General features: G+C 64.0%; 60 protein-coding genes, 5 tRNA genes and 1 pseudogene (1 of these 66 running past the window's edge). 49 read left to right on the forward strand and 17 right to left on the reverse strand.

What is annotated here, in order from left to right; genetic code table 11:
- Window positions 1–74 precede the first annotated feature (74 nt).
- Window positions 75–162, reverse strand: a tRNA-Ser gene (locus ACE026_RS07985).
- A gap of 165 nt (window positions 163–327) precedes the next feature.
- Here ACE026_RS07985 and ACE026_RS07990 point away from each other — a divergent pair.
- A complete protein-coding gene (locus ACE026_RS07990; RefSeq protein ID WP_176990741.1) occupies window positions 328–1032 on the forward strand; it encodes a PP2C family protein-serine/threonine phosphatase in 705 nt (234 codons plus the stop codon).
- A 45-nt stretch (window positions 1033–1077) separates the two neighbouring features.
- Here the strand turns inward: ACE026_RS07990 and dnaQ are convergent, their stop codons facing one another.
- The 3 genes from dnaQ to ACE026_RS08005 are packed head-to-tail and all read right to left on the reverse strand — an operon-like array spanning window position 1078 to window position 2922.
- Complete coding sequence (gene dnaQ, locus ACE026_RS07995; RefSeq protein ID WP_123728499.1) at window positions 1078–1809, reverse strand: DNA polymerase III subunit epsilon; 732 nt, start codon at window positions 1807–1809, stop codon at window positions 1078–1080.
- A gap of 4 nt (window positions 1810–1813) precedes the next feature.
- Window positions 1814–2266 (reverse strand): ribonuclease HI, encoded by a 453-nt coding sequence (gene rnhA, locus ACE026_RS08000; protein WP_121042991.1) that lies wholly within the window; start codon window positions 2264–2266, stop codon window positions 1814–1816.
- A gap of 11 nt (window positions 2267–2277) precedes the next feature.
- Entirely contained in the window at window positions 2278–2922 is a 645-nt protein-coding gene (locus ACE026_RS08005) for a methyltransferase domain-containing protein (protein ID WP_486038624.1), read from the reverse strand.
- Between the two features lie 11 nt (window positions 2923–2933).
- On the opposite strand from ACE026_RS08005, the gene gloB reads away from it, so the two are divergent.
- Both gloB and ACE026_RS08015 read left to right on the forward strand, forming a co-directional pair.
- Complete coding sequence (gloB, locus tag ACE026_RS08010) at window positions 2934–3701, forward strand: hydroxyacylglutathione hydrolase (protein ID WP_486038625.1); 768 nt, start codon at window positions 2934–2936, stop codon at window positions 3699–3701.
- Window positions 3698–4912, forward strand: a complete 1215-nt coding sequence (locus ACE026_RS08015) for a lytic transglycosylase domain-containing protein (protein ID WP_486038626.1) — start codon at window positions 3698–3700, stop codon at window positions 4910–4912. Before gloB ends, ACE026_RS08015 begins: the two co-directional genes overlap by 4 nt.
- A 166-nt stretch (window positions 4913–5078) precedes the next feature.
- Here the strand turns inward: ACE026_RS08015 and ACE026_RS08020 are convergent, their stop codons facing one another.
- The 11 genes from ACE026_RS08020 to ACE026_RS08070 form a co-directional block, all read right to left on the reverse strand.
- On the reverse strand, window positions 5079–7052 hold the full coding sequence (locus ACE026_RS08020; protein ID WP_486038627.1) for a peptidyl-prolyl cis-trans isomerase: 1974 nt from the start codon (window positions 7050–7052) through the stop codon (window positions 5079–5081).
- Between the two features lie 211 nt (window positions 7053–7263).
- A tRNA-Asp gene (locus ACE026_RS08025) sits at window positions 7264–7340 on the reverse strand.
- Window positions 7341–7430: 90 nt separating this feature from the next.
- Window positions 7431–7507 (reverse strand) — tRNA-Asp (locus ACE026_RS08030).
- Between the two features lie 83 nt (window positions 7508–7590).
- A tRNA-Asp gene (locus ACE026_RS08035) sits at window positions 7591–7667 on the reverse strand.
- A 28-nt stretch (window positions 7668–7695) separates the two neighbouring features.
- Window positions 7696–7770: transfer RNA gene (locus tag ACE026_RS08040), tRNA-Val, on the reverse strand.
- Between the two features lie 11 nt (window positions 7771–7781).
- On the reverse strand, window positions 7782–8054 hold the full coding sequence (locus ACE026_RS08045) for an HU family DNA-binding protein (protein WP_019185801.1): 273 nt from the start codon (window positions 8052–8054) through the stop codon (window positions 7782–7784).
- 207 nt (window positions 8055–8261) lie between these two features.
- Window positions 8262–10736 (reverse strand): endopeptidase La, encoded by a 2475-nt coding sequence (lon, locus tag ACE026_RS08050; protein ID WP_486038628.1) that lies wholly within the window; start codon window positions 10734–10736, stop codon window positions 8262–8264.
- Window positions 10737–10878: 142 nt separating this feature from the next.
- The gene (gene clpX, locus ACE026_RS08055) at window positions 10879–12168 is read right to left on the reverse strand and encodes an ATP-dependent Clp protease ATP-binding subunit ClpX (protein WP_019185803.1); all 1290 of its coding nucleotides are present in this window, start codon (window positions 12166–12168) and stop codon (window positions 10879–10881) included.
- A 126-nt stretch (window positions 12169–12294) separates the two neighbouring features.
- A complete protein-coding gene (gene clpP, locus ACE026_RS08060) occupies window positions 12295–12921 on the reverse strand; it encodes an ATP-dependent Clp endopeptidase proteolytic subunit ClpP (RefSeq protein WP_121042979.1) in 627 nt (208 codons plus the stop codon).
- A gap of 66 nt (window positions 12922–12987) precedes the next feature.
- Window positions 12988–14280 (reverse strand): trigger factor, encoded by a 1293-nt coding sequence (gene tig / locus ACE026_RS08065; RefSeq protein ID WP_121042977.1) that lies wholly within the window; start codon window positions 14278–14280, stop codon window positions 12988–12990.
- A 297-nt stretch (window positions 14281–14577) separates the two neighbouring features.
- Window positions 14578–15162 carry a hypothetical protein gene (locus ACE026_RS08070; protein ID WP_486038629.1) on the reverse strand — a complete coding sequence of 195 codons (585 nt, stop codon included), beginning with the start codon at window positions 15160–15162 and terminating at the stop codon, window positions 14578–14580.
- A gap of 454 nt (window positions 15163–15616) precedes the next feature.
- Between ACE026_RS08070 and ACE026_RS08075 the strand changes: the two genes are divergently transcribed.
- The 18 genes and pseudogenes from ACE026_RS08075 to ACE026_RS08160 all read left to right on the forward strand — a co-directional run bounded on the left by ACE026_RS08075 (window position 15617) and on the right by ACE026_RS08160 (window position 26934).
- The gene (locus ACE026_RS08075) at window positions 15617–18055 is read left to right on the forward strand and encodes a DNA-directed RNA polymerase (protein ID WP_486038630.1); all 2439 of its coding nucleotides are present in this window, start codon (window positions 15617–15619) and stop codon (window positions 18053–18055) included.
- 41 nt (window positions 18056–18096) lie between these two features.
- Window positions 18097–18237, forward strand: a complete 141-nt coding sequence (locus tag ACE026_RS08080; protein ID WP_319623736.1) for a hypothetical protein — start codon at window positions 18097–18099, stop codon at window positions 18235–18237.
- 11 nt (window positions 18238–18248) lie between these two features.
- Window positions 18249–18521 (forward strand): hypothetical protein, encoded by a 273-nt coding sequence (locus ACE026_RS08085; RefSeq protein ID WP_319623737.1) that lies wholly within the window; start codon window positions 18249–18251, stop codon window positions 18519–18521.
- Window positions 18518–18664: a hypothetical protein gene (locus ACE026_RS08090; RefSeq protein WP_483006943.1), complete on the forward strand. Its 147-nt coding sequence runs from the start codon at window positions 18518–18520 to the stop codon at window positions 18662–18664. Before ACE026_RS08085 ends, ACE026_RS08090 begins: the two co-directional genes overlap by 4 nt.
- Before the next feature lie 8 nt (window positions 18665–18672).
- The gene (locus ACE026_RS08095; RefSeq protein ID WP_486038631.1) at window positions 18673–19347 is read left to right on the forward strand and encodes a hypothetical protein; all 675 of its coding nucleotides are present in this window, start codon (window positions 18673–18675) and stop codon (window positions 19345–19347) included.
- Window positions 19331–19768: a RusA family crossover junction endodeoxyribonuclease gene (locus ACE026_RS08100; protein ID WP_486038632.1), complete on the forward strand. Its 438-nt coding sequence runs from the start codon at window positions 19331–19333 to the stop codon at window positions 19766–19768. The genes ACE026_RS08095 and ACE026_RS08100 overlap by 17 nt, the downstream gene beginning before the upstream one ends.
- Entirely contained in the window at window positions 19768–20130 is a 363-nt protein-coding gene (locus tag ACE026_RS08105) for an N-acetylmuramoyl-L-alanine amidase (RefSeq protein ID WP_486038633.1), read from the forward strand. The genes ACE026_RS08100 and ACE026_RS08105 overlap by 1 nt, the downstream gene beginning before the upstream one ends.
- 8 nt (window positions 20131–20138) lie before the next feature.
- Window positions 20139–20525 (forward strand): helix-turn-helix domain-containing protein, encoded by a 387-nt coding sequence (locus tag ACE026_RS08110; protein ID WP_486038634.1) that lies wholly within the window; start codon window positions 20139–20141, stop codon window positions 20523–20525.
- A complete protein-coding gene (locus ACE026_RS08115) occupies window positions 20522–20704 on the forward strand; it encodes a hypothetical protein (protein ID WP_319623743.1) in 183 nt (60 codons plus the stop codon). The genes ACE026_RS08110 and ACE026_RS08115 overlap by 4 nt, the downstream gene beginning before the upstream one ends.
- Window positions 20691–20798, forward strand: a pseudogene (locus tag ACE026_RS08120) (primase-helicase zinc-binding domain-containing protein); the annotation flags it as partial. The gene ACE026_RS08115 and the pseudogene ACE026_RS08120, both read left to right, overlap by 14 nt.
- A 72-nt stretch (window positions 20799–20870) precedes the next feature.
- The gene (locus ACE026_RS08125; RefSeq protein ID WP_486038670.1) at window positions 20871–22340 is read left to right on the forward strand and encodes a toprim domain-containing protein; all 1470 of its coding nucleotides are present in this window, start codon (window positions 20871–20873) and stop codon (window positions 22338–22340) included.
- Between the two features lie 165 nt (window positions 22341–22505).
- Window positions 22506–22757 carry a hypothetical protein gene (locus ACE026_RS08130; protein ID WP_319623745.1) on the forward strand — a complete coding sequence of 84 codons (252 nt, stop codon included), beginning with the start codon at window positions 22506–22508 and terminating at the stop codon, window positions 22755–22757.
- A 10-nt stretch (window positions 22758–22767) separates the two neighbouring features.
- Window positions 22768–23406: a Gabija anti-defense Gad2 family protein gene (locus ACE026_RS08135; RefSeq protein ID WP_486038635.1), complete on the forward strand. Its 639-nt coding sequence runs from the start codon at window positions 22768–22770 to the stop codon at window positions 23404–23406.
- Between the two features lie 12 nt (window positions 23407–23418).
- Window positions 23419–25254, forward strand: a complete 1836-nt coding sequence (locus ACE026_RS08140) for a DNA polymerase (protein WP_486038636.1) — start codon at window positions 23419–23421, stop codon at window positions 25252–25254.
- 83 nt (window positions 25255–25337) lie between these two features.
- On the forward strand, window positions 25338–25574 hold the full coding sequence (locus ACE026_RS08145) for a hypothetical protein (protein ID WP_486038637.1): 237 nt from the start codon (window positions 25338–25340) through the stop codon (window positions 25572–25574).
- A gap of 1 nt (window position 25575) precedes the next feature.
- Entirely contained in the window at window positions 25576–25917 is a 342-nt protein-coding gene (locus ACE026_RS08150; RefSeq protein ID WP_486038638.1) for a hypothetical protein, read from the forward strand.
- Window positions 25918–25972: 55 nt separating this feature from the next.
- Window positions 25973–26098: a hypothetical protein gene (locus ACE026_RS08155; RefSeq protein WP_483006947.1), complete on the forward strand. Its 126-nt coding sequence runs from the start codon at window positions 25973–25975 to the stop codon at window positions 26096–26098.
- Window positions 26095–26934, forward strand: a complete 840-nt coding sequence (locus ACE026_RS08160) for a phage exonuclease (protein ID WP_483006948.1) — start codon at window positions 26095–26097, stop codon at window positions 26932–26934. Before ACE026_RS08155 ends, ACE026_RS08160 begins: the two co-directional genes overlap by 4 nt.
- 2 nt (window positions 26935–26936) lie before the next feature.
- Here the strand turns inward: ACE026_RS08160 and ACE026_RS08165 are convergent, their stop codons facing one another.
- Window positions 26937–27395, reverse strand: coding sequence for a hypothetical protein (locus tag ACE026_RS08165; protein WP_319623752.1), 459 nt, complete (start codon window positions 27393–27395; stop codon window positions 26937–26939).
- A gap of 84 nt (window positions 27396–27479) precedes the next feature.
- On the opposite strand from ACE026_RS08165, the gene ACE026_RS08170 reads away from it, so the two are divergent.
- The 27 genes from ACE026_RS08170 to ACE026_RS08300 all read left to right on the forward strand — a co-directional run bounded on the left by ACE026_RS08170 (window position 27480) and on the right by ACE026_RS08300 (window position 54843).
- Window positions 27480–28016: a deoxynucleotide monophosphate kinase family protein gene (locus tag ACE026_RS08170; protein ID WP_483006950.1), complete on the forward strand. Its 537-nt coding sequence runs from the start codon at window positions 27480–27482 to the stop codon at window positions 28014–28016.
- Window positions 28017–28085: 69 nt separating this feature from the next.
- Window positions 28086–28265 carry a hypothetical protein gene (locus tag ACE026_RS08175; protein ID WP_319623754.1) on the forward strand — a complete coding sequence of 60 codons (180 nt, stop codon included), beginning with the start codon at window positions 28086–28088 and terminating at the stop codon, window positions 28263–28265.
- Window positions 28266–28425: 160 nt separating this feature from the next.
- The gene (locus ACE026_RS08180; protein WP_483006952.1) at window positions 28426–29985 is read left to right on the forward strand and encodes a portal protein; all 1560 of its coding nucleotides are present in this window, start codon (window positions 28426–28428) and stop codon (window positions 29983–29985) included.
- Between the two features lie 7 nt (window positions 29986–29992).
- Window positions 29993–30139, forward strand: coding sequence for a hypothetical protein (locus ACE026_RS08185; protein WP_319623756.1), 147 nt, complete (start codon window positions 29993–29995; stop codon window positions 30137–30139).
- Complete coding sequence (locus ACE026_RS08190; protein WP_486038639.1) at window positions 30139–30891, forward strand: capsid assembly protein; 753 nt, start codon at window positions 30139–30141, stop codon at window positions 30889–30891. Before ACE026_RS08185 ends, ACE026_RS08190 begins: the two co-directional genes overlap by 1 nt.
- A 30-nt stretch (window positions 30892–30921) precedes the next feature.
- Window positions 30922–31872 carry a major capsid protein gene (locus ACE026_RS08195; RefSeq protein WP_319623758.1) on the forward strand — a complete coding sequence of 317 codons (951 nt, stop codon included), beginning with the start codon at window positions 30922–30924 and terminating at the stop codon, window positions 31870–31872.
- Between the two features lie 119 nt (window positions 31873–31991).
- Entirely contained in the window at window positions 31992–32582 is a 591-nt protein-coding gene (locus tag ACE026_RS08200; protein ID WP_483006954.1) for a hypothetical protein, read from the forward strand.
- On the forward strand, window positions 32582–34708 hold the full coding sequence (locus ACE026_RS08205; RefSeq protein ID WP_486038640.1) for a phage nozzle protein: 2127 nt from the start codon (window positions 32582–32584) through the stop codon (window positions 34706–34708). Before ACE026_RS08200 ends, ACE026_RS08205 begins: the two co-directional genes overlap by 1 nt.
- On the forward strand, window positions 34705–35175 hold the full coding sequence (locus ACE026_RS08210) for a hypothetical protein (RefSeq protein WP_486038641.1): 471 nt from the start codon (window positions 34705–34707) through the stop codon (window positions 35173–35175). The genes ACE026_RS08205 and ACE026_RS08210 overlap by 4 nt, the downstream gene beginning before the upstream one ends.
- Complete coding sequence (locus tag ACE026_RS08215) at window positions 35160–35606, forward strand: virion core protein, T7 gp14 family (protein WP_319623762.1); 447 nt, start codon at window positions 35160–35162, stop codon at window positions 35604–35606. The genes ACE026_RS08210 and ACE026_RS08215 overlap by 16 nt, the downstream gene beginning before the upstream one ends.
- A gap of 2 nt (window positions 35607–35608) precedes the next feature.
- Window positions 35609–37822 (forward strand): hypothetical protein, encoded by a 2214-nt coding sequence (locus ACE026_RS08220; protein WP_486038642.1) that lies wholly within the window; start codon window positions 35609–35611, stop codon window positions 37820–37822.
- 5 nt (window positions 37823–37827) lie between these two features.
- Window positions 37828–41004, forward strand: coding sequence for a hypothetical protein (locus tag ACE026_RS08225; protein ID WP_486038643.1), 3177 nt, complete (start codon window positions 37828–37830; stop codon window positions 41002–41004).
- A 47-nt stretch (window positions 41005–41051) separates the two neighbouring features.
- Window positions 41052–43925 carry a phage tail fiber domain-containing protein gene (locus ACE026_RS08230; RefSeq protein WP_486038644.1) on the forward strand — a complete coding sequence of 958 codons (2874 nt, stop codon included), beginning with the start codon at window positions 41052–41054 and terminating at the stop codon, window positions 43923–43925.
- Between the two features lie 27 nt (window positions 43926–43952).
- Window positions 43953–47630, forward strand: coding sequence for a tail fiber domain-containing protein (locus ACE026_RS08235; protein ID WP_486038645.1), 3678 nt, complete (start codon window positions 43953–43955; stop codon window positions 47628–47630).
- On the forward strand, window positions 47630–48118 hold the full coding sequence (locus tag ACE026_RS08240; protein WP_483006960.1) for a hypothetical protein: 489 nt from the start codon (window positions 47630–47632) through the stop codon (window positions 48116–48118). The genes ACE026_RS08235 and ACE026_RS08240 overlap by 1 nt, the downstream gene beginning before the upstream one ends.
- Window positions 48119–48144: 26 nt before the next feature.
- Window positions 48145–48414, forward strand: coding sequence for a phage holin family protein (locus ACE026_RS08245; RefSeq protein WP_319623768.1), 270 nt, complete (start codon window positions 48145–48147; stop codon window positions 48412–48414).
- Window positions 48411–48659: a hypothetical protein gene (locus ACE026_RS08250; protein WP_486038646.1), complete on the forward strand. Its 249-nt coding sequence runs from the start codon at window positions 48411–48413 to the stop codon at window positions 48657–48659. The genes ACE026_RS08245 and ACE026_RS08250 overlap by 4 nt, the downstream gene beginning before the upstream one ends.
- Window positions 48660–50333 carry a phage terminase large subunit gene (terL, locus tag ACE026_RS08255; protein WP_319623770.1) on the forward strand — a complete coding sequence of 558 codons (1674 nt, stop codon included), beginning with the start codon at window positions 48660–48662 and terminating at the stop codon, window positions 50331–50333.
- Between the two features lie 9 nt (window positions 50334–50342).
- Window positions 50343–50498 (forward strand): hypothetical protein, encoded by a 156-nt coding sequence (locus ACE026_RS08260; RefSeq protein WP_483006962.1) that lies wholly within the window; start codon window positions 50343–50345, stop codon window positions 50496–50498.
- Window positions 50495–50944, forward strand: coding sequence for a lysozyme (locus tag ACE026_RS08265; protein WP_486038647.1), 450 nt, complete (start codon window positions 50495–50497; stop codon window positions 50942–50944). Before ACE026_RS08260 ends, ACE026_RS08265 begins: the two co-directional genes overlap by 4 nt.
- The gene (locus ACE026_RS08270; protein WP_486038648.1) at window positions 50941–51261 is read left to right on the forward strand and encodes a hypothetical protein; all 321 of its coding nucleotides are present in this window, start codon (window positions 50941–50943) and stop codon (window positions 51259–51261) included. The genes ACE026_RS08265 and ACE026_RS08270 overlap by 4 nt, the downstream gene beginning before the upstream one ends.
- The gene (locus ACE026_RS08275; protein ID WP_486038649.1) at window positions 51258–51713 is read left to right on the forward strand and encodes a hypothetical protein; all 456 of its coding nucleotides are present in this window, start codon (window positions 51258–51260) and stop codon (window positions 51711–51713) included. The genes ACE026_RS08270 and ACE026_RS08275 overlap by 4 nt, the downstream gene beginning before the upstream one ends.
- A gap of 482 nt (window positions 51714–52195) precedes the next feature.
- Window positions 52196–52396: a hypothetical protein gene (locus ACE026_RS08280; protein WP_319623775.1), complete on the forward strand. Its 201-nt coding sequence runs from the start codon at window positions 52196–52198 to the stop codon at window positions 52394–52396.
- A gap of 1144 nt (window positions 52397–53540) precedes the next feature.
- On the forward strand, window positions 53541–53702 hold the full coding sequence (locus ACE026_RS08285) for a hypothetical protein (RefSeq protein WP_483006965.1): 162 nt from the start codon (window positions 53541–53543) through the stop codon (window positions 53700–53702).
- Window positions 53703–53848: 146 nt separating this feature from the next.
- The gene (locus ACE026_RS08290) at window positions 53849–54124 is read left to right on the forward strand and encodes a hypothetical protein (RefSeq protein WP_486038650.1); all 276 of its coding nucleotides are present in this window, start codon (window positions 53849–53851) and stop codon (window positions 54122–54124) included.
- On the forward strand, window positions 54117–54539 hold the full coding sequence (locus ACE026_RS08295; protein WP_486038651.1) for a hypothetical protein: 423 nt from the start codon (window positions 54117–54119) through the stop codon (window positions 54537–54539). The genes ACE026_RS08290 and ACE026_RS08295 overlap by 8 nt, the downstream gene beginning before the upstream one ends.
- Before the next feature lie 130 nt (window positions 54540–54669).
- Window positions 54670–54843 carry a hypothetical protein gene (locus ACE026_RS08300; RefSeq protein WP_486038652.1) on the forward strand — a complete coding sequence of 58 codons (174 nt, stop codon included), beginning with the start codon at window positions 54670–54672 and terminating at the stop codon, window positions 54841–54843.
- A 198-nt stretch (window positions 54844–55041) separates the two neighbouring features.
- Here ACE026_RS08300 and ACE026_RS08305 read toward each other — a convergent pair whose 3' ends face one another.
- Window positions 55042–55491 carry a hypothetical protein gene (locus ACE026_RS08305; RefSeq protein WP_486038653.1) on the reverse strand — a complete coding sequence of 150 codons (450 nt, stop codon included), beginning with the start codon at window positions 55489–55491 and terminating at the stop codon, window positions 55042–55044.
- A gap of 156 nt (window positions 55492–55647) precedes the next feature.
- Between ACE026_RS08305 and ACE026_RS08310 the strand changes: the two genes are divergently transcribed.
- A protein-coding gene (locus tag ACE026_RS08310; protein WP_486038654.1) for an antirestriction protein ArdA crosses the window boundary here: on the forward strand, window positions 55648–55956 show its 5' portion. It continues 294 nt past the right edge of the window; 309 of the gene's 603 nt are visible here — the first part of the coding sequence; its start codon is at window positions 55648–55650; its stop codon lies beyond the right edge, outside the window.

A 55956-nucleotide genomic window follows, 5' to 3' on the forward strand; every position in this document is an offset into this window, starting at 1 on the left:
GTTCTCATCCGGCCATCAGGCCAGATAAAAAGAAAAGGGCCGCCCGATGGGCAGCCCTTTTCTTTTTATCTGGCCGGAGAGGGGGGGATTCGAACCCCCGAGGCGCTATAAACGCCTGCCTGATTTCGAGTCAGGTACATTCAACCGCTCTGCCACCTCTCCAGATGGTCCCGGCGAACCGGGACGCGAATGATACGGGCAGGACGCGCTGGCGACAAGTCATTGCGTGCAAAGAAGTGAATTTCTTCTGTATGGATGCCTTGCCGGATGTCCGGCGGGCCGCGATCATGCCGTTATCCCTCGCAATCCTCACCGGCACGCGCCTTCATGATCGAATTCGGACACCTGACCCACCCCGGCCTGCGCCGTGACCTCAATGAGGATACGTATTACGGGGATGGCGAACTGGCGCTGTGGCTGGTCGCCGATGGCATGGGCGGGCACGCCTGTGGCGAGGTGGCCAGCGCGCTGGCGCGCGAGACCATCGTGCGCGAGATCCGCCGCGGGGCGACGCTGGCGCATGCGATCCGGATCGCCGATGAGGAGATCATCCGCACTTCCCGCCGCCGCAACGACAGCCTGCCGATGGGTACCACCGTGGTGGCGGCCCGGGTGCAGGGCAATCGCTATGAGGTGGCGTGGGTCGGTGACAGCCGCGCGTATCTGTGGCGCGATGGCACGCTGGCCCAGCTCAGCCAGGATCACAGCGTGGTCCAGGAACTGGTCGCACAGGGCAATCTGACCGCCGAGCAGGCCCGCGCGCATCCGCACCGCAATGTGGTGACCCAGGCGCTGGGCGTGACCGATCCCGCGCACCTGAATGTGGCGACCACCACAGGCGAGCTGCGCCCGGGCATGCAGCTGCTGCTGTGCAGTGACGGGCTGACCGAGGAGGTGGAGGACAAGGGCATCGCCCGTACCCTCGCCTTCGACGATGCCAGTGCACAGGAATGCGTGGATACGCTGGTCGCCGCCGCGCTGGATGGCGGCGGCTCGGACAACATCACCGTGATTCTGGTGCGGTGCCACTGATACCACCATCCCGACCAATGGTCGGGATCTACCGGGGTCGGGCCGTCAGGCGCTGACCGCTTCCGCCGCCTCGGGCTCACCATCCCAGATCGCGCGGCCGGCCTTCTTGCGCAGCTTGGCCAGGCGCGCTTCGTGCGCTTCCAGCTCCGAGGCCGTGGCGACCACGCGCGGGCGTGGCAGCAGGCGCGAGGTGTCGAAGGTCTGCGCGTGGGCGCTGCCGGTTTTCTGGTCATCGGCCGAGCCGAAGCCGATTTCTTCCTGGCCCGAGGTCAGCGCGATGTAGACATCGCCCAGGATCTGGGCATCGAGCAGGCCGCCGTGCAGCTGGCGGTGGGCGTTGTCCACGCCCAGGCGCCGGCACAGTGCATCCAGCGAATTGCGCTGGCCGGGGAAGCGCTCGCGCGCCATCTTCAGCGTATCGATCACCGTGCAGCGGTCGGTGATCTTGCCGTAGTGGTCGCCCAGCAGTGACAGCTCGTTATCCAGAAAGCCCAGATCGAACGCCGCGTTGTGGATGATCAGCTCGGCGCCATCGATGTAGGCGAGGAAGTCATCGACGACCTGGGCGAAGTCCGGCTTGTCGGCCAGGAACTCCAGGGTCAGGCCGGTAACTTCCTGCGCGCCCTGTTCGAACTCGCAGTCCGGCTTGAGGTACTGGTGGTAGTTGTTGCCACTGGGGCGGCGTTCGAGCAGTTCCACACAGCCGATTTCGACGATGCGGTTGCCCTTCCGCCATTCCAGGCCGGTGGTTTCGGTATCAAGGATGATCTGACGCATTGGCTCAGTGTACCGGGCCGGCGGCACGGATCCGGATCGCGGCGTCGCGCGCCAGCTGGTCCACGCGCTCATTGTCCGGGTCGCCGGAATGGCCCTTGACCCAGCGCCAGTCGATGGTGTGCTTGAGCGTGGCCGCGTGCAGGCGCTCCCACAACTCCCGGTTCTTGACCGGCGAGCCGCCGGCGGTCTTCCAGTTCTTGCGGATCCAGCCGGGCATCCACTCGGTCAGACCCTGGCGCACGTACTGCGAATCGGTGAACAGCACGATGTTGCACGGCTCGGTGAGCGCTTCCAGCCCCGAGATGGCCGCCATCAGCTCCATGCGGTTGTTGGTGGTATGCGCTTCACCACCGCTCAGCTCGCGCTCGTGCGCGTTGTAGCGCAGCAACGCCGCCCAGCCGCCGGGGCCGGGATTGCCGAGGCAGGAACCGTCGGTGTGGATTTCTATCGTCTTCATTCCATTCCAGATCAGGTGGCCACGGTACCGTGCCAGCGTGGTGCAGCCACGGGCGTCGGTCCCGGCAAGGCCAGAGTGCGTTTTTCAGCGGTGAACAGACAGGCGGCCCGCAGCGGGGCCAGATCGCGCCGCGCCGGCGAGCGGTCGCGCCACATCGGGCCGAGGTACTGCAGGTCTTCGCAGCTCAGGCCGGCCTGCGTGAGGGTGTGGCGCAGCCGCTGTGGGCTGCGCACGACCAGCCCGTGATGGCGCCACTGGCGGCGGTACGGGCTGAACGGGTTGAGCGTGGAAAGCCACAGGCGGCCGCCCGGCATCAGGACACGGGCGCAGTCGGCGATCAACGCCTCCGCGTCCCGCGCGGTGACATGCTGCAGGACGATCGCATTGACGCTCTCATCGGGCAGCGGCAACGGCAGCCCGCAGTGCACATCCCCGGCGTAGGCCGCGCCGTCCCGGAACAGGCGCAGGCCACGGCCGGGAAGTTCCACACTCTCCAACCAGCCGGGCGTCGGTGCCAGCCACAGCCAGGGGTTCACCGGACGCTCGGCAAGCAGGCTGCGCAACCGCTCCGATTCCAGACGGCACAACGCTTGTGCCGGTTCAGTATCAAACCAGGATGCGACTGTCGCTTGACGGGGGCTCGGCGCGGGGGGCATGGTCCAATTCTATGCGACTGACCGCCCTACCCGCGTTTGCGGACAATTACATCTGGGCGCTGGGCGCCGACGACGGCCGCGCCGTGGTCATCGACCCCGGCCAGGCCGACCCCGTTCTGGCCGCCGCAGCGCAGCAAGGATGGATCCCGCACAGCATTCTGCTGACCCATCACCACAACGACCACATCGGCGGCGTGACCGAGCTGCAGGCCCGTTTTCCCGAGCTGGAGGTGTATGCACCGGTGGAACCGCGCATCGAACTCCCCGCCCACCGGGTCGCTGAAGGTGAATGCGTTCAGGCATTGGGGCTGGGGTTCCACGTAGTATCCGTGCCCGGGCACACCCGGAGCCATATCGCGTTTCACACCGCTGAACACCTTTTCAGTGGCGATGCGTTGTTCAGCCTGGGCTGTGGGCGCATGTTCGAAGGTACGCCTCCCCAGCTTCTGGCATCCCTGCGGAAGCTGGCGTCCCTGCCAGCGCAACTGATGGTCTGTTGCGCCCACGAGTACACCCTGTCCAATGCCGTCTTCGCGCGGCATGTAGACCCCACCAACGCTGCGTTGTCGCAGCGCCATGAGGAGGCCTTGGCCATGCGCCGCGATGACCTGCCCACGCTGCCGGTTTCACTGGCAAGCGAGTTGGAATGCAACCCGTTCCTGCGTACGAACACCCCCGCCATCCAGGCGGCCGTCAGCGCCCATCTTGGGCGTCCCGTAACCGATGAAGTCGATGTTGTCGCAGGGCTGCGACACTGGAAAGACGGATTTCGAACATGAGTCGGCGATTGTTGCCGCTCGCGCTTGGCCTGGCGATCGCCGTGGCTGGCAGCGCGGGCGCCCAGTCGTTGACCGCCGGCATGTCGCAGAACGTGGCCGGCCTCTCCTCCCTTCCCCTGACCGCTGCGGCCCTGCCGCCGGCCTCGGTGCGCAACGGGCAGGAGATCTTTGCCAGCTTCCGCGATGGCCTGGCCGAACCCACCTGCAACGCCGAGGCGACCAGCCCGCGTTGGCAGAAGCAGTTCGCGCATGCCCCCTCGCGGTTGGCCAACCAGGATGATGATGCGCTGGTGCTGTTCGGCTACGTGGTCGAAGAGCTGCGCAAGTCCGACCTGCCCACCGAATTCGCGCTGATTCCCTTCGTGGAAAGCGGCTACCGGCCCAACGCCCGCAACGGCGGCGGCCCGGCCGGTCTGTGGCAGTTCATCGCCACCACCGCCAAGAACCACCGCGTGCAGATGACCCCGGGCTACGATGGTCGCCTCTCGGCAGTGGATTCCACCCAGGCCGCGGTGCGTTACCTCAAGACCCTGCACGGCATGTTCGGCGGCGACTGGCGCTTGGCGACGATGGCCTACAACGCCGGCGAGTACCGGGTGCTGCAGTCGCTGCGCAAGGCCGGCATGAACGCGCAGAACGCGCGGCCGGCCGAACTGCCAGGGCTGTCGCCGGTCACCTATGCCTATGTCGAGAAGCTGCATGCGCTGGCCTGCGTACTGGAAGACGCGGAAACCGAGCCGGCGGTGATGGCCTCGCTGGATCGCACCGTGCCGGTGCTGAAGGGCCACCCCCTGCCGGCCGGCACCAGCGTCCAGCAGTGGGCCCAGCAGCGCGATCTGGATCCGGCGCGGATCGCCCGCCTCAACCCGGCCCTGGCCAGCGGCAAGGGCCGCCCGTCCGGCCAGGTGACGGTTCTGGCCCCAACTGCGCATGCGCCGGTGGATGCCAGTGCCAGCGTGGCCGCCATTGCGATGGCCCCCAGCGCCCCGGTGGACACCACGGCGGCCCGCACGACGCCTGCGCCGGCAGCCACCCGCACCGTAGCCAGCGCGGATCGCCCGCGCAGCCGCCGGCATACCGTGCGCGACGGCGAGTCGCCCTGGACCATCGCCCGCCGCTACGGGATGCCGCTGAAGGCCCTGCTGTCGCTCAATGGGCTCAGCGGCAGCAGCGTGCTCAAGCCGGGTGCGGTGCTGCGCGTCGAAGACTGAGTGCGCGGATCGCATTGCAGGTGACGACAATGCCCGGTTCTGCCGGGCATTGTCGTTTCCGGGCATTGTCCGCCGGCTCCGGTGGGGCCTGGATGGCGGACGAGGCGCGCACAACAAAAAGCCCGGCATGGCCGGGCTGTTTGTTGTCCTGCAGAAGCCGACCCGGTTAGAGGTTGGCTTCTTCGGTCTGCACCTTGAAGTGCTTGCGCATCGCTTCGACGTAGGCCTTGGCGGCGGCCATGCCGTCGATCTGGCTCAGCTGCTCCTTGAGCTGCTGCTGCTGGGCGGCATCCACTTCGGCCACGTTGCCCGGGGTGACCTTGGTCACCGCGTAGATCACGTAGCGGCCCTGCACGGCAACCTTGCCGTAGCTCGGCTTGCCTTCGGCCGGCAGCGGCGCGCTGAACACGGCGCGGTTGATCTCCGGGGTCGGCACCGGCTGGGTACGCGGCAGGCCCGGCAGCGGGCTGATCTGCAGCTTGTCGCTGGTCGCCAGCGCCTGCAGGGTCTGCCCGGCCTTCAGCTTGGCCAGCACGGCGTCCACGGCCTTCTCCGAGGCCTGGCGGGTGCGGTCGGCATGGATCGCGGCGATCACCTGCTCACGGGCCTTGGCCAGCGGCAGCGCCTGCTCCGGGCTGTGCTCGGTCACGCGGATCATCACGTTGTGGTTCGGGCCCAGTTCGATCGGGTCGCTCACGGTGCCATCCTGGGTCAGGATGTCGGAGAACGCCGCGCGCAGCACGGCCGGATTGGCGGCGATGCCACTGGCGGTGGCGTGCGTGAACGGACCGATCGTCTGCACCGGCAGGCTCATGTCCTTGGCCGGGCCTTCCAGCGAGGTCGGGTTCTTGTAGACCAGATCCACCAGACGGCCACTGAGCTCGGTGAACACGCGGTCGGTATCGGCCTTGAGCTGCTCGGCGGCCAGCTGGTCACGGACCTCCTCGAACGAACGGCCTTCGCCGCCCTTGGTCTCACGCAGCTTGAGCACGTGGAAACCGAAGTCGGTCTTGACCGGACCGGTGACCTCGCCCGCCTTCATGGCGAACAGGGCATCCTCGAACGGCTTCACCATCGCGCCGCGTTCCACCCAGCCCAGGTCGCCGCCGGTGTCCTTGGAGCCCGGATCTTCGGAGTTGGCCTTGGCCAGTGCGGCGAAATCGGCGCCCGGTGCCTTCGCTTCCGCAGCCAGGCGCGTGGCCTTTTCTTCAGCGGCCTTGAGCTTGGCCGGATCGCTGCCGTCGGCGCTGATCAGGATGTGCGAGGCCAGACGCTGTTCCGGCGTCGCGAAGCGTGCCTTCTCATCTTCATAGCGCTTGCGCAGGGTAGCCTCGTCAGCCGCCGCCGGGGCCGGCAGGTTCGCGCCGTTGATCTCGACGTACTCCAGCGACACGGTTTCCGGCTGGCGGAAATCCTTGGTGTGGCTGTCGTACCACTGCTTGATCTGCGCGTCGGTCACTTCGGCGGTATCGGCCGGGGTTTCCGGCAACGCGGCCAGTTCGACATCACGGGTTTCGCCCAGCAGCTTCATCAGGCGCTCGGCTTCGCTCTGGGTGGTGAACCCCGAACGCTGCAGGGCCGACGGAATGATCGACTGCTGGATGCTCTCGCGCACCAGCGCTTCGAACTGCGTCGGCGTGCGCTGCGGATTACCGCTGGCCAGCGCGATGCGGTAGTTGTCCTGGTTGAACTTGCCGTCCGCATCCAGGAAGGCCGGGATCGAGGCAATGTACTCGCGCACGGCACCATCGCCGATCACGATGCCGGACTGTTCGCCGGCCAGGCGCACGACCTGCTCATCGATCATCTGATCAAGCACGGCCAGCTTGCTTTCGGTGCTTTCGAACTGGCGCGGATCGAAATCCTCGCCCTGTTCCTGGCGTGCCTGCTGGCGCGCCTGCTCGAAGCGCACGCGGAAATCATTGGAGCTGATCTCATGATGCTGCCACAGGAACGAGACCGGCCACCACGACGGGGCGGACTTCCACCAGGTTGGCGGGGCGGCCACTTTGGCCACGTTCTGCGAGCCGACGCCACCGAGGTAGCTGGAGTCGATCACGAACAGGAACGGAATCATCAGCAGCCCCAGGATCACGGTAACGATCCAGCCCGAGGTCTTGTCGCGAAGTTTCTGCAGCATGGGAAAAATCAAGGCCTGATTGGCGAGCCCGGCAGTGTAACCCGCTTCGCGGCAGGCTCCAAAAGTGCCCGCCCCCGCCCCTGGGCGCGATCCGCCTGCTGCCGCACCCGCCGATCGTGGCTGACCAACGGCGTGCGCCGCATCGTCGATCGATCTGCTGAATTGAAAACAAAAAAAAGCCCTTGGTTTTCACCAAGGGCTCTTCAAAGATTGGCGGAGCGGACGGGACTTGAACCCGCGACCTCCGGCGTGACAGGCCAGCATTCTAACCAGCTGAACTACCGCTCCGCACTTGAAACTTTGCAGGCGCTCATTCTATCCGAAGATATTCAGATTGCCCACCCCGAAATGCTGCTTTTTTCGAGGTTTTTTTAAAACTGGCGGAGCGGACGGGACTTGAACCCGCGACCTCCGGCGTGACAGGCCAGCATTCTAACCAGCTGAACTACCGCTCCGCACTAAACCGCTTTTGTTTCCACCGCGACCTGCGTCGCTGGAGAAAACAAGGCCCCCGATCGCTCAGGGGCCCTATTGAAACTGGCGGAGCGGACGGGACTTGAACCCGCGACCTCCGGCGTGACAGGCCAGCATTCTAACCAGCTGAACTACCGCTCCACATTTCAAAACTTTTACTGGCAGTGCCTGGTGGGTGCTGAGGGTTTCGAACCCCCGACCCTCTCCGTGTAAAGGAGACGCTCTACCGCTGAGCTAAGCACCCCAGCAAGCCGCTTAGTTTACGGCATCCTTCAGGGCTTTGCCAGCCTTGAACGACGGATTCTTCGACGCAGCGATCTTGATGGTGTCGCCGGTCTTCGGGTTGCGGCCGGTACGGGCAGCGCGGTCGCGGACCTGGAACGTGCCGAAGCCCACCAGCGTCACCGCGTCACCGCCCTTCAGGGCCTTGGTGACGGAAGCGATGACGGCATCAACGGCGCGGCTGGACTCGGCCTTGGTCAGGTCGGCGGCTTCAGCAACGGCGTCGATCAATTCGGTCTTGTTCATTCTCTACAGCTCCTTTGGCGGGGATTCCGCGGATTCAACATTGAGACACCCGACGACGATACGCCGTCGAATGCCAGTGAAGTTCTCAGTTCGCCGAATTCAGAATTACGCTGACTCGCGAGTGGTGCTTTTATACCAGTGCCCCCCTACCCGCGCAAGCTGAAAAGCCAATAACGACGCGGGTTTCGGGCATTTCCACAGCACGCGTCAGTGCTTGACGCGCGTCGCGGAAGCTGTCTTGGACTTGCCGCGTACCGTGACACGCTGCCCATCTTTCTTGGGCTTCGGTGCAGTCAGCGGCGTCTCCAGGGCCAGGTCGAGCACTTCCTCGATCCACTTCACCGGCACGATCTTCAGATCACGGGTGACATTGGCGGGGATATCGGCCAGATCCTTGCGGTTCTCCTCGGGGATGATGACCGTGGTGATGCCGCCACGCAGCGCCGCCAGCAGCTTCTCCTTGAGGCCACCGATGGCCGTGACGCGGCCTCGCAGGGTGATCTCACCGGTCATCGCCACTTCGGCCCGGATCGGCACCTTGGTCAGCGTGGACACCAGCGAGGTCACCATGGCGATGCCCGCGCTGGGGCCATCCTTCGGGGTGGCGCCATCGGGTACGTGCACGTGCACGTCGTGCTTCTGCAGGAACTCGTTGTCGATGCCCAGCCGCTCGGCGCGCGAACGCACCACCGACAGCGCCGCCGAGGCCGATTCCTTCATCACGTTGCCCAGCTGGCCGGTCAGGATCAGCTGGCCCTTGCCCGGCACCAGCGTGGATTCGATCTGCAGCAGGTCGCCGCCCACTTCGGTCCAGGCCAGGCCGGTGACCAGACCCACTTCGTTCTGCTCTTCGGCACGGCCGAAATCGACGCGACGCACGCCCAGGTACTTGTCCAGGTTCTTGCCGTTGACCACCACCAGCGCCTTCTTCTTCGCGCTGGCCTTCTTGCCGGCCTTGGCCGGCTTGGCGGCCTTGGCCGGTGCCACCGGACCGGCGAGCGCGATCTCCTTGACCACCTTGCGGCAGATCTTGGCGACTTCGCGCTCGAGGTTGCGCACGCCGGATTCGCGCGTGTAATAGCGCACGATGTCCTGGATCGCGTCGGCCTCGATCTCCAGCTCTTCCGGCTTCAGGCCGTTGGCCTTGATCTGCTTGGGCACCAGGTAGCGCATGGCGATGTTGAGCTTCTCATCCTCGGTATAGCCGGGGATGCGGATCACTTCCATGCGGTCCAGCAGCGGGCCGGGGATGTTGAGCGAATTGGAGGTCGCCACGAACATCACTTCGGACAGGTCCAGATCCACTTCCAGATAGTGATCGTTGAAGGCGTTGTTCTGCTCCGGATCGAGCACTTCCAGCAGTGCCGAGGACGGATCGCCACGGAAGTCCATCGACATCTTGTCGATCTCATCGAGCACGAACAGCGGGTTCTTGCTGCCGACCTTGTTGAGGTTCTGCACGATGCGGCCCGGCATGGAGCCGACGTAGGTACGACGGTGCCCGCGGATCTCGGCCTCGTCGCGCACGCCGCCCAGGCTCATGCGCACGAACTTGCGGTTGGTCGCCTTGGCGATGGACTGGCCCAGCGAGGTCTTGCCCACGCCGGGCGGGCCGACCAGGCACAGGATCGGGCCCTTCATCTGCTTCACGCGCGACTGCACCGCCAGGTATTCCAGGATGCGGTCCTTGACCTTGTCCAGACCGAAGTGATCGGCATCCAGCGTGTCCTGCGCGGCCTTGAGGTCCTTGCGGACCTTGCTGCGCTTCTTCCACGGCACACCCAGCAGCCAATCCAGATAGTTGCGCACGACCGCGGCTTCGGCCGACATCGGCGACATCTGCTTGAGCTTGTTCAGTTCGGCCTTGGCCTTGGTCTCCACCGGCTTGGGCATGCCCGCCTCGGCGATCTTGCGGGCCAGCTCGTCCATCTCGCCCGGCGCGTCATCCAGGTCACCCAGTTCTTTCTGGATGGCCTTCATCTGCTCGTTGAGGTAGTACTCGCGCTGGCTCTTCTCCATCTGCGACTTCACGCGGCCGCGGATGCGCTTTTCCATCTGCTGTACGTCGATCTCACCATCGACCAGGCCGACCAGCATTTCCAGACGGTCGCCGATCTGCAGCGTTTCCAGCAGGCGCTGCTTGTCGGCCAGGCGCACGCTGATGTGCGCGGCGATGGTATCGGCCAGGCGCGCCGGCTCATCGATGCCGGCCAGGGTCTGCAGCAGCTCCGGCGGCAGCTTGCGGTTGGTTTTGACGTACTGCTCGAACAGCGACATCAGCGAACGGGCGATCGCCTCGATCTCGCGCGGCTCGCGCGATTCGTCCGATTCGATTTCCATGCCCACGCCGTGCAGCGAGCCGTCGCGCTCGGTCACGTCGGTGACGTTGACGCGCGACAGGCCTTCGACCAGCACCTTGATGGTGCCATCGGGCAGCTTGAGCAGCTGCAGGACCTGGGCGAGCGTGCCGACCTGGTACAGATCGGCGGCGGACGGATCATCCGTCTCGGCGGACTTCTGCGCGAGCAGCAGGATGCGCTTGTCCGCTTCCATCGCCTGCTCCAGCGCATGCATGGACTTGTCACGGCCGACGAACAGCGGAATGACCATGTGCGGGAACACCACCACGTCACGCAGCGGCAGTACCGGCAGGTCGAGAGTCTCAGTTGGGGAACGGGCCATGTGGGCTCCAGTGGAACAGTGGGGATGGCCTCCGGGCGCCTCGCCCGGATACAAAAAAAGCCGATGGCCTCGTTATGGGGCCATCGGCTTCTAGATGCAAGCTGTTCTGAAAAAATTCTATCAATTCAATTACTTGAACTGATTATTCAGCGCCAGCCGCCTTCTGTTCAGGCGCCGGTGGCGTCTGGTAGATCAGGTACGGTTCGGACTTGTGTTCGATCACCGATTCGTCCACCACCACCTTGCTGACGTTCTCTGCCGAGGGCAGGTCATACATGGTGTCCAGCAGGACCGATTCGACGATCGTACGCAGGCCACGGGCACCGGTCTTGCGCTTGAGCGCCTTGCGGGCAATGGCGGCCAAGGCGTCGGGACGGAACTCCAGCTCGACGTGCTCCATCTCGAACAGCTTCTTGAACTGCTTGGTGATGGCGTTCTTCGGCTCGGTGAGGATGCGCACCAGGGCGGCCTCGTCCAGCTCTTCCAGGGTCGCCACGACCGGCAGGCGGCCGACGAACTCCGGAATCAGGCCGAACTTGATCAGATCTTCCGGCTCGACTTCGGCCAGGATCTTGCCCACTTCCTGCTTGCGCTCGGAACTCTTCACCTTGGCACCGAACCCGATGCCGCCCGAATCGTTCGAACGCTGCTGGATCACCTTGTCCAGGCCGGCAAACGCGCCGCCACAGATGAACAGGATGTTCTTGGTGTCCACCTGCAGGAATTCCTGCTGCGGGTGCTTGCGACCGCCCTGCGGCGGCACGCTGGCCACGGTGCCTTCAATCAGCTTCAGCAGGGCCTGCTGGACGCCTTCGCCGGACACATCGCGGGTGATCGACGGGTTCTCGCTCTTGCGCGAGATCTTGTCGATTTCATCGATGTAGACGATGCCCTGCTGTGCCTTCTCGACGTCGTAGTCGCACTTCTGCAGCAGCTTCTGGATGATGTTCTCCACGTCCTCGCCCACGTAACCGGCTTCGGTCAGCGTGGTGGCGTCGGCCATGGTGAACGGCACATTGAGCAGGCGGGCCAGGGTTTCGGCCAGCAGCGTCTTGCCCGAACCGGTCGGACCGACCAGCAGGATGTTCGACTTCGCCAGTTCGACTTCGTCGTTCTTCTGGCGGCTCTCGATGCGCTTGTAGTGGTTGTATACGGCCACGGCCAGGGTCCGCTTGGCGCGGTTCTGCCCGATCACGTACTGGTCCAGGACCTCGAGGATCTCGCGCGGCTTGGGCAGCGAACTGCGGGCCGACTGCGCCTTCTCCTCCAGCTCCTCACGGATGATGTCGTTGCACAGCTCGACGCATTCATCGCAGATGAACACGCTCGGACCCGCAATCAGCTTGCGCACCTCATGCTGGCTCTTTCCACAGAAAGAGCAGTAGAGGATCTTGCCGGTGTCCGTGGAACGACCTTGGCGGTCTTCGCTCATGCTTCGCTTACCCAGTTACCCCACCCGACTGAACGGGGGTTCGATTCGAGAATAGCACAGGGTCAGGAGGACGCCAGTCCTGCCCGACCCGGTGGAAACAAGCCGGTTTCCCGGCCTGGCACAACCTTACGCCGGCTGGATCGACTCTTCCGGACGACGCTCCAGGACCTGATCGACCAGGCCGTAGGCCACCGCATCGACCGCGCTCTTGAAGTTGTCACGCTCGGTATCCCGGGCGATGGTCTCCAGCGACTGGCCGGTGTGCTTGGCCAGCACTTCGTTCAGGCGCGAACGCAGGGTCAGGATTTCACGGGCATGGATGTCGATATCCGTAGCCTGGCCCTGGAAGCCACCCAGCGGCTGGTGGATCATCACGCGCGAGTTCGGCAGCGCATACCGCTTGCCAGCCGCGCCCGACGCCAGCAGCAGGGCGCCCATCGAGGCGGCCTGGCCGACGCAGATGGTGCTCACGTCCGGCTTGATGTACTGCATGGTGTCGTAGATCGCCATGCCGGCGGTGACCACGCCACCGGGCGAGTTGATGTAGATGCTGATGTCCTTTTCCGGGTTGTCCGCTTCCAGGAACAGCAGCTGCGCCACCACCACGTTGGCCATGTGATCGTCGATCGGGCCCACGAGGAAGATCAGACGCTCTTTCAACAAGCGCGAATAGATGTCATAGGCGCGCTCGCCGCGGCTGGTCTGTTCGACCACCATCGGAACCATGTTCAGGGCTGTGGTTCGGTTGTCCATTAGTGAGGCACCTATTTTGGGGGGAACGACCCCGCGCCAGGGCGCGGGGCGTAAAACGCGGGCCGCTTACTGGCGGATCGCGTCCTGGAACGACAGCTTCTCTTCGGTGTGCTGGGCGCGCTCGGCGATCCAGTCGATCACCTGCTCTTCCATCACACGATTCTGCAGCCCACTCATCAGCTGGGGGTCATTGCGGTACATCTCAATGACCTGCTCCGGCTCTTCATAGGTCGAGGCGATCAGGCGCATGGTTTCATTCAGGCGCTTCGGGTCCAGGCGCAGGTCGTTCTTGCGGGCCACTTCACCGACCAGCAGGCCAACCAGCACGCGCTTGGCGGCCGCTTCCTTGAAGCCTTCATGAGCATCGGCCGGGACGTCGCCCGGGTTGCGGCCGCTGCGGCGGATCTGCTCGAGCTGCTGATCCAGCATGGCGCGGGCTTCGTTCTCGACCAGGCGCGGCGGCATTTCCACCGAGGCATAGGCGGCGATCAGCTGCTCACCGACTTCGCGGCGCAGGCGGTTCATCAGGGCACCCTTGAGCTCACGCTCCAGGTTGGCGCGGATGTCCTTGCGGAACTGCTCCACGTCGCCGCCCTTCACACCGAAGCTCTTGATGAACTCGGCATCCACCTCCGGCAGCACCGGCGCGGAGACGTCCACCGCCTTGACGGTGACCTTGACCTGCTTGCCGGCCAGCGCGGGCACGCGCCAATCGGCCGGGAACTCGACGTCCAGGGTCTTCTCTTCACCGGCAGTCAGACCCACCAGGCCCTGTTCGATCTGCTCGAACATCATGCCCTGGCCCACGATCACACTGCCCTTTTCGGTGCCTTCGGCCGGCAGGCGCTCATCGCCGGCCTGCGACCAGGTTTCCAGAGCGACCAGATCGCCGTCCTGGGCGCCACGGGTGACCGGGCTCCAGCTGCGGCGCTGCTCGCGCAGGTTGGTGATCATCTGGTCGATGTCGGCGTCGTTGATCTCGGCGGTGTGGCGGACCACGGTCAGCTTGCTGACGTCCACGTCGCCGAAGTCCGGCACCAGCTCGACGGTGGCCACGAAGGACAGCTCGCCCTCGCCCTTGTCGATGCGCGGGGTGCCGGCGATGCGCAGCTCGTGCTCGCGCAGGGCGGCATCGAAGGTCTCACGCAGCAGGCCGTCGACGGCTTCGCTGCGGACCTGCTGGCCGAAACGCTGCTCGATCACCTTGGCCGGCACCTTGCCCGGGCGGAAGCCCTTGATGCGCGTGGTGCGGGCGATTTCACCCAGACGGCCGCTGATGTGCGTCTGCAGACGGTCTTCCGGCAGCGAGAAGGTCAGGCGGCGTTCCAGATTGCCAGTGGATTCGATCGAAGCTTGCATGTTGACTCCTGCCACCGGCGGCATGGGCCCCGGCACGATGTGATGGATGAAACGGGTTTTGGACGCGGGGTCGTGGACGCGCATGCCCGCCGCAGCCCTGTAGTTTCGCCGATATCGGCCAGCGCCGCCAGCACGGGCCGGGAGCGTCACGGCAGCCCCTGCCCCAGCATGTGGCCGTCTCCCCGGTTGCGGACGTGCACATGGTCATGGTGTCGGCCAAAAAGCCGGGCACTGGTGTGAAAACGCGGAACTACCCGTTCAGGTTGGCCGTGCGGCGTGAAGCCGTTCCAACCACCTCTAGTGAGCGAGGGAGTGCAGCAGCCTGGTCCGCCGCGCGCTCGGCTTGTGATGCATCGCCACCGTGCGCGCCAGATCCGGGCTGAAACACTGAATCAGTTCCAGGGTATCCCGGATACACCTGTCGATACGCGGACCGCGTCCACCCAGCAATGCTCGGGCCAAGGCGGGCACCACGGCTGCCAGCAACTCCTGATCCTCGTACACCGCGGACGCCAGCGCCTGAAGGGCATGAGCCTGTCGAAGATTGTGGGGCTCGTTGGTCGCGAGCGCCACAAGTTGGCGGACGCACTTTCCAGCTGATCCAGCACCAGCCTTCACGAGGCCCCTGATCGGCCAAGAAGACACCGTCACGATGCGATTGATCTCATCCTGCTCCAGAGCGACAGCCAGCGCGGATTCGAGAACGCGCTCCTGCCCACTGCCCGACATGTGTTCAGCCACTATCGACAATGCCTGACAGCGGTACCAGGGGTGTTTGATCGCCCACGCTATGCGCAGGGCCTGATCAACATCGTGGGGCGCAAGCTTTTCCGCGCGAGCGCGTCCAGCCACATCCTCACGAGTGATCTCCATCTCACTCATCACCGATCCCATTCAATCCCAAGGCAGGACACCCGGGAATCATGCATATCGCCCAACACTGGCGTGCGCGCCCTTGGTGGGCACTGGTGCGAAAGGGGGGACTCGAACCCCCACGCCTTGCGGCACTGGAACCTAAATCCCGACACCCCACCCCAAATATCTAAACGCGTCAGTGGTTTAGGCATCGACACAGTAACAGGTGACGCCGCGGGTGACATACAGGTGACGCCAAGTGCCGCGGCAGGTGACACCAGGTGACGCGGAATAAAGTCGTCATCATCGGCGGGCCTCCCCCTAAGACAACACATTCAGAACCTGCTCATTGCTGTTCACCAACAAGGACATCTACAGTTCAACCTAGGTCCACCCAGGACCAACAAATGATGACCCAAGGACCGTACCGGCGACCCCGGTGCGGTCCTTCTCTTTTGACTTTTGCATCCCCCGAGGGCAAATGATGACGACTTGGCAAGACAACGAACTGCACGCGGCCCAGCTTCAACTGGAGAAAGAAAGCACCTCGCTGGGCATCGCCCGGTACGAGAAGATCAAGGAGCAGCGCCAGCAGGCCGAGACCGGCCCAGGCCGCAAGCTCGTGATGGAAAGTCTGGACGCCACCGCCAAGGCCATCGCGGCCTTCGTGGCCGAAGCCGACACCGGCAAGCCAGGCAAGCGCCACGCCGCCCTCAAGTTCGTCCGCCACCTTGACCCGTTGGCCCTCGCCTATCTGACCTCCTTCACATGCGTCAATGCGCTGGTCGCTGACCACCGCAAGGCCGTGTCCGTGGCGATCACGCTGGGGCACGAGGTCGCCAACGAGATCAACTTCACCCTCCTCCGCCAGAAGCACCCCGGCCTGTACCGGGTCGTCCAGGAACAGCTCAAGAAGTCCACCTCCTCCCGTCACTCGACGGCGGTCATGCGCCACGTCGTGCAGGAGGCCAAGTGGGAACCCGATGACGAACCCCGGCTGACCCTGGCCGACAAGGACGCCCTGCTGGTCGGCATGAAGCTGATCGAGCTGTTCGTCGAGGCGACCGGGCTGATCGAGCTGGTCACCGTGACCGAGCGCAGCAAGCGCCACCTGTTGATCGCGGGTAATCAAGCGATCCTCGACTGGCTGACCAAGGCCCACGACAGCGCGGCGCTGTACCAGCCGGTCCTGATGCCGATGGTCGTCCCGCCCCGTCCCTGGACCACCCCGCGCGACGGCGGCTACCTGACGGACATCGGCGGCCGTGCCGACCTGGTCCGCACGCGCAACCGCGCCTATAAGCGCGAGCTGGCGCTGGTGGATATGCCCAACGTCTACCAGGCCGTCAACGCGATCCAGGCGACGCCGTGGAAGGTGAACCGCGGCGTCCTGGAGGTCATGCGCGAACTCTGGAACGCAGGGGGCGGCGTCGCTGACCTCCCCGAGCGGGAGCTGGCAACCCTGCCGGACCGCCCGGCGATGCTGGACACCGACCCGGACTACTACAAGGAGCATCACGCCGACGAGTTCAAGGAGTGGAAGCGCGGGCGCGCCAAGGTCTACGAGGCCAACGCTCGCTCGGTCTCCACCCGCCTCGCCTGCGCTCAGAAGCTCGCCCTGGCCGAGAAGTTCGTGGACTACCCGGCGATCTACTTCCCGCACAACCTGGACTTCCGAGGCCGGGTGTACCCCTTGCCGCCCACCCTCACGCCACAGGGCGACGACGCCGCAAAGGCTCTGCTGCACTTCGCGGAAGGCGTGCCGCTGGGCGAAGACGGTGCATTCTGGCTGGCGGTCCACCTCGCTAACTGCTTTGGAGTGGACAAGGTCTCCTTTGAGGAGCGCGTGCAGTGGGTACGTGACCACGAGGAGCAAATCCTCGACAGCGCTCTCGACCCGCTGGACGGCCAGCGCTTTTGGATTGACGCGGACAGCCCCTTCTGCGCGCTGGCTGCGTGCTTCGAGTGGCTGGGCTACACGCTGAACGGTCGTGACCACGTCTCGCACATCCAGGTCGCGCTGGACGGCTCCTGCAACGGCTTGCAGAACTTCTCGGCGATGCTGCGGGATTCCGTGGGCGGCGCTGCGACGAACCTGGTGCCCCAGATCAAGCCCGCCGACATCTATACCCGCGTCCGGGACGTAGCCCAGGCCAAGCTGGAAGCCCGTGCGGCCGAAGGCGACGTCATTGCCATCAAGCTCGACGGCCAGCTCACCCGCGACATCGTCAAGCAGCCCGTGATGACCCTCCCCTACGGCGTCACCAAGTCGGGTATGCGGTCCCAGGTTCTCGCCAAGATGAAAAAGCTGGGCATGGGCGACGATTGGGAAACCGCCGAGTACCTAGCGGCGCTCCTGTGGGAGTGTATCGGCGAGGTCGTGATCGCCGCCCGCGCTGCGATGGATTGGCTGCGCGATGCGTCTAAGGTGGCCTCCTCGGCCGACCTGCCCGTCTGCTGGACGACCCCTGCCGGTTTCCCGGTCCTCCAGGAGTACCGAGAGGAGGAAGGCGTCCGCATCAATCCGCACGTCGGGGGGCGCAAGGTTAATTTAGTCGTCAACATCGGCGGTACTAAGCTCGACCGTCGCCGCCAGACCCTCGGAATCAGCCCGAACTTCGTCCACTCCTGCGATGCGAGCCACCTGATGCTCACCACCTGCCTCGCGGCAGAGAACGGCATCACCTCCTTCGCAATGATCCACGACTCCTACGGAACCCATGCCGGTCGCTCCGCGATCATGGCTGCGGCGCTCCGACAGGCTTTCGTCGATCAATACAACGGCGACGTACTGGCCGACTTCCGACAACAACTCATCGACCAGCTCCCGCCCGAAGCGGCCGAGCAACTACCCGTGCTTCCCCCGAGCGGTGACCTGGACCTGAGCCTGGTCCTGGATTCCGCGTACTTCTTTGCCTAGTTCATCCCCTTTTGGCAAGTGATCCCACACGAGAGACACACATGAGCATCAACTATCAGTCTGCCCTGAACACCTACGTCGCCCAAGACGCCTACGGCGTCGTCCTCGGCATCTACGACCCGGCGAAGCACGGGACCGTCGAAGAGTTCAAGCACGCCATGACGGCAGAGTTCACCGCCTGATGCGTGAGCGCGTGACCGACGCGCTGCACAGCCAGACCGCCGAGAGCGCCGCAACAGGCGCTTTCGTCGTTTTGGACGCAGTGCAGCACCTGGGTTCCCCGGCGCGACAACTCATCGGCCTGGGCTGCGCCATGCGGGTCATCTGCGACACGTTGGGCTTCGACCCGAACGAAATCTTCCGTGTGGTCTCCCGCATGGAACAGGACTGCCAGTACCGGCAAGTCAACACCCTTTCGGCGGTCAAGCGGTACGCCGAGGGCGAACTGCGAAAGCTCATCCCGTGAGCCGCGACCCCGTCATCGACGCCTACATCGACGCGCTCTTGCTCGAAGGCGACATCCACGAAGCCGTCTACGGCAGCACTCCTCTCGATGTCGAGACGGACCTGCTGCGCGAAGGCGTGTTCATCAACCCCCTCAACGACTAAGGAACCCCATGAGCAACCAGAAGCGCACCCGTATCGTCTCCCCGGCCGGCATCGCGGTATGGCCGCGCCTGAACGAGCCGGACACCAAGTTCAAGCAGGAAGGCGAGTACACCGTCAGCCTGGCCTACGACGGTGACGACAAAGCGTGCAACAAGCTGATCGCCGACCTGGAAAAGCTGCGCGACGAAGAGTTCGCCAAGTGGCTGTCGGAGAACCCGAAGAAGAAGAAGACCGCCGAAGTCGCCCCGGTGTTCACCGATGAGGTGGACGAGGAAGGCGACGAGACTGGCCGCAAGATTCTCAAGTTCAAGATGCGCGCCTCGGGCGTCTCCAAGAAGACCGGCAAGCACTTCACCATGAAGCCGGACATCTTCGATGCCAAGGGCCACAAGATGCCGAATCCGCCGAAGAGCGGCGGCGGCAGCGAACTCAAGGTCTCCTTCGAGGTCGGCGGCTTCTTCGTGGAGTCGGCCAAGAAGTTCTACCTGACCCTGCGCATGGTCGCGGTGCAGGTGATTGACCTGGTCGAGTTCGGCTCGCGCAAGGCTGGCGACTACGGCTTCGGCGAAGAAGAAGGCTACGAAGCCGACGACGAAGCCCAGGCACCGAAGTCGGACTTCTCCGACACCGACGACAGCACCGAAGCTGGCGACGACGCGGAAGGCGATGACGGCGACTACTGATCCGCTGGCGTCGGTAGTAGGCATTGCGAAGGAGGCCCGATTGCGGGCCTCCGTCGTTTTCCCCTTCAACCCTGTGCCCGCCTCACGTCCCCGCGTATCGCGCTGGGGCGTCTTCTACGCCAAGACCTACAAGACCTGGAAGCAACTGGCCGAGGAGCATCTGGCCCCAGGCGACACCGGCATTGGCCGGGCCGATGGGGTTTTAGTCGTCATCATCGCGGTAGCCAAGCGCGCCAAGACATCGAAGGCCACCTTCGTGAACGGCGACGTGGACAACTTCGCCAAGGGACCGATGGACGTTATCACCAAAGCCACGGGCTATTGGGGTGACGACAAACAAGTCAACTGGCTGCTGTCCGGCAAGCGCTTCGCCGAACCCGGCGAGGAACCGCGAACCGAGGTTCACATCTACACCACCTGATGCGACTGAAACCGCTCACCTCGGTGGACACGCTGTACGTCGCTGCAAGCATGAGTCGCCCCGAGCAGATCACCACGGGCGACGAGCTGGCACGAGTCCACCGCAATCAGGGCTACTCCAAGGTCGCCTGCCATTTCGTCATCGAACGGGACGGCGAGCTGTACCTGGGCCGCCCTTTGACCCTCCCCGGCGCACTCGCCGGAAAGCTCAACCAATCCGCATACCAGGTCTGCATGTTGGGCGGCGTCGATGACGCCATGAATCCCACAGACAACTTCACTCCTGCCCAGCGCGAAACGCTCGGCCGACTGATCGCTCAGTTCGGCCACCCCGTCGTGTGGGCACCCGACTTCCCTAACTAGGAGTTCCGATGAAAACGCTGTCCCCGCAATGCCGCACCGTCCTCGACTACCTGCGCACGCACACCCACATCACCCCGTGGCAGGCCGAAGGCGTCTTCCGTATCCGCCGCCTGGCCTCCCGCATCGACGAGCTGCGCGCTGCCGGTTACGCGATCCAGAAGTCCACGCAGGAAGACGCGAGTGGACAGCGTTACACCCGGTATTCGCTGACCAAGGAACAGCGCCGCGCAAAGCGGCCCCTGCTGGCCCCGCGCCAGGCTCCCGCGCAGTTCCGCATCGACAAGGTGCTGAACGCCTACCGCGACTACTGCCGCACCGAACTCGACCTATACGACGGTGACCTCGACACCGAGGTCACGGCCTTCCGCACCTTCCTGGAGAACCACGCAGCATGAACCAGACCACCACCGTCATCCCGTCCGTCATGCGCCTGGCCTTCGAGGCTTCCGTCAAGGGCGACGTCACCGCTGCCCGCAAGTCGGGCAACTACCAGCGCGTCAAGAGCGGCCTGAACCGCCGCCTGGGCGTCTCCTACCGCAAGCGCATGTGGTCGGTGGAGCGTGCGGGGAAATAACCGGGACAACGACAGCGAGTTCTTGCAGCACATCCCCTGCGAGAACTGTGGCAGCTCCGACGCCAATTCGCTCTACACGGACGGGCATCAATTCTGCTTCGCCTGTGACGCATACGTCCCCTCTGACGAGGAGGGGGCGAGACCCCAGCAACCCCGCAGGACCACCATGACCGACTTTGCGCGTGGCGAACCGGCCGCGCTCAAGAAGCGTGGCCTGACCGAAGAAGCGTGCCGCAAGTACAGCTATTGGCTCGGCACCGATAAGCACGGCAAGACCGTGCAGATTGCGACCTACCGCCGCGACGGCGAGATCGTCGCACAGAAACTCCGCTATCCCGACAAGAAGTTCTCCTTCATCGGCGACAGCAAGGGCTGCGGCCTGTACGGCCAGCACCTCTATCAGCCAGGCCGTCGCCTGGTCATCACCGAGGGCGAGATCGACGCGATCTCCGTGGCCCAGGCGCTTTCCCTCAAGTGGCCCGTGGTCTCCCTACCGAACGGCGCACAAGGCGCAGCCAAGTGCATCGCACGCGAGCTGGAGTGGGTCGAGGGCTTCGACGAAGTCGTCCTCATGTTCGATATGGACGAGCCGGGGCAGAAGGCCGCGCAAGAGGTGGCACTGATGCTCACGCCGGGCAAGGCCAAGATCGCCCAGCTCCCCGCCAAAGACCCGTCCGAGCTGCTGCAAAAGGGCGAGGCTGAGGCCATCGTCCATGCGATCTATCAGGCGCAGACCAAGCGCCCCGATGGCGTCGTGACGTTCGGCTCCCTCAAGGAGAAGGCCCTCACTGCGGTCACGATGGGTATGCCTTGGCACGACCCGCGCCTGACCGAGCTGACCTACGGAAAGCGGTATGGCGAGGTCTACACCTTCGGCGCAGGCACTGGGATCGGCAAAACCGATTGGCTGATGGAAGAAGCTGCGTTTATCGCGCAGGAGACCGGCGACCGCGTCGGCCTGTTCTTCCTGGAGCAACAGCCGGTGGAGACCGCAAAGCGCATGGCCGGTAAGGTCGGCGGCAAGCGGTTCCACGTCCCCGATGGCACTTGGACGCAGGACGAACTCGTTGCTGCGTTCGAGATCCTGGACCAAGGCCAGGTGTTCGTATACGACCACTTCGGTTCGACCGATTGGGACGTGATCGAGCAGAAGATGGGCCATATGGCCGTCGCCGAGGGCGTCAAGCACATCGTGCTGGACAACCTGACCTCGTTCGCCGCGGGTGCGGAGGACGAACGCAAGATGCTCGAAGACACGATGGCGAAGATCGCTCAGTTCGCGCAGCGCCACCTCGTGTGCATCTACCTGGTATCCCACCTCGCCACCCCGGAAGGAAAGCCGCACGAAGAAGGCGGGCGCGTGATGCTGCGCCACTTCAAGGGCAGTCGGGCAATCGGCTTCTGGACGCACTTCGCCTTCGGCCTAGAGCGGAACACCCAGGCCGAGAACGAGGCCGAACGCAACTGCACCACCTTCCGCGTCCTCAAGGACCGCTTCACCGGCCAGTCGAACGGCAAGGTCCTGCACTACACGTATGACCACGCGACCGGCCGCCTCATCAACAGCGAGGAACCGTCGTTCGACGACGACCTCCCATTCCGAGACGAAACCGGTGTACGGAACTCCGACTACTGACGGCCGAACGGTCGTCGGCTTCATCCCCGAAGACGCCCCGCTCTCGTTCGCCGAGGGCCTGGTATTGCCCTACCAACTTCCCCGTTCCGACCAAGCCTGCCGCGTCATGTACGGCAAGCCAGGTCGCCGCATCGCTATCCAAATCAAAGCTGAGGAGCTACCGCAATGAAGGAACTGATCGCCCTGTTCACCACCGTCGTCACCGCCCCGTTCCGCCGCAAGGACACCGTCGAGGCCCTGGTCTCGAACATGGAAGGCCAGGTTGACCGCCTGCTGACCGTGGCCCAGCGCGAGCTGCGCGATGCCGAGGCCCAGCGTGAACGCGCCAACGCAGCCGTCACCAAGGCACAGGCCCACGAAGAAGAGGCCCGCCGCGCCGAGCGCGTCGCCAGCCGCATCACCAGCCTGATCCGCTAAGGGGAACTCTATGACCGCCGAGCAGCACGCTCGGTCCCTGTTCGACGTGTTGCCGGTACAAGTCCGCCACCTGGTTGTCCTGGGTGGCGGAAGCCTGCGCGCGTTCTACGACGGGACCGCCATCAAGGACATCGACTGTTTCTTCAAGAGCTGCGCCGACTTCTACCGTGCGTCGTTCGAGCTGAGTGCCGAGCCGGGCTGGGTAAGCGAGGAAGCACCGAGCGGAATCAAGAACTTCCGCTCACCGTGCGGCAAGCTCGTCAGCCTGATCGGCTTCGAGTTCGGCACTCCCGACGAACACTGCGCGCGCTTCGACCTCCGCTGCTGCGCCCATGTGGCTGTCTGCCTCGGCGAACAAGTCGTCGTGGTGTCCGACCCGGAAGCCATCGCGGACGCATCCGCGAAGCTGGTGTTCATCCTCAACAACAACGGTACCGAGCGGACGATCCGCCGCATCACTCACTACGTCGAGGACTACGGCTACACCCTCCATCCGGACCAGCCGGAACAGGATGACGCCGAGGACGAGTACCCCGGCCATGCGCCGCAGGGCGGCAACCTCCCGCCGAAAGCCCCCGAGCCGGAATACATCGTCCGCGCCCGTCGCCGCGTTCGCGCGATCCCCGTCACCAACCACGGCTACCCGTAAGGAGGCAGGTCGTTGCTCACGTTCGACTGTGAAACTGACGGCCTCCTCGACCAGCTCACCACGATTCACTGTATCTCCCTCCAGGAAGTAGACGAGGCCGGGCAACCGCTCGGCCCCGTTCTTTCGGCCAACGACCACGGCACGGGCGAACTGACGATCCGTGAAGCAATCGAGAGGCTGCAAAACGCTGACCGCGTTGTCGGTCACAACATCGCCGGGTTTGACATCCCGGCAATCGCCAAGGTCTACCCCGGCTTCAAGGTCAGGGCGTACTACGACACGCTGCTGATCTCCACGCTGATCTACCCGGACCTCAAGGACCGCGACTTCAAGGCACGCAAGAAGCAGGGTGCGAACCCGGTGCTGCCAGGCAAGATGATCGGCCGCCACTCCCTCGAAGCCTGGGGATACCGCCTAGGCGAGTGGAAGGGCGACTACTCGCAGATGATGAAGGACCGCGGGCTTGACCCGTGGGCACAGTGGTCTCAGGAAATGGACGACTACTGCGACCAGGACGTCGTGGTGACCACGAAGCTGCTGGCGTTGCTGCTGTCCAAGGGACTGCCCAAGGAAGCCATCGAACTTGAGCAGGCGGTTGCGCCGATCCTCTCTCGCCAACAGCGCTGGGGCTACCTGTTCAACCAGGAGAAAGCCCGTGAGCTGGAGAAGGTCCTTGTGGTCCGCCGCGCACTGCTGGGCGACCAGCTCCGCGAAGTGATCCCGCCCTGGAAGGTTGTGAAGAAGCGCTTTATCCCTAAGCGCGACGACAGGCGCCGAGGCTACGTGAAGGGCTTGGAGGCAGTGGTCTACAAGGAGGTCGTGTTCAATCCGGCCTCCCGTGCCCACATCGCCGACCGCCTGACTGCGCTCTATGGCTGGCGACCGGTCGAGTACACCGAGAAGGGCCAGGTCAAGATCGACGAAGACGTGCTGGCACCACTCAAGTACCCGATCATCCCGCTCCTGCTGGAATACTTCATCGTCAACAAGCGTCTCGGCCAGCTCGCAGAGGGCGACGAGGCGTGGCTCAAGGCCGTGAAGAAGAACGGCCGAATCCACGGCAACGTGAACCAGAACGCAGCGGTCACCGGCCGCATGACGCACTCGAAGCCGAACATCGCCCAGGTGCCCAAGTGCGGCGTGCCCTACGGGTCGGAATGTCGTGAGCTGTTCACCGTACCGAAGGGCAAGCGTCAGGTAGGCGCGGACGCCAGTGGCCTCGAACTGCGGTGCCTCGCGCACTTCATGGCACGTCACGATGGCGGCGAGTACGCCAAAGTGATCCTCGAAGGCGACATCCACTCGGTGAACCAGACCGCCGCAGGCCTGCCCACCCGCGACAATGCCAAGACCTTCATCTACGCCTTCCTCTACGGGGCAGGCGACGCGAAGCTCGGCAGCATCGTGAGTAAGGGCCGTGCGGTCGGCGGCCAACTCCGGGCCAAGTTCCTCAAGGGACTCCCGGCGCTGGAGAAGCTGGTTAAAGGGGTGAAGAAGCGTGCATCCGAGGTCGGCTACCTGATTGGCCTCGACGGACGGAAGCTACACATCCGCAGCGACCATGCCGCGCTGAACACCCTCCTGCAGTCGGCCGGTGCGCTCGTCATGAAGAAGGCACTGGTGATCCTCGACGCCGACCTGCAATCCGCAGGGATGGTGCCGGGCGTCCACTACGAGTTCCTGGCGAACATCCACGATGAGTGGCAGATCGAAGTGGACGAGGACAAAGCCGAGTTCGTCGGCAAGACCGCCCAGGCCGCCATCCGCAAAGCTGGTGACTACTTCGGGTTCCGCTGTCCGCTCGATGGCGAATACAAGGTGGGAGCGAATTGGGCCGAAACGCACTGACCCGTGGGAAACGGGAAGTCGCGCTCTCGCTCGTTCGACAGGCCAAACGCCGGGCAGTACGCAAGGACCTCCCCTTCGACCTCGTGGCCGAAGACCTGCTGGTCCCCGACTACTGCCCGGCCTTGGGCATCCCGCTGTTCCGCGCTGCGGGCCGCAAAGCACAAGGCCCGAACTCACCCACCCTTGACCGCATCGTTCCCGACCTCGGCTACGTCCGAGGCAACGTTCGTGTCATTTCCGCGCGCGCCAACCAGATCAAGAGCGATGCCACCCCGGCCGAGCTGCTGCGCGTCGCGTGCTATTACCAGGAAAACCAATGACGTGACCCCTGCAACCATCCTCCGCGGCATCGGCATCCTCCTGCTGATCGCTGCGCTGGGTGCTGGTGCCTACGCAGTCCACACCTACCGCTCCGCAATGGAGCGCGTCAGCAAGCTCGAAGAAACCGCCGAGCAGTTCGACGAACTCAAGCAGTCGGTCGCCACCTTGAATCGGGAGGCCATCCGACGCGCCACCCTCGACCAAGCAATCCGGGACGCACGCAATCGCGTGGACCGTTCCGTGGAGACCGCACGCAATGAAGAACCTGCTGTTCGCGCTTATCTCGATGAGCGCATTCCTGACGGGCTGCGCGACGCACACCTCGGTGCGCGCAAACCCTGAGCAGTTCCTCCAGCCCACCGTGATCGAAGGGACGCACAAGTCCCTCGACGCGATCATGGCTGACCCCACCACCACAACCTACGACCTCTACCGCTTCGGTGGGAACGCTGAGGACGGCCTCCTGCGGTGCAACGCCGACAAGGTCAGCGCCCGCGAAGTCCTCAAGGAGATCGAGAAGTGAAGCGAGAGAGCGACAAGTCCCCCACCCTCATCATCGACGCGGACGTCTTGCGCTACCAGCTCGCGTTCTCCAACACCGCGAACATCGACTGGAATGGCGACGGCAACACCGTCGAGGCGATCCAGCCCGAGCGCGCCAAAGTGAAGCTCGACGAGTTCATTGAGGACCTACTGGAGAAGTTCGGCACGACCAAGTACGTCTTGGCCCTGTCCTGCAAGAAACACAACTTCCGCAAGGACGTGAAGTCAGACTACAAGGCCAACCGCAGCGAGAAACCGAAACCCGCCCTGTGGCACATCCTGGACGAGTTCGTCTACCGGGAGTACGCAGACAAGATCGTCGAGATCGAGAATCTGGAAGGCGACGACATCCTGGGCCTGCTGATGACGCACCCGCGTCCGAAGCGCTGCCCTGGCAGCCGGATCATGGTGTCCATCGACAAGGACATGCAGACGATCCCCGGTCGCCTCTACAACCCGAACAAGCCTGACCTCGGTACGCGAACGATCAGCGTGCATGACGCCAACCTCTTCTGGATGAAGCAGACGCTCACGGGCGACACCGTCGATCACTACACGGGATTCCCCGGCATCGGCCACAAGCTCGCCGACGAGCTGCTGATGCCCATCCACGAGGCCCACCTGGACGAGACCCCCGAGGTCCACCTGGCCGCCCTGTGGGACGCCGTCAAGACCGCCTACACCACCCGCATCCCGCGCGGAGGAGACAAGCCGCTGACCGTCAAGGATGCCGTCATTCAAGCCCGCCTCGCGCGAATCCTGCGCTACGGCGACTACAACCCGAAGAAAGGGGTGGTCAACCTCTGGACGCCGTAAATCTAGCCGACAGGCATAAATAGGTCATTGTCTTCAACGAACTCGAAGAAGATGTTGAAGTGGACAAGCTCCAAGTACGCCTTGTCTATCTCCCTTTCCTGCCGATTGTGAGACCGGTTGCCTGTGACGGTTACCCATAGGTGATGCTCGGCCAGGATGGCGTGCGCGATTCGGTTGCGCGACTCGGTCATGTGTTCAAGTCCGTACAAGATGTCAGGCCGCACGCCCTTACTTTTTAACCGCTTCCGCAGAATGCCTAGTGGCAACGCTTCGACCTCGTCGAAGTCCTCGCCGAACTTGTCCACGAGAACTCGCTTGGCTCCCATTTCGAGGAGCTGCGCGTTTGCCATGAACATCCCGAACTTCTCAAGGAAGTTCAACTCGTTATAGCCCTCTGTGCGCCTGTCGAACTCAGCATCGACCCAATCTGGCTTAGACGGCATCTGACCTTCGTCGGCCATGCAGCAGCTCCATTCGCATTAAGTCTTCAAATCATAGCCCCCAAAGGCCCGCCGAGCGCGGGCCTTTTCTTTTCTGGAGTCCCCATGAAGATCATCGGAATCACGGGCCTGGCCCGCAGCGGCAAGGACACCCTGGCCGACTACCTGGTCAACGACCACGGTTTCATCAAGCTGTCCTTCGCGGCCCCGATCCGGGCCTTCGTGGCGGACATCACCGGCTTCCCGCTGTCGGCGATGGAAGACGGCCCCGAGAAGGAGCAGCCCCTCGACTGGCTGGACGGCCAGACCCCGCGCCACCTGATGCAGACCGTGGGTACCGAATGGGGCCGCAACATGATCGACCGCGACCTGTGGATCAAGGTCGTGGAACAGAAGATTCGCCAGGCCCGCCGCGAAGGCGCGACCGGCGTGGTCGTTTCGGACGTCCGCTTCGACAACGAGGCCGACTTCATCCACGACTGGCACGGCGGAGCAGTGGTCAAGGTCGAGCGCCGGGGCGCAGTGAAGGTGGGTGCCCATGCCTCCGAGAACGGCGTATCCGCCGCCTTGGTGGACGTGGTCGTGGACAACAACGGCCCCCTCCACAATCTCCGTTCCTGGGCTGCTGCCCTGGCTGAATAAGCCGGGGTTTTAGTCGTCATCATCGGGGGAAACGCAAGTTTCCCAACCTTAGTTCTACTTAGGACACCTATGGACATCCCGCTCCACTCCTACGAACTGATCGACCGCCTCGACGAGCTGTACCCCGAGGCGATCTACAACCCGAAGGACTGCCGCGAGGAGTTCCTTCTCCGCCAAGGCGAGCGCCGCCTGATCCTGAAACTCAAGGAACTGCGGCTCGTCGAAATCAAGGAACGCAACCGCCGCTAAATGTGCAGTAAGCCCAAGATGCCGGATGCGGAGGAGAAAGACCCCGTCCTCCTCACCCGCCAGGACACCCAGCCGACAGGGCAGGCAGCAGCCGCCCGTCGTCGGACCAAGGTGCGCCTTGACCTGAACGACTCAACCTACTCCGGACTGACCATTCCGAATGGCGAATGAGCAGTCCTCGGCCGATGAAGTAACGGCCGCGAAGCGCTACGCCGACCTCAAGACCAACCGAAAGGAAGCCGAGACCCGCGCCAAGCGCTGCGCTAAGGTCACCCTCCCCCGCCTGTGGGTGGACGAGGGTGCCAAGAACCGCTCGCCCGGCTCCGCCTACATCGATACTGGCCCGAAGTGCGTCAACGCGCTCGGCTCGAAGATCATGCTCTCGTGGCTCCCGCCGAACGCGGGCATCTTCAAGCTGTCCCCCGACCAAGCTGACACCGAGAACATCGCCGAGCAGGCTGGCGTGGAGACCTCCGAACTGGAGGCCGCGCTGGTGGACGTGGAGCGCCTGGTCATCAACGACCTGGAGACCAGCGGCATCCGCTCGGTTCTCTCCGAGGCCGCCAAGCACGCCATCGTCACCGGCAACTTCCTGCTGTATGACCCCGACGAGGGGAAGCCCAAGCTCTACCCGCTGACGTCCTTCGTCATCGATAAGGACGGCCTGGGCAATACCCTCGAAATGATTACCCTGGACAAGATCGCACCCGCGATGCTGCCCGAGGCGATCCGAGCTGCGGTCGTGCAAAAGCTCGCAACTGAGCGAGACGAGAAGACGAAGAACGACGACGTCAACCTCTACACCTGGATTCGCCGATCCGAAGACGGCCAGCAGTGGGAGGTTGTGCAGGAAGTGGAAGGCGTGGAGGTCCCTGAGACCTTCGGCACCTACCCCATCGACGCCTGCCCCTGGATTCCCGTGGCTGCGCCTCCGTCCCTCACGGACGACTACGGCGAGGGCCTGGTGTATGACTACGTCGGGGCGTTCGAGTCCCTGGAAGCGCTGCGCAGGGCCATCCGAAAGGGTGCCGCTGCGATGGCGAAGATCATCATGTTCCTCAAGCCGACCTCGGCCATCCGAGAGAAGCAGCTTGTCGAAGCCGAGTCCGGTGCCGTCCTCCGTGGCGACGCGGCTGACGTCTCGACGCTCCAGCTTGAGAAAGCCTACGACCTGAACTTTGTTCGCACCGAAGCCGACCAGCTCAAGCAATCGCTGGAGCTGATCTTTGGCGTGCGTTCCGCAGTGCAGCGCCCAGGCGAGCGGGTGACCGCATACGAGATCCGTGTGATGTCGCAGGAACTCGATGACTCCCTCGGTGGCTTCTATTCGATGTCCGCTGAACAACTACTGCTGCCGCTCATTCGCCGCCGCCTGGACAAGCTCCAGCGCGCCGGTCGTCTGCCGCAGCTCCCCACGGAACTCCTCAAGCCCCGCGTGACGGTCGGCATCGCAGCCCTCGGCCGTGGTCATGACCTGAACAAGCTGATGGAGTTCGGCGAAGCCGCCAAGGCTCTCGTCGGTGACCAAGAGGTCGCCCGCCGACTCAACTCTGGCGAAGCCATCGCCCGCCTCGCATCCGCCTCCGACATTTCCACGAAGGGCCTGATCCGCTCCGACGACGAACTCGCCGCCGAGCAGCAGGACGGTGCAATGCAGGAAGCAATGGTGCGCGCCGCACCCAACATCGCGTCCGCGATGACCCAACCACCCACTCAGTGAGAAGCACATGAGCGAACAGACCGACACCAAGGACCAGAAGCCCGCCAAGCAGCCCAAGGCTGAACCGGCCTTCGAGAAGAAGGGCAACATCGAGATCACCCGTAAGGCCAACGGCCTGGTGATCCGCAACGCCGTCGCCGCCGAGGCCGAGTAATGAGCCAGCCGGGCAAGTCCGAAACCATCGTGCAGATCGAAGGCCAGCCCGCAGCCAACCAGCAGCCGCCCGTACAGGGCGGCCCCGCTGACGGCGACGGTCGCCTCTTCGGCGGAAAGTTCGCCACCGTGGAAGAACTGGAAGCCGCCTTCGCGGCCACCCAACAGCCGGCCGACGACAAGGGCGGCAACGGTGACACCTCGACCCTGACTGTCGAGGACACCACCGAAGACGACGCTCGTGATGCGTTGTCGAAAGCAGGTCTCAACCTGGACTCGTTCGCCGAGGAGTTCAACTCCGCTGGCGCACTGTCCGCCGAGTCCTACGAGAAGCTGGCGCAGGCCGGTTATCCGAAGGAGCTGGTGGACGTCTATGTCGAGGGCCTGGGCGCTCGCCGCGCGAACTATGAGAACTCCGTGTTCTCCGCCGCTGGTGGTGCCGATCAGTACAAGGGTCTGGTCCAGTGGGCCAGGACCAACCTCAACGCCGAGCAGAAGCGCGCCTTCAACGAGGCGGTTACCTCCGGCGACTCCGGCCGCGCTGCACTGGCCGTCCAAGGCATCGTTGCTCTCCGTGGCGGTAATGGCCGCCTGATCGCGGGCAAGACCGCACCGAACGCCGACAGCGGCGTCAAGCCGTTCCTGTCGCAAGCCCAGGTCACCGACGCGATGCGCGATCCGCGCTACCGCCGCGACCCGGCGTACCGCAAGGAGGTCTCTGACCGCCTGCGTGTCAGCGCCCTGTTCCGCTAATAACCCTCTCCATTCAAACCAAGGAATTACATGAGCAACGCGAATCCGTCCCGCATCGGTCAGGTCCAGGCAACGGGCGATGATTGGGCACTGTTCAAGCAGAACTACACCGCCGAAGTCATCACCAGCTACGTCGAGAACTACAAGCTCGAAGGCCGCGTGACCAACCGCAACATCGACAGCGGCAAGTCGGCGTCGTTCCCGAACATGGGCACCATCGGCTCCGAGTACCACGTTCCGGGCACCGAGATCAACGGCATGATCGTCGAACACAACGAGACGATCCTGACGCTCGACCCGATGCTGATCTCGCACGCCTTCATCGCCAACATCGACGAAGCGATGAACCACTACGACGTGCGTTCCGAGTACACCCGCCAGCAGGGCCTGGAACTGGCGCAGAAGCGAATGCTGAACGAGCTGCGCTGCGCCATCCGTGCCGCGCGCATCACCGAAGGCAAGGTCGAAGGCCAGCCGGGCGGTGCCGTGATCTCGGCCGCGACTCTGGCCTCCGACCCGAGCGTGCTGGCCGACGCCTTCCGTCAGGCACGCATGATCTTCGACGAGAAGCTGCTGCCGGACAACACCAACGAGTTCACCGGCGCGCTGTCCCCGGCTCAGTGGTATCTGCTGACCGAGAACAAGGACCTGATCGACCGCGACATCAACCCGGAATCGAACGGCTCCTACGGCCAGGCGACCATCGCCTCCATCGCCCGCATTCCGCTGGTGAAGATCAACTCGATGCCGAAGGCCAACGAAGCTGCTGCGCCGAAGGTGCTGGCGAAGTACCGCGGCGACTACAGCAACACCGTGGGCGTGATCTTCCATCGCTCGGCGGTGGGCACGCTCAAGCTGCTGGACCTGGCCCTGGAAGACGTTTACCAGGGCGAGAAGCAGGGCACCCTGATGCTGGCGAAGTACGCGCTGGGTCACGGTGAACTCGACCCGCGCGGTGCCATCGAGCTGTCGAAGGCCTAATCCGCAACACGCCCGCCACGCCTCTGCACGCAAGCGCAAATCGGCGGGCCTTCTCTCTCCACCTACGGGGGACATCCATTCACGGGTGTCCCCCGTTTTTTTGCCCGGAACCTACCCACATGGCAATGGAACTTACCCCGACGACCACCCTAGAGGCCGTCAACGAAATGCTCGGCGCAATCGGCGAAACCCCGATCAGCGACCTGGAAGCACTCGGCAACGTAGACGCTTCCATCGCCTTCGACACCCTCCGCGCTGTCAGCCGTGAGGTGCAGACGAAGGGCTGGTGGTTCAACGAGCAGGACACCTACACGTTCACCCTGGACGCCGAGGGCCGCGTATTGCCGCCCGCGTCGATCCTCAAGATGACTCCGGTTCGCGGCGGCACCCCTCTGGTTGTCCGAGGAACCCGCGTCATCAACCCCCGCACTGGCGAGGACAAATTCTCCGCGGCACCGACCGCCACCAACATCGTGTGGCATCTGGACTTCGAGGACCTTCCCGAGTCCGCCCGCCGCTACATCGCAATCCGCGCAGCCCGCATCTTCCAGACCAAGCAGCTCGGCAGTGACCAGCTATACGTCTTCAACGAGGACCACGAGCGGGAGGCATTCGAGATTTTCGGGCTTGAACACGCCGACTTCGTCTACGCGCGCGGCCACAACTTCCTGTCCGGTTCGTCGGACGTTTCTGACATTTGGGACGTCTGATGCCTCTGGTCTCCGGAACCTATCCAACTTTCCTCGGCGGCACCTCGCAGCAGGACGACACAGTCCGTTCGCCGTCACAGCTCTCCGAGGCGGTTAACGCCTGGATGCACGCGGCAATGGGCGCGGGCAAGCGCCCGCCCGCAGAGTTCGTAGGCAACCTGCGCGCCGACCTCAACCCCGATTCTCACTTCCACTCCATCGTCCGAGACGATACCGAGCGCTACATCGTAGTCGTCGGTCATCGCTCGGTACGAGTGTTCGACCACGAGACGGCCTACGAGTACACCGTGAACGTCACAGGGGCCGCGCTGGACTACCTGGACACCCAGGGCCAGCGCCCGTGGTCGGTGTTCTCGACCTGTACCTACGCCGACACCACCTTCATCGTGAACCGCCTGGTCTCGGTGAAGCTGTCGGACGAGCTGTCGCCCGGAACCTTGGTCGGCTCCGTGCAGACGATGTCTGACCTGCCGAGCGGCAAAGACGCAGCGACGGTGCCGACAGGTGCCATCTACAACGTCATCGGCTCCGACCTCTCAGAGTTCGACGACTACTACGTGCAGAAGCAGTCGGAGAAGGTCTACCTCGAAGTAGCCAAGCCCGGCATCAAGCACCGGTTTGACTCGAAGACGATGCCGCTGATCCTCAAGCGCATCCCTGACCCCATCCACGCGGACGGCTTCTGGTTCTCCCTCGGTGCCCCCGAGTGGACCGCGCGTCTCTCCGGCGATCAGGACTCGAACCCGCCGCCCTCCCTGGACGGCCAGCGCATCCGCGACGTGTTCCTCCACCGGGAGCGCCTCGGCTTCCTCTCCACGGAGAACGTGCTGCTGTCCGAGGTCACCGACCCGTACAACCTGTGGCGTACCTCGGTCACCCAGGTCCTCGACAGTGATCCCATCGACACCGCGGTCGTGACCAACGGAGTGACGACGCTCTACCACGCGGTTCCCTTCAAGTCGTCGCTGTTCCTCGCGGCGGCAGGCGGCCAGCACATGCTCACCGCCGAGCCGTACATGGCATCCAAGTACGTCAAGTCCGACCCCGTCAACTCCTACAGTTCCTCCCCCTGGGTAAAGCCGAAGCTGATGGGCGAGTCGCTGTATTCCGTCGATGACGAAGGCAAGTACGCCACGATCCGGGAATACTTCATGGACGACACCGAGGTCACCGGCGACGCCGCCGACGTGACCGCGCATGTCCCGCGCTACATTCCTGGCCGCATCCGCGCGCTCGCCACGGGCGACCAGGCGGACGCCGTGTTCGTCGCCCTGGACAACCCCCGTGAATCACAGGTCTACGCCTACTTCGTGCGATGGGCTGGCGACGAGAAGCAGCAGTCCTCGTGGACTCGCTGGACGATCTCGGCAGTCGGCCGCGTGGTCCATATGCACTGCATTGCGGACACCCTGTATGTGGTTGCCGCTTCCCCTGCAGGCGGGTGTGAGCTGCTGCGGTTCAACCTGGCGCTGAACCAGGAAGATGCCGACGTCACCGCCGACTACACCTACCTCATGGATCGCATGACGGTGGTTCAGCCCTCCTACCAAGCGTTCGGCAACCAGACCTGGATCGACCTGCCCTTCATCGTGGATGAGGGCATGACCGTCACCGTCCTCAAGACGGACGATTGGGAAGACCCAGGTGCTTACCTGGAGCTGCCCGCAGGCACGTCGTGGGCGAACGGCGGCACGCGCTTGGTCCTTCCAGGCAACCACGCGCAAGGCCGCGTCGTCGTCGGTATGAACTACGAGCATCGGCTCACGTTGACTCGTCCGCTGATGCGCTCCGACGACAAGCAGGCCGTTCTGATCGGACGCCTCCAAGTGCGCGACATCGAAGTCGCTTACAAGGACGCGGCCTACTTCGAGGTCGAAGTGGAAAGCAAAGGCACTGGCCGCCGCGAGACCTTCCTGGCCGCGCACAGCGGTGCTTACACCGCCCGTGTCCTCAACGACTCCGCATTCCGCACCTCGTCCCCTACGTTCCACTCCGGGTCGCGTCGCTTCCCCGTGCTGTCCAACGCGGAAGCCTGTCGCATCCACCTCGTCAACCGTCTGCCGTTCCAGTGCTGGTTCCAGTCTGCACAGTGGCGCGGCATGTTTGTCACTCGAAGCCGCCTATGACCCTGACCTATCGACGCCCCACCTCCGACGACATCGCCTTCGTCGCTGACCACATGCGACAGGACGATGTCCTGGAGGTGGCGGCGTCGCATGGGCACACCCCTCTCCAGGCGCTCGTATACGCCATCACCGAGAGCGACCGCTGCTATGCGGCGGTCCACGACGGCATCGTGCTGTGCATCTTCGGATACGCCCGTTTCGACGGTGCTGCTGGTGTATGGCTGCTGGGCACCGACTACCTGGTGTCCCCCAAGTCCCGCCGTGTCTTCCTCAAGGAGACGCTGCGCATCACCGACCGGTGGGCGGGCAAGTTCACCTTCCTTTTCAACTTCGTCGATGCGCAGGCTGCAACGACCCTGCGCTGGCTCCGCTGGCTGGGGTTCCGCGAGGTCTGCACCTTCGACGAATTCGGTGCCGCCAAGGTGCCGTTCGTCCTCGTGGAGAAACACGCATGTGTAACCCGGTAGCCGTACAGATCGGCATCGCCGCTGTCGGCGCGATGACGACCATGTATCAGACCAACCAGAACAACAAGGCCACCGAGGAGCTGGCCCAGCGACAGCAGGATCAAGTGAATGATGCTGCTGCCGAGAAGACGCAGGCCCGCATGGAAGAGGCACGCGCCATGCGCGCCTCCTTCCGCGCCGCTGCTGCCGAGTCCGCCGTCTCCGGCAACTCGGTCTCGATCATCGCAAACGACATCATGGGCCAGGCTGGCCGTGACATCGCCCTCATCGACAAGAACCGCCGCAACGGAATCATCGCCTCCGGCGAGGAGAGCCGTGCGCGCATCCGATCCAACAACGCCGAGGCGCTTGGTGGTGTCGCCCAGGCAGGCATGAGCGCCTACGGGAACATCGCCGACTACAAGCGCCTCTCGATCCCTGACGGAGATTAAGCATGGCCCGTGGCCGCTCTCAGATCACCCGACGCACCGACGTCGTCGGGCGTAACAGCGAAGCACCGGCGCTTGCCGTCCAGACGGACCTTGGCGTAGCCCGTGGTGCCGGTGCGCTTACCGGAACGGCCGCGGCCGTCCTCGGCCGGGTAGCCAACATGGCTGGCCGACAAGCTGCGCTCGGTGCGCAGAAGAAGGCCAAGGAAGACACCACTGCGGGCCAGTCGGCGCGCATGGAAGAAGACCTGGCCGGAACCCCCCGCCAAGCGGCGGAGGCCCTGGCCGCTCAGTCCGAACCCTGGCGGCGCGGATACCTCAAGACCGATGGTGCGCTCCGCATCCGGGACTGGCAGGTCGAAGCGAGCAAGCAGCTCGCCAAGGCCGAGCCGGGTTCAGACATCGAGCCTGCCCTCCGCACCTCCTTGGGCGAACTACTGGCTGCGCCCGAGTTTCAAGACCCCCAAGTCAAGCAAGCCTTGCTGCCCGCTGTAGGTCGTGCGGCCGATGCTGTGCGCCTCAAGTGGACTGAGGACTCCGTGAAGGAGACCTTTGCCCGGCAGGAAGAGTCGCTGACCGTCATTGCCCGCGAGGGGATGAAGGACGGCTCTCTGCTGGCCGAAGGCGGCATGAAGGCCCTGTACCAGAACCTCGACTCCGAGGAGTTTGCCTACCTCAACCGCGACGACGTGGACGCCATCGTGGCGCGCGCCGCCGTGGACCTGCTGGCGTCCGGCGAACGCGACCCCGCCGACATCGTGGGCTTCTTCGAGAAGCCGCGTGACGACGGTTCTCCTGGCCTGATGAACAGCCCCAAATACCAGGATGACCTCCAGCGCGCAGCCGCCGCTGGTGCGACCGTCATCAGAAAGCGCCAGGACGAAGCCCGCGATCAGGCAATGGCCGAGGCCGAGTGGTCCCTCCAGGACCTCGCGGACAAGGGCCGCCTGACGCACAAAGCCATCGACGGGTACGCCGAGAAGTTCGGCTTGTCGGGCGGCGACCTGATGCAATTCCGTCGTCATTGGAACACCCAGCAGGAGCAGACGCTCCGCCACTGGGAATCCGAGGCGAAGGAGCGCAACAAGGACGCAGCCCTCCGCGCGGCTATCGCAAGCGGCAACGCCTACTCGTTCTCCGACTCGGAGATTCGCAAAGCCGCAGGCAAGGAGTGGGATGCCACCCCGCAAGCACAACGCGGGGCGCTGATCCGCAAGTACGCCAACCTTGGCGTGCCGATCCCGCAGCTCTCCGCAATTCTCGACCGCGCCACCCCGAGCAACAAGCAAGCGTTCGAGGCTGCGACCACGCTGTACTCGCAGCTCCGTGCATTTGACCCGGTGTACGCCTCTCGTGTGGCCTCGGGCGACTCCGCTGGAATCCTGGAAGCCCACTACCGGAACACACGGGACATCGGCCTGTCGTTCGAGCAATCGGTCCAGACCTTCGGTCAGGGCAAGCGGCAGGCAGAGGAAGCCCGCCAGGTCGTCAGCGACGCCTGGAAGGACAAGATCAAGGAGTACCTGGAGACCGCCGATGGTCACCAGCGCAACCCACGCGAAATCCTCCGCATCCGCGAGGAGGCCGAACGGTTCGCTGCGATGAACTCGGGCGTCACCGGCGAGGACGCAATCCGTGCCGCCGTGGGTCGCCTTGACTCGCAGCACACGGTGGTCAACAACGCTCGCGTGCCGAACATCGGTATGCCCAAGGGTGCAGAGGAGGCTACCGAGGTGCTGCTAGGCAGCGTTGCGAAGAAGCTGGACCTGGACGTGGACGACCTCCGCGTTGTCCCGAATCCGCGCAACCCCGCTCAGTGGCAGGTGGTCGGCAAGGACGGCTACCCGCTGACCGATCCGGACACCAAGCGCGCCATCGGGTTCTCCCCGGCAATGATCGCTTCCGGGCACAAGCGCTGGGAGGGTGACTTGGCCGAATACCGCGCTCGGCACGCAGTCGAGCAACGCCAGGCTGCGGAGGCAAACTCCTTCGCCAACACCGCCCGCCGTATGCGCCAGCAGCGCTCCACCAGCAGCGATCAGCCAGTACCCGCTGTGATTGCCCGGCCAGGCCTCCCGGCGTCCGCCGTGGAGCAACAGAAGCCGGTGTGGACCGCCCCCGCGCTGGACGACCTGAGCAAGACGCTCGGAACCCCCGCCCCTACCAACGCAACCCCGGCAGTCCCCGAGGACTTTCTGGAGTACCTGACGAGGAAATAACCCGCATGTTCGAGAACCTTCCCGGCGCTGACGAGACCAAGCTCGCGCCTGCGCGCCAGCAGTCCGTCGTGGATGCCGTCCGCGAGAACAAAGCAGCCCGAGAGGAAGCGCAGCGCCGGAAGGACCAGACGACCGTGTGGGACGGTATCGGTGCCGCGCAGGTCAAAGGCGGCATCGGCTTCATCGACCGCTTCGTTACCTCCCTTGGTTTCGAGCCGACCCCCGACTACCGCATTCCTACCGACGCGCGTAAGCGCTGGGAAACGCTGGGCCTCCGTCCCGAGCAGTGGGAGCTGTTCGGTAAGGCCACCTCCGACGAGCATCTGAGCTACCTGGAGAGCATCGCCTTCCAGAACCAGATGGCGGACGAAGACCTGGCGCAGTTCGGCCTTGGCGGCAACATCGCGCTGGGCCTCACCGACCCGGTCGCCACCGGTATCGACATCGCCTCCGGTGGCCTCGGCTATGCCGCCAAGGCTGGACGTATCGCCAACATGGCTCGCTCTGGCCTCCAGGCGGCGGCCGTCACCACGGTGGTCCAGGGCGCGTCCATGCAGTACGACCCGTCCCAGCACCTCGAAGACTTGGCTCTCAACGCCGCCACTTCCTTCGCGTTCGCTGGTGCGCTGGGCGCGCGGCGCGGCGCGCTGTACGACGGTGACGTCGATCCCTCCCGAGTCAAGGAGCTGGCCACCAGCACGTTCGGCAAGGACTCTCTGTCCGCTGCCCGTGTCGCCAACCTCCCCGAAGACCGTACCCCCGGTATTTCCCCGCTGCGCGAGGGAACCGACCGCGAGGTCGAGTTCGCCGACAAGGCGCTCACCAACGCGCACATCGCCCCCGCCTACGCCAGTATCCGCCGCGACCTAGCGGCGCGCATGGGTAAGGCCAAGTCCACGCTGGTCCGCGAGGCGGGCCGTGGCCTGTTCCGCGACGGCGTCGGCTATACCGACCGCTCCATCGCCGTGCAGGAATCCGCCACCGAGTTCTCCAAGCGCCACCTCGGCACCCTGGAGACCGAATGGCGCGGCACGTCCAATGCGGCATGGGCGGACTTCAAGGACCGCACCGGTACCCACTGGTGGAACTACGGCGCTCGCCGCCAGTTCAACGAAGAGATCGGCCGTGCTGTCCGCGGCGACACCGACGTCTCCCCCGAAGCCATCGAGGCCGCCCAAGGCGTCCGCCAGACGATGCGCGATGCGCTCAAGCTCGCGCAGGATTCGGGTCTCGACGGCTTCGACAACATCCGGAACAACCCCAACTACCTGCCGCGCTACTGGAGCGAGAAGGGCTTTCAATCCCTGTTCGGCGAGAAGGGCCTGACGTTCGATCAGGTCCGCGACGGTTTGGTCAAGCCCGCCATGCGCAAGGCATGGGCCGCCCTCGCTGACGAGGGTGATGAGATCGACGATGAGCTGCTGTCCGCAGTTTCCAATAGCTACCTCAAGCGCGCCCAGGCGAACTTCGAGGGGGATGGCGGCGCACTACTGGTGCGGCCGCTCGATTCCGACTCAGTCGAGGAGATCGAGAAGATGCTGGCGGAAGCTGGCGTCGCCCCTGTGCGGATGCAGGAGATCATGGGCAACCTCGAACGCAAGACCTACGAGGCCAGCAAGCTCGCCCGCGCCAAGCAGCGAATCGACCTGGACGAGAACTTCGCAACCACGTTGACCAACGAGGCGGGCGAGGCGATCCAAGTGAAGATGAGCGACCTCTTCGACAATGATGTCGAGTCGGTCATGGCCCGGTATCTCCGCGAGGTGACCGGCTGGTCCGCCCTGTCGTCGAAGCTCAACGTCCGTAATCGGGCACAGCTCGACCGCTTCCAGTCCAACCTCAAGCTCGACGCCAAGCGCGCCGGGGATGACGTGAAGGACCTGGAGCGAATGGTGGACATCGGCATCAAGTCCACCTTCGGCCGATCCACTGAACTTGATCCAGCATCCAAGGGTTCGCGCTATGCGCGTGCCCTCCGCAACTGGAACTTCTCCCGCGTGATGAACCAGGTCGGCTTCTCGCTGTTCGCGGAACTCGGCCCCACCATCGCCCACGCAGGCGTGCGGAACTTCGTTGATTCCACGCTGGCCGCCAAGGAGTTCCTGATCCGCGGTGCGGACGGGAAGCTCACCTCTAAGGAGGCCAGAGTGATGGAGTCGCTGTTCGCACCTGGCACCGACTGGCTGCGCAACCCTCCCTTCATGCGGATGGACGACGACGCCCTCGCACCGCCGACGTTCGGCAACAACCGGTTCGGGGTCGGCTTCGACAACGCCCTCAACGGTGCCTCCCACGTCACCTCGGTGATGTCTGGCATGGCTCCTGTGAACACCATGCTCCAGCGAATCGCCGGACGGGCAACGATGCTGCGGATGCTCGATATGGCGAACGCCAAGAAGCTGAGTACGGCCGAGGTGGCACGTCTGCGTTCCTGGGGACTTGACGAGAAGGCCCAGGCTGACCTGTTCGGCTACCTCAAGGGTAAACGCAAGATCGACCAAATCGACCCGAACGCTGTCTCGTTCGAGACCAGGGAGCGCATGGCTGCATTCCTGTTCCGCGTATCGCGTCACCAGGTTCTCGAAGGCGACGCATCGGATTCCATCGAGCTGATGCACTCCACCGTGGGGCGTTTGGTCACGCAGTTCCGCAGCTTCATGGTCAACAGCTACACGCGCCACTTCCTCAATTCGTTCCACCACTACGACGATTGGCGGACCTACATGATGGTCACGCTTTCGGCGTCGGCGGCCGGCATGGGCTGGGCGGCGCGCACGTACATCAACACCATCGGCAATGAGGAGCAGCGGAAGAAGCAGCTCACCACCGCCAACTTCTACAAGAACAGCATCGCCCAATCGAGCTGGTCCACGGCCATCCCGTCGATCACCGATTTCGTGTGGGCCGACACTCTCGGCAACGACCCTATCTTCTCCAACAACCGCTCGACCGGCTTGTCCAACGGAATCATGGGCATCCCCACGCTCGACCTGGCAAACCGCGTGTATGGCTCCAGTCGAATGATCGGCGCTGCCATCAAGGACGACGAGCAGATCACCGAGAAGCAGATGCAGGACTTCTGGAAGATTTGGGCCTTCAACAACATGACAGGCGCACGCAACCTCGCCGACTACGCGATCAGGGAGAACTTCCCGGACCGCAAGGACGGCACCGACAAGTAACACCACCCGAGGCCCCGAAAGGGGCCTCGCCCTTTTCTGAGGATTCGATGCAAGAGCAAGCACGCGGACTGTCGTTCGTCCGGTTCGAGATCGGACCTGGCGACGCGCTCCGGCTGAACGTCCCGTTCCCCTTCATTGACCGCGACCATGTGCGCGCGTTCGTGGGGAAGGAGGACGCTGAACGTCAGGTCTCACTGACCTGGCTTGACGCAACTACCGTAGAGCTGCCGTCCCAGGACGGAATCCTGGACGCACCTTTCGTCGTCCTGCTGCGTCGATTCACCCCCATCGGTTCCCCGCTGATCTCCTACAAGGACGGCGCGAACCTCCCGGCACGCGACCTCAACAAGTCCATTCGCCAACTGCTGTACGCCCACCAGGAAGCTGCCGAGTTCGGCACCGGGGGCAATGGCGGCGGCGGTAATGGCGGAGGGCCTGGCACCGGCAACCCCGACATCAACGTCATCATCGACGGTGTCATGCGCTCCCCTGCACTCCAGGACCTCCTGACGCGCATCGACCTGATTGATATGAACGCCGAAGTGGTGCTGGAGGAAATTCTCCGAGCGCACGAGGCCAACCGGATCGACCTCGAATACTTCGAGACCCGGCGCGACTTTCACGACGTGAAGCGCGACTACGGCGACAAGATCAGCACCGCTTACACCCGCATCGAGCTGGTGGAGGAGGCCGCTCAGGTCATCGCCCGCGAGACAACCGAACTGTTCGCGCGCTTCCAACAGGCGGGCGTGGACAACGCGGCCCGATTCCTGGAAGTGAACGAGGCCATCGCAGACGCAAACAAGGCCATCGTCACCGCGACCACCGAGCTGCACGCGCAGATCGGCAATGGCGACGATGCCGTCTCCGCCGCCCTCAACCAGCGGATCGAGTCGGTCAAGGCCACCACCGACGAAGCCATTGCAGAGTCGGCGCGCCTGCTGGGCGTCCAGGTGGGCGAGAACCGGGCGCAGATCGAGCAGAAACTCCAAGCCCAGGCGGACAAGACCTCCGCATCATTCACTGCGGTGGACAACAAGCTGGCGCAGGTCGAGGACAACTTCGCCCAGGAGATCAACGAGGTAAACGGTCGGGTGGATTCAACCAACGCCGACGTAACCCGCGTCTCCGGGCAGCTCGCCCAGGTGGGCAAGGACCTCGCCGCCGACATCACCAAGGTCAACACCCGCGTAGACCAGACCGGATCTTCGGTGGAGGCCCTACGGACCACCACGGCTCAGTGGCAAGGCAACATGGCCGAGACGGTCACCGCACTGCGGCAGAAGGCCGATGCCACCCAGGCAAGCCTGGAGAACACGCAGACCACCGTGACGAAGCACGGCGAGAACATCGCCGCTACCGAGCAGACCCTCCAGTCAAACGTCACCGCGACGGGTGCGAACACCTCCTTCCGCACCGCCCTGGCGGCCCGATTCGGGACCGACGTGGGCAAAGGCATTCAGCAGGAGATCGACAAGACTGAGTCTGACGTCACTGCTGCTGTGGATACAAAGATCGCCGCCGAGGCATCCGCTCGCGGCGCGCTGGCGTCCCAGCTCACCACCCTCCAGACGACCACGGCACCCACCTACTTCGGTGCCTCCGCACCCACCGCCCCTACTGGCGGGTTCAAGGTGCCGTCGTTTTGGGTGAAGACCGGCCAGACCGGTGCATACCTGACGTATATGTGGGATGGCTCCGCCTGGCGGAAGGCCGACATCGACGCAGCGTCCCCGACCGGTGCGCTGGTTCAGCAACTCCAGTCCACCAAGATCGACGCGGCACAAGCCCAGGCCATCGCAAGCACCCAGGTGCAGGCATTCAAGGACGGCGCGTTCGCCACGCTCCAGCAGAACTTCTCGGTCGTCGCAGGGGAACACTCCGGCATGTACGGCCAGTGGCAGGCGAACTACTCGGTGAAGATCAACGCAGGCACCGTAAACGGGGTGCCTGTGGTCGCCGGTATCGCCCTGTCGGCCAACCCGCAGACGGGCAGTGACTTCATCGTCAGCGCCGACCGATTCGCCTTCGTCCACCCGCAGTACACCCAAGGCGGCAACCTGGCAAACGTGAAGTACCCCTTCGTGATCGGCAGCGTTGGCGGCCTATCCACCGTGGGCATCCAAGGTGCGCTGGTGGTGGACGGGACGATCACCGCAGACAAGATCAGGGTGAACAACCTGTCGGCCCTCACGGCCAACGCGGGCACGATCAACGGCGGCACGTTCAAGACGCACACTCTTGACGCGAACGGAAACGTGGTGAACGCCAACGAGTTCCGCGCCGAAATGTCCAACATCGGCGACTTCCCCCTATGGGTCGGCTCCGGTGGCAAGGATGGGAACAACGCAGTCTTCTACGTGGACCGCGGTGGCGGCGCGAAGTTCGCCGGGCGCGTCAATGCGCCGAACGTCGTGGGGCAGTTCCAGTCCGCAACCGGCATTAGCTGGGGCGGCGCGACGAGCCTGTGCTATCGCTCGGGCAACAACTTCCTCGCCACGGGCGATTGGGTGCAGATTCATTCCTGGACGCTCGGTGCGCCTGTCCTGGCAGGCGAAGGGCACACGCCCTCCGTCTCCGTGACCGTGACCGCGAACCGCTTGGTCTATGGCCTCCACGTCATCCTGGAGGAGCTGCGGGACTCCTATTGGGCCGTCATCGCCTCCTACGAACCCGCGCTCTACCACTCGCTGGTCTCCGTGATGGACGGTACAGGCAACAGCTTCACCCACGCCGACTACTACACCTACGACAAGACCGTGACCCTGTCCGCCTCCGGCGCATGGACGGGCAGCACTCGGCAGTTCCGTGTCCGCGCGCGGGCCACCCCCGGATACCCGCAGGTCCATGGCTATGACGCCGCGAGCTACCCCGACTTCCAGATTGTGGGAGTGAGCGGCTTCGCCTTCGGCATTCGATAACCCACCCTTCAAGGAACCCTCTACCGCATGAGTACCACTCCCGGCTACGTCTCCAACTCCGACCTGGCTCAGCGCCTGTCGAAAGTCGTTGACCGCTGGAACACCCGCGAGAATCAGATGATCTCGCTGCTGACGCAGGAAGAAGGAACCGTCGTTGTGACGGACGGCCTCGGCGTCAACCACACCTTGCCGTCCTTCCCGCAGCTCCAGAAGGAGGTCAAGGGGATGACCAACGAGCTGACCGGCTCGGTTGCCCAGGTGCGCGAGATCGCTACCCTGGTGACTGGCCTGTCGGTAGACGCCCGGAACTCGGCCAACGACGCGGCCGACTCGGCGGAGGAAGCTGCGGCTACCGCAGACTCCATCCGCGACATCGAGACGACCACCACGTCCCACCGGGATGCTGCGGCGGCTTCGGCTGCTGCGGCGGAGACTTCGGCTGGCCGGTCGTCGGTATCGGCCACCAACGCTGCCTCGTCTGCGGGCCAAGCCGCAACCTCGGCTACCGCTGCTGCTGGCTCGGCCACTGCGGCGAACACCTCGAAGACCGCGGCGGCCACCTCGGCCACCAATGCCAACACGGCGAAGACCGGGGCGGAAACTGCGCGCACCGCAGCTCAAACCGCCCAGACCGCAGCAGAGGCGGCTTTGGCCTCCGCCCGCACTGTGCTGGGCGACACGACTGACGTGGCCGATCTTGTGGAAGCCGACGCTGCCGCCGCTGCCGCTTCGGCGACTGCTGCGGCTGGCTCTGCCTCCACGGCCGCAACCCAGGCCACCAACGCCAAGAACAGCGCGACCACCGCCAGCACCAAGGCGGGCGAGGCGTCTGGCTCGGCAACTACCGCCGCGAACCACGCCTCCGCCGCGTCCGGCTCGGCCGCTGCTGCGTCCACCTCGGCGCAGACGGCCTCCTCGGCGAAGACCGCGGCGGAAGCCGCACGCGACAAGGCCAACCTGTACGCGAATGCTCCGGCAGGCACCGAGGTATCGACCGGTGAATTCTCGGCGAAGCATTGGGCCGCCCAAGCCCAGGCTGCTGCTACTGGCTCCTTGATCTACATGGGGTCGTGGGACGCCAGCACTGGCAAGTACCCGGCGAACCCGGTGAAGGGCCACTTCTACAAGGTGATCGGCGAAGGCACGATAAGCGGCATCCACTGGCGTGTCGGCGATCAAGCGCTCTATGGCGTCTCCTGGGAGAAGATCGACAACACCGATCAGGTGTCCAGCGTCGCCGGTAAGCAGGGCGACGTCACGCTCGTGGCTGGCGACATTGGCGGCCTGGGCGTATTGGCGACCCGAAACGACGTGGACTTCAACACACAGGTCACCGGCAAACCTGCCACTTACCCGGCCTCCACCCATACCCACACCAAGGCGCAGGTCGGACTGGACAAGGTGGACAACACGGCTGACCTGGCGAAGCCGGTTAGTACCGCCACCCAAGCCGCGTTGGATGCGAAGGCGAACACCTCGCACACCCACACCATCGCCAACGTCACCAACCTCCAGACCGAACTCGACTCGAAGGTCCTCCTGACTTCGGGGGTGGACTGGCAGGCGGGCGTTAAGGACATCGCGGTCTATCGCGCGGGCGTTGCACAGAACGGTCTACCCAGCTCCTTCTCCATCGCCGTTTCCCTGCCGTCCCCCGACAGCGCCACGGGCATCGCCCTCGGTGCCTACTATGGCGCACAGCAGAAGTTCTACCTGCGCTCCCGCAACGACACGAAGGACACCACGGCGTCCGGGCGCTGGAAGGATTGGGTAGAGGTGTGGCATAGCGCCAACTTCGACCCGGCCACCAAGGCCGATTCGGCCCACACCCACGCCGTAGCGGACCTGTCGGACACCACGATCAGCTCGCCGGCGAACGGGCAGGTACTCAAGTACGACAGCACCAGTGGCAAGTGGACCAACCAAGCCGATGCCAACTCGACCTACTCGGTCGTGTCCTCGGCAGAACTCCAGGCTGGCACTGCAACCACCGGGCGGCTACTCTCCGCGTCCGTCCTCAAGGGCTGGGGCGATTGGAGGCTCGGCGGCTACGTAAAGACGGCTGACGCTCAAACCCTCACGCCGAATGCGGGCGGCCTGCTGCCGCTGGTATCTGGCGGCGACATCGACGCGGTCACTACCTCGACGGCGGCGCTCTATAACCAGTCGCCAACGGGAGGGCCGAACACGGGCGACGCCACGGTCCTGACCTGGAAGTATCAATCAGGCACCGGCCTGCAACTTCTGTCCAACCACGGCACCGCCAACAAGCTGTTCTACCGGACCTGCGCGACGACCACCAACGCGCCCTGGCGCGAGCTGGCGACACTGGAAGGGGCGAACACCTGGGCGGGCAAGCAGCACTACTCCGCTGGTTTCAGCGTCGGCAACGATCAGATCATCGACCTCGGTGCTGGCGCGATTGTCCGCTCCCCGTCCACCGGCTCCCTCGTCATCGCCGCAGGCGAAGAATCCATCTACCTGCGACCGGGCGGCAACACCGCGACGGCGGCGCAGGCCGTCCTCAAGCCAGACGGGAGCTTCACCGCCGCGCAGTTCGTTGGACCGCTGCAAGGCACGGCCACCTCCGCAAACTCTGCCGCGACTCTGACCACCGCGCGAACCATCAACGGCACCTCGTTCAACGGCTCGGCGAACGTCACGACCGCGAATTGGGGGACCGCGCGCAACCTGACCATCGGCTCGACTGCGAAGTCGGTCAACGGTTCGGCGAACGTAGCGTGGACTCTGGCGGAGATCGGGGCTGCTGCTGTGGCGCACTCGCACGCCATCGGCGACGTGAGTGGTCTCCAGGCAGCGCTGGACGCCAAGGCGGGAACTGCTGGTGCAACCTTCTCGGGGCAAGTCGTCCTGGGCAACGCCTCCCCCCTCCGACTCACCGGAATGGGTGCGGCAGGCGCGGTGTACCTGCATGGCACCAACGGTGCTGGCGACGACATTGCCAGTATCGCGCGCAACAACGCTAACAGCTCGTACAGCCTCCAGTGGAACGGGGCCGCGTACGTCACCTCCCGGCTTACCGTGGGCGACCAGCTCTACCTCAACGGTGGCTGGTTCCGCTCCCAGCAGTCCGGCACCGGCTGGTATCACGAAGCCCACGGCGGCGGCTGGATGATGCAGGACAATACGTACATCCGCACCTACGGCGGGAAGCGTGTCCTGATCGCGGGCGGCGGCGGTAGCGAAGGCGACTTGCGGCTGGAAAGCGGCTCGCCGACGATTGCCTGCTATGACACCGACCACGGGTCGTCGCACTGGCTTCACTGCAACGACAACAACCACGGCTTCCTCGCCAACAATGCTTTCGCGTGGTGTGCCTACCGTGACGCAAACAACAATTGGGTCGCTACCGGCAACATCGTTGCCTATGCGTCGGATGCCCGCCTCAAGAAGAACATCGTGGACGCTTCGGCGACCAAAGTGACCGACTTCTTCGACCGGTTCCGCGTCCGTGAGTTCGACTGGAACCCCAACGCAATCGCCCAGCTGAACCCCACGTTCAACCCGGCGTCGGATCACGAGATCGGCGGTATCGCGCAGGAAGCCGAGGACGTGTACTCGCTGATGGTTGCAACGCACGCCAACGGCATCAAGACGATCCAGTGGGAGAAGGCTGTGCCGCTGCTGATCGCAGAGGTGCAGTCGCTGCGCAAGCGGCTCGCGGTTGTCGAGGGAGGTGCCTAATGGCCCTCCCCGGCTCCGGTCCGATCTCCTGGGAAATGATCCGCGCCGAGTTCGGTGGCGGGTATCCGATCTACATGGACCAGTATTACCGGGGCCGCGGTTTGGTCCCGGACGTTCCCGCGAACTACGGCGTCCCCACAAGCGGACCGATCTACGCCTCGCAGTTCTATGGCGCGGTGAAGGCGACTCCGTTCACCGCGTCGCTCTCGCCAAGCTGGCTTTCCGGCCAGTGGCCGCAATCGACCAGCGGCTCAGTCAGCAGCGGATACAACGTGATTTGTTCGGGCGGCACCGGTAACTATTCGGTCGTCTCTCGCACTGTCACCGGTACGGCTGCCTCTCATGGCGGCAGTGGTCTCGGCGGTACGGTCAGCGCGACCGGCCGCAACACCAATCGCAGCGGGACGTTCACCGTCGTTGTCACTGATGGCGTCACGCAGCTCACTCTCACGGGCAACTACGACTACAGCTTCGGCGTTCCCCTGTAACCCTCTCGAAAACCTTCAAAGGACCAATGCACGACGAAGTCAAGCTGGTCGGTGCCCTCGCGGGCGCTGGCCTCATCGTGGGCATCGCCAAGATGCTCACCTCGAACGAACCGCTGACCTGGAAGCAGGCTTGCGGCCGAGCAGTTCTCTCCGGCGCTACCGGCGTTGCCGCAGGTGCCATCGTGATCCTCATCCCCGGCGTTTCCTTCGTCGCCCAGGTTGCACTCGCGTGCATCCTGTCGTCCCTGGGTGCCTCCGCCCTGGAGGCCCTGTTCAATCGCGTGGTGTCCAAGTGAGCCGCGCCGCGTCCATCGACAAGATCGCCGCAGTCCACTCGAAGCTGGCCGAGGTGTTCGAGGAAGCCCTCGACAACATCGACCCCAATGAGAAGGGCGCTGCGGCGCTGCTGAACGTCATCCGCCAGTTCGTCAAGGACAACGACGTGTCTGCCGTGGCGGCCCCCGGTTCGCCAATGGGCCGCGTGGCGGACAGGATGACGCAGTATCCGTTCGACCCCGCTCAGGATGGCCGACTGAACTAAGTGGAGGGCATCACCAGCCTCCACGTTCGCCATCCGTTCGAGGACTTCCGCAACTTCGCCTGGTACGTCTGGAAGGAGCTGGGCCTCCCCACGCCCACTCCGATCCAGTACGACATCTGCGAATACCTGCAAGCCGGACCGCGACGTCGCATCATCATGGCGTATCGCGGCGTCGGGAAGTCCTGGGTAACGGCGGCCTACGTCTGCTGGCTTCTCTGGAAGAACCCCCAGCACAAGATCATGGTGGTCTCGGCGAGCAAGGAGCGCGCTGACTCGTTCTCCGTGTTCGTCAAGCGCCTCATCGAAACGCTGCCCGAGCTGCACCACCTAAAGCCTCGCGGCGACCAGCGTAACTCCAACCTGGCGTTCGACGTCGGCCCAGCGCTGCCCGATCAGTCCCCCTCGGTGAAGTCCGTGGGCATCACCGGTCAGCTCACCGGCTCCCGTGCGGACACCATCGTGGCCGACGACGTCGAGGTGCCAAAGAACTCACTCACCATCGTGCAGCGCGAGAAGCTGGGCGAACTCATCAAGGAGTTCGACGCGGTCCTCAAGCCCGGTGGCGAGGTGGTCTACCTGGGCACCCCGCAGACCGAAGAGTCGATCTACAACAAGCTGCCCGAGCGCGGCTACGCAATCCGCATCTGGCCCGCTCGGTTCCCCAAGGACGCCAAGCACCGGGCCACCTACGGCGACCGCCTGGCTCCACTGTTGGCCGATCAGTTTGACTCTGACCCCAAGCGCCTCGCCTGGAAGAACGCGGAGTCCGTCCGCTTCTCCGATGAGGACCTGCTGGAGCGAGAGGCGTCCTACGGCCGCTCTGGCTTCATGCTCCAGTTCATGCTGGACACCACCCTGTCGGACAGCGAGCGCTACCCGCTCAAGCTCTCCGACCTGCTGGTCATGGACATCGACCGCGAGGTCGCCCCGGTCCGCACCGTGTGGTCCTCGGGCAACGAATACGCCCTGGACATTCCCTCGGTCGGCTTCACTGGCGACCGCCTGTACCGCCCCATGTACGTCGCTCCGGATATGGAGGAGTTCACGGGCAAGGTCATGGCAATCGACCCGTCCGGCCGCGGCGGCGACGAGACCGGCTACGCGGTGGTCTCGATGCTGCGAGGGATGCTCTATGCGCGCCGCGCAGGGGCGACCAAGGCGGGCTTTGACGATGAAGCCTTGGAGACTTTGGCGCACATCGCACGGGCCGAGAAGGTCTCGGTGATCCTGCTGGAAGCCAACTTCGGCGACGGCATGTTCACCAAGCTGTTCAAGGCCGTCCTGCAGCGCATCTATCCGTGCCCTATCGAGGAAGTGAAGCACTACGGCACCTCGAAGGAGAACCGAATCATCAACATCCTGGAGCCGGTGCTGAATCAGCATCGTCTGGTCGTTGATGCGTCGTTGCTCCGCACGGACCAGAAGTCCGACCAGAAGTACCAACTGTTCTACCAGCTCACCCGCATCACCCGCGACCGCGGTGCCCTCCGGCATGACGACCGCCTCGATGCGCTCGCAATGGCCGTGAACTATTGGGCCGAGCAGATGAGCCGCGACGTGACCGAGGAAGAGAAGCGGTACGCCGCCGAGCTGCTGGACCAGCAGTACGCCGACTTCATCCGGTCCGTCCTGGGCAACTCGCCCCACCCCACCAACTACCTCGACACGTACTAGGAGACCCCTATGTCGCACACGCTTGCTGCCTGGTTGATGGCCCTCGTGGCCGCTGCCCTGCTGTACCTGTTCCTCCGCCACCGCGATGACGACGACAACGACATCGACGGCACCCCCACGGCTCCCGTCACTGGCGGCCAGCTCGATCCCTACGCCCCGGTATGAGCCAGGCTGTCCAGCTCGCGCGCCCTCTGACGATGAAGTCGGAGGGTCTGCGCCTAGTGGCGTACCTCTGCCCCGCTGACAAATGGACCATCGGCTACGGCCACACCGGCCGTGACGTAAAGCCTGGTTTGCGCATCACCGAACAACGCGCTGTGGAGCTGCTGGAGGCCGACTTGGCCTCGGCCGCTACCACCGTCCGCCGCCTCGTCCGCGTGCCCCTTAGCGCGCCGCAGGAAGCCGCTCTGATCGACTTCGTGTTCAACCTGGGCGAAGGCAATCTCGCCACATCCACTCTGCTGCGAAAGCTCAACGCTGGCGACTATGCCTCCGTTCCTGCGCAGCTCCGCCGCTGGACCAAGGGCCGCGTAAAGGGCGTCCTCAAGGACCTGCAAGGACTCATCGACCGCCGCGAAGCGGAGGTCATTCTCTGGAACTCCAAACTGTGACCATCAAGACCATCTACAACCGCGCCATCGCGTTCCTGTCGCACGCCTATGGCACCACCAAGGGGCACGTAGCGCTCTCCCTCGGACTGGCCCTGGAGAGCTTCAAGGAGCGCCTGCGGGCGACCGCTGCACGCAGCTACGGTCACTACCTCGCCATCGTTATCTTGTTCCTCCTCCCCACCTTCTGCGCGTGGGTGCTGCCGGTCGGCCTGTTCGTCCACCTGCGGCGCTTCGTGAGCGAGGTGATCGACGACTTCCGCAGCATCGACTTGGAAGACTTCACCCGTCGCGCCTGGGAGCGCAACGTCCGCCGATGACGACCCTCGCCTACGACGGTCGCCTGGTTGCTATCGACAGCCAGGTGACTGCCGGGGGCATCCGCTACGAGGAGGACAAGTCCTACGCGGTGACCACCGACGACGGCAGGGAGCTGATCGTGTTCGGCGCGGGGACTTCCTCGGAAATCCAGCAGGCGGTCAGGGAGATCGCCGCTGGCGACGAACGCCTCTCGATGGGCGACTACTCTGTCCTCGTGGTCGGTCTGCGGGAGAACCCCGTGGCCTACTACGGCGAGGATGGTCTCGCCTGTGACGTCCGCCGCGACCTGTTCGTGGCCGGTAGTGGCGCACCGATCGCTCTGGCCGGAATGAAGGACGGGAAGACCGCCCCCGAGGCTGTCCTCATGGCTTGCACCACGGACCTCTACAGTGGACCTCCCGTTCGCACTTACGACACCCAACGTCGAACCTGGCTGAAACCCAGGCGGTAAGACCAAAGGTAGGGGGCGCAAGATAGCGCCCCCATTCTTTACTCGTCCGGGGAAGTCCCGCAGAGGCCGCATTCGGGGCCGTAGTTGGGATCGTAAGGACCTTCAATCGACACGATATGGTCGCTCTCTTCGCTAGCGCGGTTTTCCTTGATACACGACGGGCATACGTTGACCTGGGGGTACTGATCCGCGGAGCTGTCCGATGACATATCTCCTTCAATCACACAGACATTCCAACCATCTACCTCGCTCATCTTCCTTCCCCTTTAGTAGCGCCTCCATGGCGCAAAGCTATTCTGCCAGAGGCGCTAGGTCGAAGACCCTCTTGACAGGCGTGCTACCCTGTATATCTATAGTTCTTCTATATGTTTACCTAGTAGAACTATTCATAGTTATTCATCAACAAGGATAACTATGGATGGTCCTATGTACTCACGGTGTGTCCTACGTCCACCTGAGTCTCCACTTGTCGGATCACCACTATGCAGCGTCTCCTCCTGATCCTGCTGATCGCGGGCATGACCCCGATCAACCCCCTCATAGCGATCTACGCGCACGGCCACGGGATGACCTGGGCTGTTCCTCTGTGCGTCCTGTGGGGCTTCTCTGGTCTCGCCATGATCGCCTGGCGTGTATCCAAGGGCCGCGGCGGCCGAGCTGCTGTCCCCGACCCGAGGGACTGAGGGGGAGCAAATGTTTGCCGCAGATTTCCGAGGAGGCATATGACGATTCGGAACGCGCGCTTCACCCCCCGTAGGCCCCCAAGCCGTCCAGCGGCACCCCTGAGAGAACGCGCGCGTCACCTGTGCTGTCACCACCCTCGCTAACCCATTGATTGCAAAGGCAAACCACTGGATTACGTATCCAGTTCCAAGGGTATCAGCGGCCATTCAACGCCGCCACGCGCTGCAATCCATCCGCGTCTGTCTGTCCCTATCTGTCTTTTTGATTCGCCGACACCTGGCCCCCAGTGTGTCCACGTTTCGCCCTGGGCACACCTCGGCATACCACCGCCCTACCTGCGCCCACCACACGCCCACCACGGCCCGCCCTACGCCCACCACGGCCACACCTACCGCCTGCCCTATGCGCGCGCGTGTTGCCCTATACAGGCCGATTCAGACCCCATCCAACATTCTTGCCGAAAGGGGATTGACACCGCGTCCGGGATTGATCTAATCTAGTCCCCGTCGCAGCAACAACGCGATTCGGCAAGTCGAACCATCCCACTACGGGGAGGAATTGACAAACCGGGATGGAATGGCTAGGATAGCCCCACGCTGAAACGCTCCACCGCTGGCCGCGACACGGATAGGTCGCCATAGAGCCAATAGGGATAACGCTGGAGCGCCGAGGACCTACCGAAAGGCGTCCGAGGCTAGGCAAGAGGCATACCCGTTGCATCCCCTTAGGGGGATCAATGGACAGGTAGGGATGGATAGATGCGGCACGGACGCCGCCCGCCGGTTGCCCCGGTGGTGATTGCAGATCGGCATGGTGCCGAGACCCGCAGGCCGTGGAGTGCTGGAAAGCGCCTACTGCGAACACGCCTGTTACTGGCGAAGGTTGTCCCCTACCTAGGAGTGGGGAGTTACCGGGGGACTGGCCGACGACGGCGGAACCTAGGGATAGCGGGGAGGACTGAACGACTCCTCCCAAGCTGGGGCGCAAGGCCCCGACGCGATCCCCTAGGCCCGCATGAGGCGAGTCATACAGAAACCCCGGAAGCTGGCGACGGTTAGACGACACACACACCGTGTGGAGTCTGACCGCCAAAGGCCCTAGTGATTGGGGCTTTTGGTGGTCGGATTCACTGAGAGAACGACGATGGAACACATCGACTACAGCATGACCGCCCGCGACTACTTCGTGGCGGGCTGCATCCGCAAGGCAATCCGGGAACACCGGGCGCGACTGAATGACCTGGAGCGCAAGGCCCCCGACCGCGACACCAAAGCTGCGCCCGTTGCATCCCCGCATCGCAATTGATCCCCCGAGGTCACATGAGCATCCGAAAGCAAACCGTAGGCGGCATCACGTTCCTCCGCGTCTTCGTGCTGGGACGCGCCTACGTCTTTTCCTTCTGCCGCACCCGCAAGTCCCACGTCCTCATCGCCTGACAGGAGCTACCCAACATGGATACCAAGACCCTGACCTGCCCCCATGCGCCGATATGGCGGATCGAGCTGGACCGCCGCGAGGTGTTCCCGGATGACCCCCGCGCTGGCACCCCGGCAATGCTGTACGGCCCCCGCGACTCCTCGGCGACCTTCTTCTGCGCCCTGGACACCGAGGAGATCGGAACGGGAGACGGCAGCTACATCGACGTGCCACGGTCGGTGCTGGATTGGATGAGCGCGCAGGAGTTCGTCGTCGCCGCCTTCCTATTCGTGGAGGTGGCCCATGACTGAGCTGCGCACCTACGGCACCCGTAATGTCTTCCTCCACCGCGACGGCCACTACCACGAGGAGCTGGCCGCCACCGCCATGACGCCGCAACAGGCCGAGCGTTTCGCCGAGGACGTAAACCGCGCCATCAAGGCCACCGACTTCGACCCCATCGACCTCGCGTTGCTGGGAGCCGGATGGCACAGCGCGAGCGTGCCGGTGACTATCGAGGTCGGGGAGTTCCTGACCGACGTCGCCCGGATGCTGCATCGCCTGTTCGATGAACTGTGCAAGCCGGACGGCTTCCCCGGCGTATTCGGGTACGAGATCGCCGAGCCGCTGGGAGCGCGACTGGCCGACGAAGCCGACCCCGAACTCACCACCGCCGAAGCCATCGCCCGCGAGTGGATCACCGCCGAACTGGAGCGCGCCGCATGACCTTCACCTGTCGCCGCGAGCGCGGCCGCTGGCTCCTCCGCTGTAACGGCAGCGTGGTGGGCTTCTTCCCGACGCTGGGCGCGCTTGTCGCCGCCCGCCTCACCCTTCCGCTACACTCAGGACAGAATACATGAGCCGCCGAGGTTCCCATATGGACGCCAGTGTCGCCCGGAAGACGGACGCTGAAATCGCCAAGCTGATCGCCGAGACGGCCAAGATCAATAGCGAATCGCGTTGGTACCCGTTTATGGTGGGGGCTGCGTTCTTCGGCGCTGCTGCGGCGTTCGCAAAACTGTTCCTATGACTAAACATCAGCCCCCCTCAAACCAAAGGCCCCAACTCTTTCGAGCCGGGGCCTTTGGTGATAGTCTAACAACTGGATATGGGTGTTATGTGCCATATCTAGATCCTCCTCGCAGCTCAGTCCCTGCTGCATGGGTCAGGCCTCACACCTGAGTTGAATGGCAGTCCGAGTCACTGCGAATGTCTCGGGCTGCCGCTTTTACGGTTTTAGACTCCACCCTTCCTTCCTGTTAGGGACGAAGCGGTCATCTTTGGACAGAAGCGCCGAGATGGTAAGCGGCTTATTAGCCCCGCCGACTTCTATACCGGCCTCCTCAAGTTCTTTGAGAAGCTCCGAAGTCTTCATCGGAAATCCAATTTCAAGTGCTTTTGCACAGAAATCCGTGATCCTTTCTTTCTGAGTTCTGGCCCAAGGACCAGGACGCGCCGGGAGAGAAGGAAGGGGAGGCAGGGGAGGAAGCGATGTCATTGATGAATTGTGCGATGACGCGTTCCGCTCCTTCAAAAAGCCCAAATCCTCCGAGACCTTCAAGAACATGTGGAGCTTGTTGGCTCTTGTCTCCAGTGCCTGGCGGCGAGAATCCAGCTCCCTTAGCTCTTGGCTGATGGATGCGAGTTCTTGCCGCGCGGTGGTCATGAGGTCGTTCATGAAGCGAATCATACACACGATTGCTGGTTTTCATATGCCACTCTTTTCGTCATTTATCTAATATTCATATTGGCAGTGTCGTCAATAACAGTATTGTCAAACTTTCGTTACAGAACTGGGGCCGCCTACAGCGGCCCCTTTTTTTGGATTGAGCCCATGAAAATCTACGTGGCCTGCCTGGCCTCCTATAACAACGGCGCACAGCACGGTGACTGGATCGACTTGGAAGGCTTGGACGCCAGCGGGTTGCGCGAGGAGATCAGCACCATCCTGCGCGAGTCGCCGCACCCAAATGTGCGCGTACCCTGCCCCGATTGCGGGTCGCACTACAACGAGGCCGCAGCACTCAACGCTGCTTGCGCGACCTGCAACAACGCCGGCAGTGTTCCCAGCGCCGAGGAGTGGGCGATCCACGACTACGACGACCTGCCCGGCGAGTGGGGCGAGCATCCCGACCTAGACAAG

This window comes from Stenotrophomonas sp. AGC87 (assembly GCF_057333975.1).

Excerpts from the sequence above, each read along its gene's own strand:
- ACE026_RS08295 (WP_486038651.1), top strand. The coding sequence starts at position 54,117 with ATGACTGAGCTGCGCACCTACGGCACCCGTAATGTCTTCCTCCACCGC.
- ACE026_RS08115 (WP_319623743.1), top strand. The coding sequence starts at position 20,522 with ATGAACCAGACCACCACCGTCATCCCGTCCGTCATGCGCCTGGCCTTC.
- ACE026_RS08175 (WP_319623754.1), top strand. The coding sequence starts at position 28,086 with ATGGACATCCCGCTCCACTCCTACGAACTGATCGACCGCCTCGACGAG.
- ACE026_RS08280 (WP_319623775.1), top strand. The coding sequence starts at position 52,196 with ATGCAGCGTCTCCTCCTGATCCTGCTGATCGCGGGCATGACCCCGATC.
- ACE026_RS08215 (WP_319623762.1), top strand. The coding sequence starts at position 35,160 with ATGTGTAACCCGGTAGCCGTACAGATCGGCATCGCCGCTGTCGGCGCG.
- ACE026_RS08190 (WP_486038639.1), top strand. The coding sequence starts at position 30,139 with ATGAGCCAGCCGGGCAAGTCCGAAACCATCGTGCAGATCGAAGGCCAG.
- ACE026_RS08200 (WP_483006954.1), top strand. The coding sequence starts at position 31,992 with ATGGCAATGGAACTTACCCCGACGACCACCCTAGAGGCCGTCAACGAA.
- ACE026_RS08300 (WP_486038652.1), top strand. The coding sequence starts at position 54,670 with ATGAGCCGCCGAGGTTCCCATATGGACGCCAGTGTCGCCCGGAAGACG.
- ACE026_RS08165 (WP_319623752.1), bottom strand. The coding sequence starts at position 27,395 with ATGGCCGACGAAGGTCAGATGCCGTCTAAGCCAGATTGGGTCGATGCT.
- ACE026_RS08075 (WP_486038630.1), top strand. The coding sequence starts at position 15,617 with ATGATGACGACTTGGCAAGACAACGAACTGCACGCGGCCCAGCTTCAA.
- ACE026_RS08210 (WP_486038641.1), top strand. The coding sequence starts at position 34,705 with ATGACCCTGACCTATCGACGCCCCACCTCCGACGACATCGCCTTCGTC.
- ACE026_RS08305 (WP_486038653.1), bottom strand. The coding sequence starts at position 55,491 with ATGAACGACCTCATGACCACCGCGCGGCAAGAACTCGCATCCATCAGC.
- ACE026_RS08180 (WP_483006952.1), top strand. The coding sequence starts at position 28,426 with ATGGCGAATGAGCAGTCCTCGGCCGATGAAGTAACGGCCGCGAAGCGC.
- ACE026_RS08265 (WP_486038647.1), top strand. The coding sequence starts at position 50,495 with ATGAGCCAGGCTGTCCAGCTCGCGCGCCCTCTGACGATGAAGTCGGAG.
- ACE026_RS08105 (WP_486038633.1), top strand. The coding sequence starts at position 19,768 with ATGCGACTGAAACCGCTCACCTCGGTGGACACGCTGTACGTCGCTGCA.
- tig (WP_121042977.1), bottom strand. The coding sequence starts at position 14,280 with ATGCAAGCTTCGATCGAATCCACTGGCAATCTGGAACGCCGCCTGACC.
- ACE026_RS08130 (WP_319623745.1), top strand. The coding sequence starts at position 22,506 with ATGAAGGAACTGATCGCCCTGTTCACCACCGTCGTCACCGCCCCGTTC.
- clpX (WP_019185803.1), bottom strand. The coding sequence starts at position 12,168 with ATGAGCGAAGACCGCCAAGGTCGTTCCACGGACACCGGCAAGATCCTC.
- ACE026_RS08235 (WP_486038645.1), top strand. The coding sequence starts at position 43,953 with ATGAGTACCACTCCCGGCTACGTCTCCAACTCCGACCTGGCTCAGCGC.
- gloB (WP_486038625.1), top strand. The coding sequence starts at position 2,934 with ATGCGACTGACCGCCCTACCCGCGTTTGCGGACAATTACATCTGGGCG.
- clpP (WP_121042979.1), bottom strand. The coding sequence starts at position 12,921 with ATGGACAACCGAACCACAGCCCTGAACATGGTTCCGATGGTGGTCGAA.
- ACE026_RS08005 (WP_486038624.1), bottom strand. The coding sequence starts at position 2,922 with ATGCCCCCCGCGCCGAGCCCCCGTCAAGCGACAGTCGCATCCTGGTTT.
- ACE026_RS08220 (WP_486038642.1), top strand. The coding sequence starts at position 35,609 with ATGGCCCGTGGCCGCTCTCAGATCACCCGACGCACCGACGTCGTCGGG.
- ACE026_RS08290 (WP_486038650.1), top strand. The coding sequence starts at position 53,849 with ATGGATACCAAGACCCTGACCTGCCCCCATGCGCCGATATGGCGGATC.
- ACE026_RS08275 (WP_486038649.1), top strand. The coding sequence starts at position 51,258 with ATGACGACCCTCGCCTACGACGGTCGCCTGGTTGCTATCGACAGCCAG.
- ACE026_RS08015 (WP_486038626.1), top strand. The coding sequence starts at position 3,698 with ATGAGTCGGCGATTGTTGCCGCTCGCGCTTGGCCTGGCGATCGCCGTG.
- ACE026_RS08125 (WP_486038670.1), top strand. The coding sequence starts at position 20,871 with ATGACCGACTTTGCGCGTGGCGAACCGGCCGCGCTCAAGAAGCGTGGC.
- ACE026_RS07990 (WP_176990741.1), top strand. The coding sequence starts at position 328 with ATGATCGAATTCGGACACCTGACCCACCCCGGCCTGCGCCGTGACCTC.
- ACE026_RS08245 (WP_319623768.1), top strand. The coding sequence starts at position 48,145 with ATGCACGACGAAGTCAAGCTGGTCGGTGCCCTCGCGGGCGCTGGCCTC.
- ACE026_RS08285 (WP_483006965.1), top strand. The coding sequence starts at position 53,541 with ATGGAACACATCGACTACAGCATGACCGCCCGCGACTACTTCGTGGCG.
- dnaQ (WP_123728499.1), bottom strand. The coding sequence starts at position 1,809 with ATGCGTCAGATCATCCTTGATACCGAAACCACCGGCCTGGAATGGCGG.
- ACE026_RS08110 (WP_486038634.1), top strand. The coding sequence starts at position 20,139 with ATGAAAACGCTGTCCCCGCAATGCCGCACCGTCCTCGACTACCTGCGC.
- ACE026_RS08045 (WP_019185801.1), bottom strand. The coding sequence starts at position 8,054 with ATGAACAAGACCGAATTGATCGACGCCGTTGCTGAAGCCGCCGACCTG.
- ACE026_RS08070 (WP_486038629.1), bottom strand. The coding sequence starts at position 15,162 with ATGAGTGAGATGGAGATCACTCGTGAGGATGTGGCTGGACGCGCTCGC.
- ACE026_RS08100 (WP_486038632.1), top strand. The coding sequence starts at position 19,331 with ATGACGGCGACTACTGATCCGCTGGCGTCGGTAGTAGGCATTGCGAAG.
- ACE026_RS08195 (WP_319623758.1), top strand. The coding sequence starts at position 30,922 with ATGAGCAACGCGAATCCGTCCCGCATCGGTCAGGTCCAGGCAACGGGC.
- ACE026_RS08240 (WP_483006960.1), top strand. The coding sequence starts at position 47,630 with ATGGCCCTCCCCGGCTCCGGTCCGATCTCCTGGGAAATGATCCGCGCC.
- lon (WP_486038628.1), bottom strand. The coding sequence starts at position 10,736 with ATGGCCCGTTCCCCAACTGAGACTCTCGACCTGCCGGTACTGCCGCTG.
- ACE026_RS08135 (WP_486038635.1), top strand. The coding sequence starts at position 22,768 with ATGACCGCCGAGCAGCACGCTCGGTCCCTGTTCGACGTGTTGCCGGTA.
- ACE026_RS08260 (WP_483006962.1), top strand. The coding sequence starts at position 50,343 with ATGTCGCACACGCTTGCTGCCTGGTTGATGGCCCTCGTGGCCGCTGCC.
- ACE026_RS08155 (WP_483006947.1), top strand. The coding sequence starts at position 25,973 with ATGGCTGACCCCACCACCACAACCTACGACCTCTACCGCTTCGGTGGG.
- rnhA (WP_121042991.1), bottom strand. The coding sequence starts at position 2,266 with ATGAAGACGATAGAAATCCACACCGACGGTTCCTGCCTCGGCAATCCC.
- ACE026_RS08095 (WP_486038631.1), top strand. The coding sequence starts at position 18,673 with ATGAGCAACCAGAAGCGCACCCGTATCGTCTCCCCGGCCGGCATCGCG.
- ACE026_RS08020 (WP_486038627.1), bottom strand. The coding sequence starts at position 7,052 with ATGCTGCAGAAACTTCGCGACAAGACCTCGGGCTGGATCGTTACCGTG.
- ACE026_RS08080 (WP_319623736.1), top strand. The coding sequence starts at position 18,097 with ATGAGCATCAACTATCAGTCTGCCCTGAACACCTACGTCGCCCAAGAC.
- ACE026_RS08185 (WP_319623756.1), top strand. The coding sequence starts at position 29,993 with ATGAGCGAACAGACCGACACCAAGGACCAGAAGCCCGCCAAGCAGCCC.
- ACE026_RS08205 (WP_486038640.1), top strand. The coding sequence starts at position 32,582 with ATGCCTCTGGTCTCCGGAACCTATCCAACTTTCCTCGGCGGCACCTCG.
- ACE026_RS08170 (WP_483006950.1), top strand. The coding sequence starts at position 27,480 with ATGAAGATCATCGGAATCACGGGCCTGGCCCGCAGCGGCAAGGACACC.
- ACE026_RS08225 (WP_486038643.1), top strand. The coding sequence starts at position 37,828 with ATGTTCGAGAACCTTCCCGGCGCTGACGAGACCAAGCTCGCGCCTGCG.
- ACE026_RS08230 (WP_486038644.1), top strand. The coding sequence starts at position 41,052 with ATGCAAGAGCAAGCACGCGGACTGTCGTTCGTCCGGTTCGAGATCGGA.